This is a genomic window from Paracoccus sp. J56 (assembly GCF_019633685.1).
Taxonomy (GTDB): Bacteria; Pseudomonadota; Alphaproteobacteria; order Rhodobacterales; family Rhodobacteraceae; genus Paracoccus; species Paracoccus kondratievae.
Window position 1 is genome coordinate 229,084 of the sequence record NZ_JAFL01000001.1, and the last position, 55,570, is coordinate 284,653.

Annotated in this window: 57 protein-coding genes, 1 tRNA gene and 1 pseudogene (2 of these 59 running past the window's edge); 15 read left to right on the forward strand and 44 right to left on the reverse strand. The window is 63.7% G+C overall.

Annotated elements, in window-relative coordinates:
* Positions 1-137 carry the 5' end (the start) of a 2-hydroxyacid dehydrogenase gene (locus M511_RS01090; protein WP_010395736.1) on the reverse strand. Its footprint begins 874 nt before the window's first position, so 137 of the gene's 1,011 nt are visible here — the first part of the coding sequence; it begins with the start codon at positions 135-137; its stop codon lies off the left edge, out of view.
* On the opposite strand from M511_RS01090, the gene M511_RS01095 reads away from it, so the two are divergent.
* Positions 136-831: an SH3 domain-containing protein gene (locus tag M511_RS01095; RefSeq protein WP_010395738.1), complete on the forward strand. Its 696-nt coding sequence runs from the start codon at positions 136-138 to the stop codon at positions 829-831. The genes M511_RS01090 and M511_RS01095 overlap by 2 nt on opposite strands.
* Here the strand turns inward: M511_RS01095 and M511_RS01100 are convergent.
* The 6 genes from M511_RS01100 to infC all read right to left on the reverse strand — a co-directional run bounded on the left by M511_RS01100 (position 828) and on the right by infC (position 6,429).
* Positions 828-1,616 carry a class I SAM-dependent methyltransferase gene (locus tag M511_RS01100; RefSeq protein ID WP_085501132.1) on the reverse strand — a complete coding sequence of 263 codons (789 nt, stop codon included), beginning with the start codon at positions 1,614-1,616 and terminating at the stop codon, positions 828-830. The genes M511_RS01095 and M511_RS01100 overlap by 4 nt on opposite strands.
* Positions 1,617-1,833: 217 nt before the next feature.
* Entirely contained in the window at positions 1,834-2,265 is a 432-nt protein-coding gene (locus M511_RS01105; RefSeq protein WP_010395743.1) for a hypothetical protein, read from the reverse strand.
* A 17-nt stretch (positions 2,266-2,282) separates the two neighbouring features.
* A complete protein-coding gene (locus M511_RS01110) occupies positions 2,283-4,319 on the reverse strand; it encodes a M3 family metallopeptidase (protein WP_085501133.1) in 2,037 nt (678 codons plus the stop codon).
* Between the two features lie 33 nt (positions 4,320-4,352).
* The gene (locus M511_RS01115; RefSeq protein WP_085501134.1) at positions 4,353-5,393 is read right to left on the reverse strand and encodes a HesA/MoeB/ThiF family protein; all 1,041 of its coding nucleotides are present in this window, start codon (positions 5,391-5,393) and stop codon (positions 4,353-4,355) included.
* A 23-nt stretch (positions 5,394-5,416) separates the two neighbouring features.
* Positions 5,417-5,878: a dUTP diphosphatase gene (gene dut, locus M511_RS01120; RefSeq protein WP_010395749.1), complete on the reverse strand. Its 462-nt coding sequence runs from the start codon at positions 5,876-5,878 to the stop codon at positions 5,417-5,419.
* 11 nt (positions 5,879-5,889) lie between these two features.
* Positions 5,890-6,429, reverse strand: coding sequence for a translation initiation factor IF-3 (gene infC / locus M511_RS01125; protein WP_083825829.1), 540 nt, complete (start codon positions 6,427-6,429; stop codon positions 5,890-5,892).
* Positions 6,430-6,653: 224 nt separating this feature from the next.
* Between infC and M511_RS01130 the strand changes: the two genes are divergently transcribed.
* The gene (locus M511_RS01130; protein WP_240547497.1) at positions 6,654-7,283 is read left to right on the forward strand and encodes a hypothetical protein; all 630 of its coding nucleotides are present in this window, start codon (positions 6,654-6,656) and stop codon (positions 7,281-7,283) included.
* A complete protein-coding gene (locus tag M511_RS01135; RefSeq protein ID WP_085501135.1) occupies positions 7,280-8,155 on the forward strand; it encodes a glycosyltransferase family 2 protein in 876 nt (291 codons plus the stop codon). Before M511_RS01130 ends, M511_RS01135 begins: the two co-directional genes overlap by 4 nt.
* A gap of 9 nt (positions 8,156-8,164) precedes the next feature.
* On the opposite strand, the gene M511_RS01140 is transcribed toward M511_RS01135, so the two are convergent.
* The 6 genes from M511_RS01140 to M511_RS01165 all read right to left on the reverse strand — a co-directional run bounded on the left by M511_RS01140 (position 8,165) and on the right by M511_RS01165 (position 15,214).
* Positions 8,165-9,454, reverse strand: coding sequence for a PQQ-dependent sugar dehydrogenase (locus tag M511_RS01140; RefSeq protein WP_010395757.1), 1,290 nt, complete (start codon positions 9,452-9,454; stop codon positions 8,165-8,167).
* A 155-nt stretch (positions 9,455-9,609) separates the two neighbouring features.
* A complete protein-coding gene (gene pgi, locus M511_RS01145) occupies positions 9,610-11,214 on the reverse strand; it encodes a glucose-6-phosphate isomerase (RefSeq protein ID WP_085501136.1) in 1,605 nt (534 codons plus the stop codon).
* A 1-nt stretch (position 11,215) separates the two neighbouring features.
* The gene (gene pgl / locus M511_RS01150; protein WP_085501137.1) at positions 11,216-11,890 is read right to left on the reverse strand and encodes a 6-phosphogluconolactonase; all 675 of its coding nucleotides are present in this window, start codon (positions 11,888-11,890) and stop codon (positions 11,216-11,218) included.
* The gene (gene zwf / locus M511_RS01155; RefSeq protein WP_085501138.1) at positions 11,887-13,338 is read right to left on the reverse strand and encodes a glucose-6-phosphate dehydrogenase; all 1,452 of its coding nucleotides are present in this window, start codon (positions 13,336-13,338) and stop codon (positions 11,887-11,889) included. Before zwf ends, pgl begins: the two co-directional genes overlap by 4 nt.
* A gap of 89 nt (positions 13,339-13,427) precedes the next feature.
* Complete coding sequence (locus M511_RS01160; RefSeq protein WP_085501139.1) at positions 13,428-14,021, reverse strand: RSP_2648 family PIN domain-containing protein; 594 nt, start codon at positions 14,019-14,021, stop codon at positions 13,428-13,430.
* Positions 14,018-15,214 (reverse strand): RSP_2647 family RNA methyltransferase, encoded by a 1,197-nt coding sequence (locus tag M511_RS01165; RefSeq protein WP_085501140.1) that lies wholly within the window; start codon positions 15,212-15,214, stop codon positions 14,018-14,020. Before M511_RS01165 ends, M511_RS01160 begins: the two co-directional genes overlap by 4 nt.
* Positions 15,215-15,329: 115 nt before the next feature.
* On the opposite strand from M511_RS01165, the gene edd reads away from it, so the two are divergent.
* Positions 15,330-17,132 (forward strand): phosphogluconate dehydratase, encoded by a 1,803-nt coding sequence (gene edd, locus M511_RS01170; RefSeq protein WP_010395773.1) that lies wholly within the window; start codon positions 15,330-15,332, stop codon positions 17,130-17,132.
* 48 nt (positions 17,133-17,180) lie between these two features.
* Here the strand turns inward: edd and M511_RS01175 are convergent, their stop codons facing one another.
* From M511_RS01175 to M511_RS01205, 7 genes are all read right to left on the reverse strand, one after another.
* Positions 17,181-17,672, reverse strand: coding sequence for a PAS domain-containing protein (locus M511_RS01175; RefSeq protein WP_085501141.1), 492 nt, complete (start codon positions 17,670-17,672; stop codon positions 17,181-17,183).
* A gap of 78 nt (positions 17,673-17,750) precedes the next feature.
* Positions 17,751-18,209 (reverse strand): arsenate-mycothiol transferase ArsC, encoded by a 459-nt coding sequence (locus M511_RS01180; protein ID WP_085501142.1) that lies wholly within the window; start codon positions 18,207-18,209, stop codon positions 17,751-17,753.
* Between the two features lie 3 nt (positions 18,210-18,212).
* Positions 18,213-18,701 carry a UPF0262 family protein gene (locus M511_RS01185; RefSeq protein ID WP_085501143.1) on the reverse strand — a complete coding sequence of 163 codons (489 nt, stop codon included), beginning with the start codon at positions 18,699-18,701 and terminating at the stop codon, positions 18,213-18,215.
* Positions 18,701-20,008, reverse strand: coding sequence for a histidinol dehydrogenase (gene hisD / locus M511_RS01190; RefSeq protein WP_010395782.1), 1,308 nt, complete (start codon positions 20,006-20,008; stop codon positions 18,701-18,703). Before hisD ends, M511_RS01185 begins: the two co-directional genes overlap by 1 nt.
* Positions 20,009-20,091: 83 nt before the next feature.
* Entirely contained in the window at positions 20,092-20,571 is a 480-nt protein-coding gene (locus M511_RS01195; protein ID WP_010395784.1) for a DUF2948 family protein, read from the reverse strand.
* Positions 20,564-21,847: a UDP-N-acetylglucosamine 1-carboxyvinyltransferase gene (gene murA / locus M511_RS01200; RefSeq protein ID WP_010395786.1), complete on the reverse strand. Its 1,284-nt coding sequence runs from the start codon at positions 21,845-21,847 to the stop codon at positions 20,564-20,566. The genes M511_RS01195 and murA overlap by 8 nt, the downstream gene beginning before the upstream one ends.
* Positions 21,848-22,036, reverse strand: a complete 189-nt coding sequence (locus M511_RS01205; protein WP_010395788.1) for a hypothetical protein — start codon at positions 22,034-22,036, stop codon at positions 21,848-21,850.
* Positions 22,037-22,182: 146 nt separating this feature from the next.
* Between M511_RS01205 and M511_RS01210 the strand changes: the two genes are divergently transcribed.
* The 3 genes from M511_RS01210 to M511_RS01220 all read left to right on the forward strand — a co-directional run bounded on the left by M511_RS01210 (position 22,183) and on the right by M511_RS01220 (position 23,512).
* A tRNA-Thr gene (locus tag M511_RS01210) sits at positions 22,183-22,257 on the forward strand.
* A gap of 130 nt (positions 22,258-22,387) precedes the next feature.
* Positions 22,388-23,134 (forward strand): sulfite exporter TauE/SafE family protein, encoded by a 747-nt coding sequence (locus M511_RS01215; protein ID WP_085501144.1) that lies wholly within the window; start codon positions 22,388-22,390, stop codon positions 23,132-23,134.
* Between the two features lie 27 nt (positions 23,135-23,161).
* Positions 23,162-23,512, forward strand: a complete 351-nt coding sequence (locus tag M511_RS01220; protein WP_010395792.1) for a RidA family protein — start codon at positions 23,162-23,164, stop codon at positions 23,510-23,512.
* Here M511_RS01220 and lpxB read toward each other — a convergent pair.
* From lpxB to M511_RS01260, 8 genes and pseudogenes are all read right to left on the reverse strand, one after another.
* Positions 23,487-24,653, reverse strand: a complete 1,167-nt coding sequence (gene lpxB, locus M511_RS01225) for a lipid-A-disaccharide synthase (RefSeq protein ID WP_085501145.1) — start codon at positions 24,651-24,653, stop codon at positions 23,487-23,489. The two genes, M511_RS01220 and lpxB, sit on opposite strands and share 26 nt — an antisense overlap.
* 135 nt (positions 24,654-24,788) lie before the next feature.
* On the reverse strand, positions 24,789-25,595 hold the full coding sequence (locus tag M511_RS01230) for an LpxI family protein (RefSeq protein ID WP_010395795.1): 807 nt from the start codon (positions 25,593-25,595) through the stop codon (positions 24,789-24,791).
* Positions 25,596-25,605: 10 nt separating this feature from the next.
* A complete protein-coding gene (gene lpxA, locus M511_RS01235) occupies positions 25,606-26,391 on the reverse strand; it encodes an acyl-ACP--UDP-N-acetylglucosamine O-acyltransferase (protein WP_010395798.1) in 786 nt (261 codons plus the stop codon).
* Positions 26,384-26,863 (reverse strand): 3-hydroxyacyl-ACP dehydratase FabZ, encoded by a 480-nt coding sequence (fabZ, locus tag M511_RS01240; RefSeq protein WP_050804181.1) that lies wholly within the window; start codon positions 26,861-26,863, stop codon positions 26,384-26,386. Before fabZ ends, lpxA begins: the two co-directional genes overlap by 8 nt.
* Before the next feature lie 78 nt (positions 26,864-26,941).
* Positions 26,942-29,047 carry a hypothetical protein gene (locus tag M511_RS01245; RefSeq protein WP_085501146.1) on the reverse strand — a complete coding sequence of 702 codons (2,106 nt, stop codon included), beginning with the start codon at positions 29,045-29,047 and terminating at the stop codon, positions 26,942-26,944.
* Positions 29,044-31,808: pseudogene (locus tag M511_RS01250) on the reverse strand (DUF4159 domain-containing protein). The gene M511_RS01245 and the pseudogene M511_RS01250 overlap by 4 nt, the downstream one beginning before the upstream one ends.
* Positions 31,808-32,677 (reverse strand): DUF58 domain-containing protein, encoded by an 870-nt coding sequence (locus M511_RS01255; protein ID WP_085501147.1) that lies wholly within the window; start codon positions 32,675-32,677, stop codon positions 31,808-31,810. Before M511_RS01255 ends, M511_RS01250 begins: the two are co-directional and overlap by 1 nt.
* Positions 32,674-33,675, reverse strand: coding sequence for an AAA family ATPase (locus M511_RS01260; protein WP_010395805.1), 1,002 nt, complete (start codon positions 33,673-33,675; stop codon positions 32,674-32,676). The genes M511_RS01255 and M511_RS01260 overlap by 4 nt, the downstream gene beginning before the upstream one ends.
* 61 nt (positions 33,676-33,736) lie before the next feature.
* On the opposite strand from M511_RS01260, the gene M511_RS01265 reads away from it, so the two are divergent.
* Entirely contained in the window at positions 33,737-34,282 is a 546-nt protein-coding gene (locus M511_RS01265) for a DUF1285 domain-containing protein (protein WP_010395807.1), read from the forward strand.
* Positions 34,283-34,284: 2 nt separating this feature from the next.
* Positions 34,285-35,040 carry a hydroxypyruvate isomerase family protein gene (locus M511_RS01270; RefSeq protein WP_010395809.1) on the forward strand — a complete coding sequence of 252 codons (756 nt, stop codon included), beginning with the start codon at positions 34,285-34,287 and terminating at the stop codon, positions 35,038-35,040.
* A 19-nt stretch (positions 35,041-35,059) separates the two neighbouring features.
* On the opposite strand, the gene M511_RS01275 is transcribed toward M511_RS01270, so the two are convergent.
* Genes M511_RS01275 through M511_RS01295 form a run of 5 tightly spaced genes read right to left on the reverse strand, consistent with a single transcriptional unit; the run spans position 35,060 to position 39,921 of the window.
* Complete coding sequence (locus M511_RS01275; protein WP_010395811.1) at positions 35,060-35,689, reverse strand: FMN-binding negative transcriptional regulator; 630 nt, start codon at positions 35,687-35,689, stop codon at positions 35,060-35,062.
* A gap of 10 nt (positions 35,690-35,699) precedes the next feature.
* Entirely contained in the window at positions 35,700-38,018 is a 2,319-nt protein-coding gene (locus M511_RS01280) for an aldehyde dehydrogenase family protein (protein ID WP_085501148.1), read from the reverse strand.
* Positions 38,019-38,020: 2 nt separating this feature from the next.
* Positions 38,021-38,965 (reverse strand): deoxyribose-phosphate aldolase, encoded by a 945-nt coding sequence (deoC, locus tag M511_RS01285; RefSeq protein ID WP_085501149.1) that lies wholly within the window; start codon positions 38,963-38,965, stop codon positions 38,021-38,023.
* 3 nt (positions 38,966-38,968) lie between these two features.
* Positions 38,969-39,628: a DUF1523 family protein gene (locus M511_RS01290; protein WP_010395822.1), complete on the reverse strand. Its 660-nt coding sequence runs from the start codon at positions 39,626-39,628 to the stop codon at positions 38,969-38,971.
* 11 nt (positions 39,629-39,639) lie between these two features.
* Complete coding sequence (locus M511_RS01295) at positions 39,640-39,921, reverse strand: hypothetical protein (protein ID WP_085501173.1); 282 nt, start codon at positions 39,919-39,921, stop codon at positions 39,640-39,642.
* Positions 39,922-40,025: 104 nt separating this feature from the next.
* On the opposite strand from M511_RS01295, the gene M511_RS01300 reads away from it, so the two are divergent.
* From M511_RS01300 to M511_RS01320, 5 genes are all read left to right on the forward strand, one after another.
* Positions 40,026-41,327: an acetylornithine deacetylase/succinyl-diaminopimelate desuccinylase family protein gene (locus M511_RS01300; RefSeq protein ID WP_085501150.1), complete on the forward strand. Its 1,302-nt coding sequence runs from the start codon at positions 40,026-40,028 to the stop codon at positions 41,325-41,327.
* A 35-nt stretch (positions 41,328-41,362) separates the two neighbouring features.
* The gene (locus M511_RS01305; RefSeq protein WP_029371956.1) at positions 41,363-41,656 is read left to right on the forward strand and encodes an FtsB family cell division protein; all 294 of its coding nucleotides are present in this window, start codon (positions 41,363-41,365) and stop codon (positions 41,654-41,656) included.
* Between the two features lie 211 nt (positions 41,657-41,867).
* Positions 41,868-42,878: a pyruvate dehydrogenase (acetyl-transferring) E1 component subunit alpha gene (gene pdhA / locus M511_RS01310; RefSeq protein ID WP_010395829.1), complete on the forward strand. Its 1,011-nt coding sequence runs from the start codon at positions 41,868-41,870 to the stop codon at positions 42,876-42,878.
* Positions 42,879-42,891: 13 nt separating this feature from the next.
* The gene (locus tag M511_RS01315; RefSeq protein ID WP_085501151.1) at positions 42,892-44,259 is read left to right on the forward strand and encodes a pyruvate dehydrogenase complex E1 component subunit beta; all 1,368 of its coding nucleotides are present in this window, start codon (positions 42,892-42,894) and stop codon (positions 44,257-44,259) included.
* Positions 44,260-44,273: 14 nt separating this feature from the next.
* The gene (locus M511_RS01320) at positions 44,274-45,578 is read left to right on the forward strand and encodes a pyruvate dehydrogenase complex dihydrolipoamide acetyltransferase (protein WP_085501152.1); all 1,305 of its coding nucleotides are present in this window, start codon (positions 44,274-44,276) and stop codon (positions 45,576-45,578) included.
* Positions 45,579-45,648: 70 nt separating this feature from the next.
* On the opposite strand, the gene M511_RS01325 is transcribed toward M511_RS01320, so the two are convergent.
* The 3 genes from M511_RS01325 to M511_RS01335 all read right to left on the reverse strand — a co-directional run bounded on the left by M511_RS01325 (position 45,649) and on the right by M511_RS01335 (position 50,718).
* Positions 45,649-48,705 carry an efflux RND transporter permease subunit gene (locus tag M511_RS01325; RefSeq protein WP_085501153.1) on the reverse strand — a complete coding sequence of 1,019 codons (3,057 nt, stop codon included), beginning with the start codon at positions 48,703-48,705 and terminating at the stop codon, positions 45,649-45,651.
* The gene (locus M511_RS01330; protein WP_010395839.1) at positions 48,702-49,868 is read right to left on the reverse strand and encodes an efflux RND transporter periplasmic adaptor subunit; all 1,167 of its coding nucleotides are present in this window, start codon (positions 49,866-49,868) and stop codon (positions 48,702-48,704) included. Before M511_RS01330 ends, M511_RS01325 begins: the two co-directional genes overlap by 4 nt.
* Positions 49,869-49,935: 67 nt before the next feature.
* A complete protein-coding gene (locus M511_RS01335; protein WP_010395842.1) occupies positions 49,936-50,718 on the reverse strand; it encodes a division plane positioning ATPase MipZ in 783 nt (260 codons plus the stop codon).
* A 419-nt stretch (positions 50,719-51,137) separates the two neighbouring features.
* Here M511_RS01335 and M511_RS01340 point away from each other — a divergent pair, with 419 nt between their 5' ends.
* Complete coding sequence (locus tag M511_RS01340; protein ID WP_010395844.1) at positions 51,138-51,344, forward strand: hypothetical protein; 207 nt, start codon at positions 51,138-51,140, stop codon at positions 51,342-51,344.
* Between the two features lie 92 nt (positions 51,345-51,436).
* Here M511_RS01340 and rpmE read toward each other — a convergent pair whose 3' ends face one another.
* The 8 genes in view from rpmE to ffh are tightly spaced (at most 59 nt apart) and all read right to left on the reverse strand, a layout consistent with a single transcriptional unit that may run on beyond the window.
* Positions 51,437-51,658 carry a 50S ribosomal protein L31 gene (gene rpmE, locus M511_RS01345; protein ID WP_010395846.1) on the reverse strand — a complete coding sequence of 74 codons (222 nt, stop codon included), beginning with the start codon at positions 51,656-51,658 and terminating at the stop codon, positions 51,437-51,439.
* A gap of 11 nt (positions 51,659-51,669) precedes the next feature.
* Complete coding sequence (rplS, locus tag M511_RS01350) at positions 51,670-52,053, reverse strand: 50S ribosomal protein L19 (RefSeq protein WP_010395848.1); 384 nt, start codon at positions 52,051-52,053, stop codon at positions 51,670-51,672.
* A 2-nt stretch (positions 52,054-52,055) separates the two neighbouring features.
* Entirely contained in the window at positions 52,056-52,937 is an 882-nt protein-coding gene (gene trmD, locus M511_RS01355; RefSeq protein WP_010395850.1) for a tRNA (guanosine(37)-N1)-methyltransferase TrmD, read from the reverse strand.
* Positions 52,934-53,443 (reverse strand): ribosome maturation factor RimM, encoded by a 510-nt coding sequence (gene rimM / locus M511_RS01360; RefSeq protein WP_176224496.1) that lies wholly within the window; start codon positions 53,441-53,443, stop codon positions 52,934-52,936. The genes trmD and rimM overlap by 4 nt, the downstream gene beginning before the upstream one ends.
* Positions 53,440-53,814: a 30S ribosomal protein S16 gene (rpsP, locus tag M511_RS01365; protein WP_010395856.1), complete on the reverse strand. Its 375-nt coding sequence runs from the start codon at positions 53,812-53,814 to the stop codon at positions 53,440-53,442. The genes rimM and rpsP overlap by 4 nt, the downstream gene beginning before the upstream one ends.
* Before the next feature lie 47 nt (positions 53,815-53,861).
* A complete protein-coding gene (locus tag M511_RS01370; protein WP_029371962.1) occupies positions 53,862-54,158 on the reverse strand; it encodes a chorismate mutase in 297 nt (98 codons plus the stop codon).
* Positions 54,159-54,217: 59 nt separating this feature from the next.
* Positions 54,218-54,745: a GNAT family N-acetyltransferase gene (locus M511_RS01375; RefSeq protein ID WP_085501155.1), complete on the reverse strand. Its 528-nt coding sequence runs from the start codon at positions 54,743-54,745 to the stop codon at positions 54,218-54,220.
* A 4-nt stretch (positions 54,746-54,749) separates the two neighbouring features.
* Positions 54,750-55,570, reverse strand: the 3' portion of a protein-coding gene (ffh, locus tag M511_RS01380) for a signal recognition particle protein (RefSeq protein ID WP_085501156.1). 676 nt of this gene lie beyond the right edge of the window; only the last 821 of its 1,497 coding nucleotides appear in the window; the start codon falls outside the window, past its right edge; its stop codon occupies positions 54,750-54,752.

Below are 55,570 nucleotides of genomic sequence, written 5' to 3' on the forward strand. Positions count from 1 at the left end.
TCCATCTTGTGGTCATCGGCGTTCAGGGACACGTCGAAAAGCTCGGACATCCGGGTCTCGACCGCCTCTGGCAGGCGACGGGTCACGGTAACTTTAAGGCGCGAGCGGGTCGGATCGGTCGCATGAACGGCTGGCATGGTCGCTCCTCTCTTCCAAAGCCGGGCGGCTTTTGGCAAAGTGCCCGCGATGCGGGGCAGGCACAAGACCCCGAACAAGCAGGACGGGCAGATGAAGCAAGGACAGGCTTGGCTGGGCACCGCGATATTGGCTGCCGGAGCGATTTTTGGAACGGCCGCGCTGGGGCAAACGACCAACCCCGGCGAAAAACTCGACTCCAAAGAGATCGGGGGGCTGTCGGCTGATGCGACAATTAGCCGTAATCAGGACGGAGAGCGCGATCCGAACCGCGGACCGGTCACCAACCTGCCGTTGCCGCGCTATGTCAGCCTGAAAGGGGACGAAGGCAACGCCCGGCGCGGTCCCAGCCTGTCCCATCGCATCGACTGGGTGTTTCGGCATGCCGGGATGCCCCTGCGCGTGGTGGCCGAATTCGGCCAGTGGCGCCGGGTAGAGGATCAGGACGGTGCCGGCGGTTGGGTGCATTATTCGCTGCTGTCGGGGGTGCGCACCGCCATTGTGACCAGGGATATGCTGGATTTGCTGTCCCGCCCCGAGCCGCGTGCCAACGTCATCGCACGGGCCGAGGCCGGGGCTATCGTCCGGCTGCATGAATGCAATATCGACTGGTGCCGGGTCTCTGGCGGCGGAGAAAAAGGCTGGGTGCCCAAAACCGCAATCTGGGGCGTCGATGCTGACGAAATCCGCGACTAGGCAGCCCCATCGTCAGCTTTGCGAATCACGACATGACCCAGTGAGATACGCATCCAGTCAAACCGCGAACGGCGGGGCGTACCGGTGCCAAAATCGGGATGGGTCATGTCCTCGGCACCGCATTCGTCGATCAGTTCTTTGACGAAACCGACCATGCCACGGTCGTGGCCGCCAAAACGCCGCCGCACCAGATTCCAGCGTATCCAGCCCGTCAGCTTGCGCAGCGGATATATTGTCTGCACTGCGCCTGATTTATGCAATCGGTCAAGCAGCCTTTCATGAGGTGAAAGGGCCACAGGCTTGGGGCTATAATGTTTCCCGTCGGGATATTGCGGCCAATATCCGGTACCCCAATCCTCAATAAAGTAAAATCCACCCGGTTTCAGATGATTTTCAAACAGGTGCCAGAAACATATCCGGGCCAATTGCCCGACATGGGCGGCATCATCAATAATGACGTCGAACCCTTTGGGTGCACGTTCGGCCGCGACCCGGTCCAGCAGTGCCTTATCCTGCTGCTCTCCGACATAGCAGCGCACCCGACCGCTTTCAAAATGCGCCGGGCATTGGGCGATGTCGAGTCCGGTGATTTCGGCATTCGGCAACCAGGATTCCCAATATTTCAGCGAATCCCCGCGCGCGACACCCAGTTCCAGAAATTTTAACGGCTGCGTCCGGATGGGACCGATATATTTTTCGTAATTCGAAAGGTAATGCAGCAATCCCAGCTTATCTATCGGGATCTCATCAACGCTTTTCATGCGGGCGGTACCAGGCAACGACATGAATAACCTCCTGCCCGAGGGGTGACCAGTTTCCCTGCTCGGGACCCGGAAATGATAAGGCGTGCCAGTTTTTCCGGGCAACAGGTTTGCACCTGCCCTGACCAAATATACTGCCGGTAAATCTTTATGGGGGAGTGCGGGCGCGCAATTACTCGTAACAATTGAAAAGCCGCCCCGTATAGGGGCGGCCAGCCGAGAGAGAGAGGGAATCGCAGTTTTACAGCGTCTGCCCGACCAGCGCATCACTGCTGGCCGCTGCCTTGCTGCACTGATGATAGGTCAGGGTCAGCGAATTTTCGGTCAGGCGCAGCACCCCGGGCCGAAGTTGCAGATCGACCACCCGGTTACCGCCCGGCGTGCCATCACAGGACAGGGTTACACGCGTACGGTTCACCTGCTGTTCCGAATTCGCCACAGTGCAGGAAGCACCGGGGAAAATGAATTTGTTGCCATCAATCACCAGGCTCTTGTCGCTGGCAGCATCCCCGCAATTCGATTCAAGCAGGTTATACGTCCCGTTCAGCGCATTATCCTGGGCAATCGGACCCGGGGTTGGCTCGGGGTTAGCCGGAGAGGTCTGGTCGCAGGCGGCGACAAGGCCCAGGCCGGCCATGGCGGCAAGGACAAAAAGCGGTTTGCGAAAAGTCATGGTGGTCTCCCTTGTTGTCAGCTGGTCTTGGCCAGAAGGCCGCGTCCTTTCAACAAAGCGTGAACCCCCGGTTTTCGTTCCCTGAATTTCAACCAAAGTTCATCAGCAGGCAAAGAATCGCCTTTCGAGAGGATCCATTCCTCAAGCCGCGCGGCAATCTCGGGATCAAAGGCATCGCCTTTTTCAAGGAAGGCCTCGAATGCGTCGGCGTCCATCACCTCGGACCACATGTAGCTGTAATAGCCCGACGAATAGCCGTCACCCGAAAAGACATGCGCGAAATGGGGCGTGGCATGGCGCATCGGAATGGCTGTGGGTGCACCCAGTTCCGCCAGAACCTCGGCCTGACGTGCCATCGGGTCGGCAGGCGGGGCGCCCCGATGAAAGGCCAGATCGACAAGCGCGCTTTCCAGATACTCAACCGTCGCAAAGCCCTGTTCGGCATTCCCCGCCGCCAGCAGACGGTCACGCAGATCTGCCGGCAGTGGCGCGCCGGTCTGGGCATGGCGCGCATGACGATCCAGAACCTCGGGCTGCTCCAGCCAATGTTCAAACAGCTGGCTTGGCAGTTCGACGAAATCGCGCGCGACCGACGTCCCCGACATCGAAGGCCAGGTCACATCCGACAGGATATGATGCAGCGCATGGCCGAATTCGTGGAAAAGCGTATGCGCATCGTCCCAGGACAGATACGCGGGCTCACCCTCGGCCTCGGGCGGGGTAAAGTTGCAGACATTGACGACGATCGGCCTTTGCCCCTGTCCGATCTTGTGTTGCTGTTGCAGGGCCGAGCACCAAGCCCCCGAGCGTTTGCCGGGCCGCGCGTGGTAATCACCGACAAAGACCGCCATGTGCCGGCCGTCACGCACCACTTCCCACGCCCGCACATCGGGTGACCAAAGAAGCGCACTGATCTCATGCAGCTCGATGCCGAAAAGCCGACGCGCAGTGTCGAAAACCGCGTCCAGCATGGCAGACAGCGTCAGGTAGGGCTTAACCTCAGCTTCATCAAGATCATGCTCGGCCCGCCGCCGACGTCCCGCATAAAAGCGCCAGTCCCAGGGTTCCAGCGCACCGTTGACGCCATCCTCACGCAGCATCTCGGTCAGGCGGGCCGCATCAGCCTCGGCCCGGGTTCGGGCGGCGGTCCAGACCTCGGTCAGCAGCGCCTCGACGTTTTCGGCGCTTCGGGCCATTTCGGGCTCAAGCTTGTAGCTGGCGAAATCCTCATAGCCGAGCAACTGCGCCCGTTCGTGCCGCAGTTGCAAGATCTCGGCAGCGATGGGGCGGTTGTCGGTCGCAGCCCCGCCCGCCCCCTGCCCCGAGCCGCGCGCAGTCCAGGCCCTCCACGCAACCTCGCGCAAGGCGCGATCTTCCGCATATTCCAGAAAGGGTACGATCAGGGACCGGTTAAGCGTCACCACCTGCCCCTGCCGCCCCCGTTCGCGTGCCGCAGCCCGCATGGCACGGATCAGCCAATCAGGCAGGCCAGCCAGATGGTCATCTGCGACCTCCAGCACAAACTCACGCTCATCAACCAGCACATTTTGTGAAAACTCGGTCGAGAGCACGGCCAGCCGTTCGCGGATGGCGGCCATGCGCTTGCGCGCCTCGCCAGTCAGCCCCGCCCCGGCCCGACGCAACCCGCGCAAGGTCAGTTCCGTCAGACGCCGATCCTCGGGGGCAAGAGCATCCGCGTCCTGCATCACCGCCTCGACCCGGTCGAAAAGACGCGGATCCATGCTGACCTTGCTGCCATGCGCGGCCAGACGCGGGGCGATGCGGCGCTGCAAATCTTCGCGCGCAGGGTTGGAGTCGGTACCAACCAGCGTGAAAAAGATCGCGCAGAGCCTGTTCAGCGGCTCTTCTGCCGTCTCGAGCGCCGCGATAGTATTGGCAAAGCTTGGCGGAGCGGGGTTCGCGGCGATAGCCTCGACCGCCGCTTCGGCCTCGTTCAGGCAGGCGTCAAAGGCGGGGGCAAAATCCTCGTCGCGGATCAGATCAAAACGCGGCAGGCCCAGCGGGCCGGTCCAATGGGTCAGTTCGGGGTTCATGCGAGCCTCCTGTTCCGGTTGGCCGCGAGTGTTTCAGCCCGCGCGGAAATGTCCAGAGCCGCAGACCGCACAATCATCACGGCGCGAAAGTTTGATCACCCGGTTTTCGCCGTAAAGCCCGTCAAAGATCAGCATCCGCCCACGCGGTGGCTCACCCGCCCCCGCGATCAGCTTGACCGCCTCCAGCGCCATCATGCTGCCGATGATGCCGGGCAAAGGGCCAACAACGCCCGCCTCGGCACAGGCCGGAGCAAGGCCGGAGGCCGGAGCCTGAGGAAAGATGCAGGCCATGCAAGGGGCACCGCGGCGCGGATCCCACAACGTGACCTGCCCCTCCCATTGCGCGATGGCGCCTGCGATCAGCGGCACGCCCGCCGCGACACATGCAGCGTTCACCGCAAGACGCGCGGAAAAACTGTCAGTGCCATCCAGCACCAGATCATGTCCGGCGATCAGCTCCGCATCAGACTCGGTCACGCGGCGGGTCAGGGCGGTCACCTCGATATGCGGGTTCAGGGCCAGCATGGCATCGCGGGCTGCCTCGGCCTTGAAGCGGCCATCATCGGCGCTGCGAAAGATCACTTGCCGTTGCAGGTTCGACAGGCTGACGCGGTCGTCATCAGCAAGGGTGATCCGGCCTACCCCGGCTGCCGCAAGATACAGACAGGCCGGCGCACCCAGGCCGCCCGCACCGACGACCAGCACCCGCGCGCGCTTTAGCGCCGCTTGCCCCGGTCCACCAAGTTCGCGCAAGACGATATGGCGGGCATAACGGTCCAGCTCGGGGCCAGAAAGCGGGCCGCTGGAGATGCTTTCCACAGCCGCAGGCTTTTCAGGCAGGGGGATGGCGCGACGATGCAAATGGCGCAGCACCAACCGATAGCCAAGCACCAGCGCCACAACCACACCGCCCAGCACCCAAATACGAATGTCGCCGCCGATCAGTCGGGCAAGTGCGCTTTGAGGCATCAGCGCCAGAACAGCGATGGCAGCCAGCCATAGGGCCGCGACCGCTGCCCAGCCGCGCCGGGCAGGCCAGCCCAACAGACGCCCCGCCACCAGCAGAGCCGCCATGAGAATGAGGATCAGCACGGGCCTCAGGCCCGCCCGGTCGAACCGAAACCGCCCGCGCCGCGCGCCGTCTCGGTCAAAGACCCGGTCAGGACATAACTGGCACGTGTCACCGGAGCGACCACGGCCTGAGCAATCCGCTCGCCATGCTGGATGGCATAGGGCTGCGCGCCAAGATTGATCATGATGACCCCCAGCGGCCCACGATAGTCGCTGTCGATTGTACCGGGGGTGTTCGGCAGGGTCACACCATGCTTAAGCGCAAGGCTTGAACGGGGTCGGATCTGCATCTCGTACCCCTCGGGGATCTGCACACGCAGCCCCGTGGGCACAAGCTTGATCTGGCCGGGTTCAAGCACCAGCTCGGCCCCGCCCAGATCGGCCCGCAGGTCAGCACCCGCAGAGCCGCTGGTCTGGTATTCGGGCAATGGCAGCGCCGGATCGGCACCCGGTTCACGCAGAACCAGAATCGTCACCTCGGCTGCCATCACAAAGCCCCTTATTTCGGCGAGATCATCATGACCATCTGACGCCCTTCCAGCTTGGGCATCGATTCGACCTTGCCTGCCTCGCCGACATGGGCGGCGATCCGGTTCAGAAGCTCAAGCCCGATCTGCTGGTGAGCCATTTCGCGGCCACGGAAACGCAGCGTGATCTTGACCTTGTCGCCTTCGGCCAGAAACTTCATGACCGAGCGCATCTTGACGTCGTAATCATGGGTATCAGTCCCGGGGCGGAACTTGATCTCCTTGATATCTATTGTCTTTTGCTTCTTGCGGGCCTCGGCCTCACGCTTTTGCTGTTCGTATTTGAACTTACCCAGGTCCATGATCTTGCAGACCGGGGGCGTAGCGTTCGGGGAAATCTCGACAAGATCCAGCCCGGCTTCCTGTGCAAGCTCCAGTCCGCGGGCGGGTGGCACGATCCCGACATTCTCGCCGTCAGCGCCGATCAGGCGGATTTCAGCGACTCGGATGCGCTCGTTAACGCGGGGACCAGTATCACGGGTGGGCGGAGCGTTATGCGGTCTGCGGGCTATGGCTGTCTTCCTTTTATTGCCGGGGGGTTCCGGTCGGTTAGATAGCCATCCGCACCCGGATTTTCAACTGGATTCGATAGGCAGGGCAAGGTTTGCGCCTCTCTCTTGCGGGGGTTGACGGGCGGGATGGCTACAGTTGACCGCCAGCCTCGTCCGAATGCTTTTCTCCCCTGCTGCGACATGGCATAGAAAGCTGATCTGCCGCAGTCCTGACGGAGTCCTGCATGAAAAAGTTCCTTGTTCTAATCGTCGTTCTAGCCGCAGCTTCTGGAGGCGTATGGTATTGGCAGCTAAGGAAAACCGCCAGCGAGGCCACCCCGCCCGCCGCGACTGAGCCGGCACCGGCGGTGCCCGAGGCCATCACGCCGGCACAGGAAAGCGCCAATGCCGCCGCCGATGCCGCAGCTGACGCCGCAGCGATTGCGGCCGACACAGCCGCCGAGGCCGCCGCCTCGGCCCAGAATGCCGCCATCGCCCCGGCCAGCTCTGCCGCCGATCAGGCCCAGGCCGCGGCAGAGGCCGCCATTGCCGCCGCTGATCGCGCCGCAGATGCAGCAGCCGACGCCAATGCTGCACCCGAACAGGCGGGCGAAGCCGCCGTGGCGGCAGGCACCGCCGCGCGCGAGGCCGCAAGTGCCACCCGTGCAGCCGGCGAAGCCGCAAGCACCGTGGTCGAAATCGACGCCGCCCTGACCCCGGAAGGGTTCGACGCCGCCAAGGTGCGTGCCATCGTTGATGCCTCGACCCTTTCGGCCGAGCGCAAGGCCGAACTGACCGCGCTGATCGACCGCGTGGCCGAAAACCCCGAGGCCGCCGCCGAGGTGCTTGAACAGATAAAGGCTGCTCTGCCATGAGCTTTCCCAGCCTAGTCGAGTTCCTGACCCATAACCGCGACCGGCTGATCAAGGGCCCGATCGCGATCCTGCTGATCGAGGATGACGCGGCCGTCACAGAGACCCTTGCCCATCACTTCAAGGCAGGTTTCAGGCTGATCCTTGCGCTTTCGCCCGAACCCCTGCCTCAGAAGCTTATCCCCGAAGAGGCGGCGGCACGCATCGTCAACCTGCGCCACGATTCCCGCCGCAACGACGCCCATGTCACGGCTGTTAACCGGGTGCTTGAAGCCGTGCCGGATGACACCTGGCTTTACTACGGCTACAACGCAGAATTCCTGTTCTATCCCTTTTCGGAAAGCCGCACCGTAGGCGAAATGCTGGCCTTTCACGCCGAGGAACGCCGGCGCGCGATGCTGACCTATGTCATCGACCTCTATGCCCCGGATCTGGAGCGTTTCCCCAATGCCGTCAGCATTGATGAGGCAATGTTCGACCGGACCGGCTATTACGCGCTTGGCCGTCAGGACCGGAATGGTCACCAAAAAGAGCGGCAGCTGGATTTTCATGGCGGGCTACGCTGGCGGTTCGAAGAGCATGTGCCTCCTGACCGCCGTCGCATCGACAGGATCGCACTGTTTCGCAGCCAGCCCAAGCTGCGGCTGTTGCTCGACCACCGCTTTAATGACGAGGAATACAACACCTATTCCTGCCCATGGCACAACAATCTGACCGCTGCCATCGCCTCGTTCCGGGTGGCCAAGGCGCTGGTCAGGAACCCCGGCTCACGCGAGCATATCCGTTCCTTTCGCTGGCGAAACTCATACCCCTTCCGCTGGAATTCACAGCAGTTGATGGATTTCGGGTTGATGGAGCCCGGACAGTGGTTCTGATCCGGCGGGTCAGGCGGCGCTGACCCGCCAGATCACATCACCCACATCATCCGCCATCAGCAGCGAACGGCCGTCAGGGCCGATGGTGACACCGACCGGGCGACCATAGGAATATTTCTCGTCCTCGGACAGAAAACCCCACAGGATGTCCCGAGGCGGCCCCGAGGGACGCCCGTTCTGGAAGGGCACAAAGATCAGCTTGTAGCCCGACAGGGTCGAGCGGTTCCACGAGCCGTGCTGTCCGATCACCATCCCGTCCGGGAAACCGGGCAACGTGCCCTCGGGCATCCAGCACAGACCAAGCGAGGCGGTATGCCCACCAAGTGCATAATCCGGGGTGATCGCGCGGGCGACAGCCGCGGGGTTCTGCGGCACCCGGTCATCGACGGTCTGACCCCAGTAGCACCACGGCCAGCCGTAAAAGGCCCCATCCCGCACCGAGGTCAGATAATCGGGCGGGGTCTCATCGCCCAGCCCGTCGCGTTCGTTTACCACGGTCCACAACGCGCCCGTCACCGGCTCCCACGCCAGACCAACGGGGTTGCGCAGGCCCGAGGCGAATATACGGGCATGGCCGGATTCCAGATCAAGCTCCCAAATCGCGGCGCGGCCTTCCTCTGCCTCCATGCCTTCGTCAGCAATATTGGTCAGCGAGCCGACGCCGCAATATAGCCGCCTGCGGTCGGGCGAGACGATCAGGCTCCGCGTCCAGTGCCCGCCCGGCTGGAACTCGACCAGCCGCCTGCCCGGGCCATTCAGCCGGGTCGCGCCGGGCTGATAGTCAAACGCAACAATCCCGTCGGTATTACCGACATAGAAAGTCTCGCCCACCAGAGCCATGCCGAACGGCTGACGCTGACCTTCCAGAAAGATCTCGCGCGTCCCGGCCACGCCACTGCCCTCATTGTCGCGCAGCAGCGTGATGCGGTTGGCGCTTTTCCCCAAGGCCCGGGCGCGACGCATGGTCGCCTGCGTCGCCCGGTCAAGCAGCGTTTTCGGGGCAGAAGCCTCTTGCAGCGCCTCTGCTACCAGCACATCGCCGTTCGGCAAAACCTCGATCCAGCGTGGATGCTGCAGGTCGCGGGCAAATGCGTTGACGCGCAGGCCCGGGGCAGCCTTGGGCAATTGGCCCGGTGCCCAGCCGCGCGCGGTCGGCATCTTCAGGGTCATGATGCCTTGTTTTTTCGCCTCGGGGATAGCAGGGGCTGGGCCAAGCGCCGCTGTGCGCGGCGCGCCACGACGCCGCATCCTGACCATCGCGCCACCCACCAGTTCCGTCACTTTCGCCATCAGATCCATGGCTTACCCTTCCCTGTTGCGCCAGCAAGGCTAATTCCAGTATCGCCCGGGTCAATCCCGCAGCGGCCATCAATGCGGAAACCGGCGAACCCCGAAACGACCGGGGCGGCGCCTGACGCACCGCCCCTTGAACATGAAAGCTCTAAACAAAGGTCTCAGCCCCGCGCCGCGCGGATCAGCGCCGCGAGATGTTCGGTCGAAGGATCATGACCCGGAGATGGCTTACCCTCAAGCAGCGGGGCGACCTTAAGCGCCAGTTCCTTACCCAGTTCGACCCCCCATTGGTCAAAGCTGTTGATGCCCAGAATCACACCCTCGACAAACACGCGATGTTCGTACAGCGCGACGATCTGGCCCAGCGTATAGGGCGAGAGTTCGGGGATCAGCAGCGTGGTCGAGGGGCGGTTCCCCGGGAAAACCCGGTGGCGTGCCTGACGCTCAAGCTCGGCCCCGGTCAGACCCTTGGCGCGCATGATCTCAAGCGCCTCGTCCAGCGAACGACCGCGCATCAGCGCCTCGGACTGCGCAAGGCAATTGGCAATCAGCAACAGGTGATGATGGGCCAGCTCGGGTTCATGCCCCTGCGCGGCGATAATGAATTCGCAAGGCACGACCGCCGTGCCCTGATGGATAAGCTGGTAGAACGCGTGCTGGCCGTTGGTACCCGGCTCACCCCAGACCACCGGACCCGAGGGCAGGGTCAGGTCGCTGCCGTCCATCGAGACGCGCTTGCCGTTCGATTCCATCTCAAGCTGCTGCAGATAGGCGGGCAGCCGCGCCAGACGGTTGTCATAGGGCAGCACGGCACGCGTGCCGTAGCCACAGATCTGATGATGCCAGATGCCAACCAGCGCCAGAAGCACCGGCAGGTTTTCAGCCAGCGGAGCCTGACGGAAATGCTGATCCATCTCCGCGCCACCAGCAAGGAAACGGTCGAACTGCTTGGGACCGATGGCGATCATCAGCGACAGCCCGATCGGGCCCCACACCGAATAGCGGCCACCGACCCAATCTTCGAACCCAAAGACGCGCGATTCGTCGATGCCCCATTCGGCGGTACGTGCCACAGCCGAAGAAAGCGCCGCGAATTGGGCAGCCGGTTGCGCCACGCTTTTGCTCATCCAGTCCAGCGCCGTGCGGGCGTTGGTCATGGTTTCGATGGTGGTGAAGGTTTTAGAGGCAACAATCACCAGCGTCGTCGCCGGATCAAGGCCCTTGAGCGTATCGGCGATATCCGCCCCGTCCACATTCGAGACGAAATGCACGCGCGGTCCGTCATGCCAGGGGGCAAGCGCCCGCACCGCCATCGCCGGACCCAGGTCCGAACCGCCGATACCGATATTGATGACATCGGTAATACGTCCGCCCTGCCCCGCAAAGCTGCCATCACGCACGGCATTGGCAAAACCGCGCATCCGCTCATGCGTGCGGCGCACCTCGGGCATCACATCCTGACCGTCCACCATGACGCTGCCGCCAAGATTGCGCAAAGCTGTGTGCAGAACAGCGCGATCTTCGGTCTCATTGATGCGCTCGCCGCTAAACATCGCCTCGCGGCGGGCAGGTACCGGGGTCGCCAGTTCCAGCAACAGGTCGCGCGCGCGCGCGTCAATCAGGGTCTTGGACCAGTCGAAAACCAGCCCCTCGGCGCTGGTCGAAAAAGTGGAGGCACGCGAGGGATCGGCCTCAAACAGCGCCTCAATGCGCTGCGCACCCTGAGATTTGCGGTGATCCTTCAGTCGGTTCCAGATATCACTCATCTTACTCTGCCCAATGCACGGTAATATCGCCAAGAAAGGCGCGGATCGGCGCTTCGGTCGGGTCAAGGCTCTGCGCGCGCTCGAAAGCCTCGCGCTTGTCGACACCGGTGATCAGCAGATGGGTGTTGATCGCACCTTTCAGCGCCGAGGCGGTCAGCGTGATCCGCGGCTCATCCCGGTTGCTTGTCACCGCCATCACGGCAGGCGCATCAGGGGCCAGCGCCAGCACCGTTTCTGAAGCGTCAGGGAAAAGGCTCGCCGTATGCATGTCGGTGCCCATGCCCAACAGCAGCACGGTCAGCGGCAGATGCGCTGCAACCGCCTCGCTTAGCGCCGGGGCGGCGTCCTCGGGGCTGGCATCACCGGTATAAAGGTCGAGATACTGCGCAGCCTCGGCCTTGTCATGCAAAAGGTGACGGCGCAGCAAACGGCCGTTCGAGCGCATATGCTCACCATCCACCCAACGTTCGTCGTTCAACAGGACGGTGATACGCGGCCAGTCGATCTCGGCCCCAGACAGATAATCGTAAAGCGGTGCGGGCGTGGTCCCGCCCGGCACGCACAGGCTTGCCCTGTCATTCACGCGCAGATGCTGCGACAGCTGACCGGCAACACGGTCGGCCAGCGACAGAAACAGCATCTCGCGGTCGGGGTATTCGATAAACTCAAGCGTCATGGTCGGATCTCCCTCCAACGACGGTTGTCACGATGCAGCAGGCGCAGCGCCTCTTCGGGGCCACTAGAACCCGGATCATAGGGCTCGGGCCGTTTGGAGCCAGCCTCCCATGCCGCAATGATCGGGTCGGTCCAGGCCCAGGCGGCCTCGACCTCGTCACCGCGCATGAACAGCGTCTGGTTGCCGCGGATCACATCCATGATCAGCCGCTCATAAGCGTCGGGCATGTCCGCACCCTCAGCCCCCAGCGCATCGGCAAAGCTCATGTCCAAAGGCACCTGCACCAGACGCATACCGCCCGGTCCCGGCTCTTTGATCATCACGGTCAGGTGCATGCCCTCATTGGGCTGCAGCTTGATGACCAGCTGGTTGGCGCGATGGATGCCGCCATCGTCAAAGATAGAATGCGGCGGCTCTTTGAAGGTAACGACAATCTCACTGGTGCGGGCACGCAGCCGCTTGCCGGTGCGCAGATAAAACGGCGTCCCGGTCCAGCGCCAGTTGGCGATGCTGACCTTTAGCGCGACAAAGCTTTCCGTGCGCGACTGCGGGTTCTCGGCATCTTCGAGATATCCGGGCCCGTCGGGACCAGCGACATACTGACCGCGCACGATATCTTCGGGCAGCACGGGTTCCAGCGCGCGGATCACCTTCAGCTTTTCATCCCGTACCGCGTCGGGATCAAAATGATAGGGCGGCTCCATGGCGATCAGGCACAAAAGCTGCATCAGGTGGTTCTGCACCATGTCCCGTATTGCGCCCGAGTGGTCGTAATACTCACCGCGCCCGCCGACGCCCACCGTCTCGGCCACGGTGATCTGGACGTGATCCACGTATTGCGCGTTCCACAGCGGCTCGAACAGGATATTGGCGAAACGCACGGCCATCAGGTTCTGGACGGTTTCCTTGCCCAGATAATGGTCGATGCGATAGATCTGATTTTCACTGAAATGCCGAGCCAGCGTCGCGTTCAGCTGCCGGGCAGTTTCAAGGTCGCGACCAAACGGCTTTTCAACCACGATACGGCTGTCGGCATCAGCGATGCCATTCCCGGCCAGCCGCTCAGCGATATCGCCAAACAGCCCCGGCGCGACCGAAAAGTAAAACGCATGGACCACCCCCGGCCGCATCCGCGCCTTAAGCTCGGCCCAGCCATCCGTCCCGCGCGCATCGATAGCGACATAGCCCAGCATGTCCAGAAAGGCCGCGATCTGTGCGGCGTCCTGACCCGGGCCGGCGAATTCCTCGATCGCGGCGCGCATCTCGGCCCGGAAAGCGTCGTCGTCTTGCCGGGTGCGGGCCGCACCGATGATGCGGGCACTCACCGGGACTTGCCCGGCGACAAAGCGGCGATACAGGCCGGGAACGATCTTACGCCGTGCGAGGTCTCCGGTCGCACCAAAGATCACCAGGTCGAAATCATCTACCGGAATGATGCGTGATACCATTGCTGCCTCCTCGTCGGTGATCTGCCGACTAGCCGATGTTAGCGTTAACATCAAGTCCCCCAAATCAAGTCCCTCAATTCCAGCCCCTTTCAGTTCTGCCCCCGTGGGGGAACAATAGGGCTGTCTTGCGACAATGGCGCGGCATCGCCGGCCCCATCCAGCCGGGCCATCGCCTTGGCTAGTCTTGGCAGGCGGGCGCGGCGCATCAGTTCCTTGCGGCCCATCTGTCCGCCGGCTGCGCGGGCGCGGACCTCGGTCGCTTCGACAGCGGCCGACACCGGCTCAGGCGCACGCAGATAAAGATCGCGCAAATATTCATCGGGATGAATGGCGCGCAGGCCGACAGCGCCCAGCGTGCCACGCGGAAAGTCGCGCAGATTCGCGGTGACAATCACCTTGGCCCCTGCCGCCAGCGCGGTCTCGACCACATGCAGATCCGCAGGATCAGGCAGATCCAGCCCGAACATCCTGCCCCCCGGCTCGGCCAGTGCCTGCGGGAAACGCGACTGTAAAAGCGCGATCTCTGCACCTGCCTCAAGCCCCTGACGGATTGCGGCACGGCGCCATTCGTCCAGAATGCGACTGGACCAGACAGGCTGGAACAGGTCCGCTGCCGCCGTGTCGATCAGGATTTCCCGCAGCACGGTCGGAAAAAGGACACAGGCGTCCAGAACCGCCTTCATCCGTCCAACCGAAAGAACAGCGCCTTAAGATAACCAGTCTCGGCCAATTGCGGCAACGTCGGGTGATCCGGTCCGGCCTGCCCGGTATGCAGCAGCTGCATCCGCCGCCCACCTCGGCCAATACCGCGCGCGCTGGCATTGCGGAAAGCGGTCAAATCGGCGGCATGGCTGCACGAACACAGGCCCAGATAGCCACCCGGCGCGACCAAAGGCGCGGCCAGTTTTGCCACCCGCTCATAGGCGCGCAAACCCGCCTCAAGCGCCTGTTTTGAGGGGGCAAAGGCCGGTGGATCACAGATCACCACGTCGAATTGCGCACCCTCGGCGGCAAGCGCCTCCATCTCTTCGAACGCATCCCCTTTGCGAATCGTCAGCCGCGCCTCGGCACCCATGGCACGCGCACCACCCTGCGCCAGCTGCAGGGCCGCGGCCGAGCCATCGACACAGGTGGCATGCGTCGCCCCGGCCGCCAGCGCGGCAAGGCCAAAGCCGCCGACATGCGAAAACACATCGAGCACGCGCTGACCGCGCGCCAGCCTTTGCGCAAAGGCATGGTTCGGGCGCTGATCATAGAACAGCCCGGTCTTTTGACCCTGCATCAGATCGGCCAGATAGATCGCGCCATTCATCGGCACCTCGACCGGCCCGCTGACCACGCCCGACAGGACTTCGGTCCGCTCGTTCAGCCCCTCTTGCGTCCGGGCGCGGCCTTGCCCGTTCAGGATCACTGTTGAAACACCTGTGACCTCACGCAGCGCGGCAGCGATATCTCCGACCATACGCTCGGCCCAGGCGGCATTGGGCTGAATCACCGCTGCATCGCCAAAGCGATCAACAATGGTGCCCGGCAGGCCGTCCGCCTCGGCATGAATCAGGCGATAAAAGGGCGCATCAAACAGCCGCTCACGCATGGAGAGCGCCCGCCGCAGCCGTACCGCAATCCAGTCGCGGGTGATCTGGGCCTGAGGATCGGGGTCCATGACCCGTGCGATGATACGCGAATCGGGATTAACGGTAACCAACCCCAAAGGGCGCCGGTCGGCATCCTCGAGCACGGCGAAACTACCAGCAGGGATGGCCCGTGTGCGCCGGTCGGTCACCAGCTCATCGGCAAAGACCCAGGGAAAGCCGTGGCGGATAGCCTGCGGCTTTGACTTCGGACGCAATCGAATGGTGGGCAGATCGGCGGTCATGGCGGCCTCATGCAAAACGGCGCAGGATTGCCACGGCAAGCCGCCATGGGCAAGAGCGGGCTGGTTGCATTGTTACCGCTAACATGATACATAGCAACTAAAGGAGATGCAAGCCATGACCCTGCACGCCACCATCGCCCGGGTAACCGACCGCATCCGCGAACGTTCCGCAAAAAGCCGCGGCGCCTATCTGGCCAAGATTGCCCGCGCAGCCGAAGAAGGTCCGCGTCGCGCCCATCTGTCCTGCGGAAACCAGGCCCATGCTTATGCCGCCATGCCCGACAAGCAGGACCTTGCCACGACGCGCAAACCGAATATCGGCATCGTCACTGCCTATAACGACATGCTTTCGGCCCATCAGCCCTATGAGCGTTATCCCGACCTGATCCGGCAGGCAGCCCATGTCGCGGGCGCGACCGCACAGGTTGCAGGTGGCGTCCCGGCAATGTGCGACGGGGTCACCCAGGGCCGACCAGGGATGGAGCTGTCGCTTTTTTCGCGCGATGTCATCGCGCTCGCCTCGGGTGTGGCACTGACGCATGACACGTTTGATGCGGCGCTGTATCTGGGGGTCTGTGACAAGATCGTGCCCGGTCTGATCATCGCCGCCGCGACCTTTGGCCATATCCCCGCAGTATTCGTTCCGGCTGGCCCCATGCCCTCGGGCCTGCCCAATGACGAAAAATCCAAGGTCCGCCAGCAGTTTGCTACCGGAGAAGTTGGTCGCGAAGCACTGATGGCAGCCGAGATGGCCAGCTATCACGCCCCGGGCACCTGCACCTTTTACGGCACCGCGAACACCAACCAGATGCTGATGGAGTTCATGGGCCTGCACCTGCCGGGCTCGAGCTTTGTTAATCCGAATACGCCGCTGCGCGATGCGCTGACCGTCGCCGCCGTTCAACGCGCCGCAGCCATCACCCGGCTTGGCAATAATTATCTGCCAGCAGGAGAAATTCTGGACGAGCGCGCCTTTGTTAACGGCATCGTCGGGCTGATGGCCACCGGAGGCTCGACCAATCTGGTGCTGCATCTGCCCGCCATGGCGCGCGCGGCCGGGGTGATTCTGGATCTTGAGGATTTCCACGACCTGTCCGAAATCGTCCCGTTGATGGCGCGGGTCTATCCCAACGGCCTTGCCGACGTGAACCACTTCCACGCCGCAGGGGGGCTTGGGTTCATGATTGGCCAACTGCTTGACGCTGGGCTGCTGCATCAGGACGTCCGTACCATCACCGGCGGCGGGCTTGAGCAATATGTGAAGGAACCCCGGCTCAAGGACAGCCAGATCACCTGGGTCGATGGCGCCCGCGAGTCGCTGAATGACAAAATCCTGCGCCCGGCGACCGCCCCCTTTGCGCCCAGCGGAGGGCTGAAGCAGCTGTCGGGCAATCTGGGTCGCGGCGTCATCAAGATCTCGGCCGTTGCGCCCGAACGACATGTGATCGAGGCCCCCGCCCGCGTCTTTGCCGATCAGGAAGAGGTCAAGGCTGCGTTCAAACGCGGCGAGTTCACCGAGGATGTCGTCGTCGTCGTCCGCTTCCAGGGGCCGCGTGCCAACGGCATGCCCGAGCTGCATTCACTGACCCCAACGCTGGCGGTGCTGCAGGATCGCGGGCTGCGTGTGGCGCTGGTGACTGACGGGCGCATGTCCGGCGCATCGGGCAAGGTCCCCGCCGCGATCCACATCTCGCCCGAGGCGGCGGATGAAGGACCGCTGGCCCGTGTCCGCGACGGTGATATCATTCGCCTGGATGCCGCCAATGGCTCCCTGTCCTGTCTTGCCGCGGACTTTGACAGCAGAGAACCCGCGAAACACGATCCTGCACCCTCGGCCGAAGGGTTGGGACGCGAGCTTTTCGCCGCATTCCGCGCCAATGTTGGCCCAGCCACCGAAGGAGCGGCGGTTGTCGTCTGACATCGTGGTCTGAGGACAGGACCGGAGCCTGCCACGCATCTGCATCGGTCAGGCCCGACCCACCGCCCGGGTTTCCGTACCAGAAGCCTGCACCCAGTCGCTTAGCCGGATCACCTGCCCCCTGCCCTGCCCAAGGGCAGGATCGGGCTGCAACGGCCCCTCCTCCTCTGCGGGTTCGCGCAGGAACAGGACATTGAGGCAGACCTGCCCCTGCTCGTCACGAATCGGGCACAGACGGGCATCGGTGCGAATGCGTCGCCCCGATCTGGCAATCTGCACCAGGCCGTTCAGCCAGGCCTCGGCTTCGTCCGGGGCCTCGATCATCCGCCACAACCATGCAGGACCGGGACCGGATGGTTCAAGCAGGACCGACGCCGGGCGGCCGATCAGCTCATCGCGCTGATAGCCGCACAGGCGCAAACAGCCCTGATTCACAGCGATGATTCGCCCATACCGGTCAGGGATAAGCACGGCGCGGCTGGTCTGGATCGCCTGTATCGCCCAGCCCGGATTGTGGTGGAACCGCTGGATTTCGGACATTCGGGAAGCCCCTGCACAGATTGTCCCGCCAGCATCGGGCCAATAGGCTAACAATTCGTTAGCACCGATAAGATTTCTTTAGTCCTCAGTCGGCGGTCCGAAACGTTCGATCATCCGCTTGCTGATCTGATCCCGCACGGTGCGATAAATTGCCAGCTTTTCTTCGCGCCCCTCGGCCAGACCGCTTGGGTCCATGATCGGCCAGTATTCAACCTCAAGATGGGCCACACGCGTCAGCTCAAGCGCCTGCCTCTGACTTGCCGGAGACAGCGCGACCACAAGGTCGAAACTGCTAAGATCATCGCCCCAGGCCTGCATTTCCTCGAACGAGCGCGAACGATGGGTGGAAAGTTCGACCCCGATCTCTTTGCAGACGGCGATGGCAAAACCGTCAATCTCCATATCGTTCCTGACCCCCGCCGATTGCACATAGGCGGCGCGGCCGTAGAACTTTTTCATCATCCCCTCAGCCATGGGGGAACGGATGGCGTTATGATCGCAGCAGAAAAGTACCGAATGTGGGATCGGTCCAGCCACGAATCACCCCGGCACAAGCGCGCAAATCAGGGTGAACAGGCGGCGCGCTGTGTCGATGTCGATGACGGCCTTACCCTCCAACCGTTCTTGCAGGGTGCGGGCGCCCTCGTTGTGGATGCCGCGACGCGCCATGTCGATCGCCTCGATCTGCGTCGGAGGCAGACGCTTTACCGCATCGAAATAGCTGGCGCAGATCTGGAAGTAATCCTTAACCGTCTGACGAAAAGGGCCAAGCGACAGGTGAAACTCAACCACCTTGCTGCCGCTTTCGGTCGCGATGTCAAAGACCAGCCGCCGCTCGCGCACCGCCAGCGCCAGCGCATAGGGGCCGGGTGGCACATCCTGCCCGTCCCGACCGGGCAGGCTGAAGCTGTTATCCTCCAGCAGATCAAAGACCGCGACGCGGCGGTCCTGCTCCATCTCGGGGGTGGGAGGCGGCAGGGCGCTGTCGTCAATGTCGATCCGGCACAGCCGGTTGGTTGACTGCCCCATTACTTCCCCCTGTTCAAAGCCGACAACCGCGCCGAGACCGAGCGGCCATGTGCGGACAACCCTTCGGATTCGGCCAGACGCACCGCTGCCGGACCAATGGTCGCCAACGCCTCGGGCGTAAGCCGCGCGATAGTGCTGCGCTTCAGGAAATCCATCACTGACAGTCCCGAAGAGAAACGCGCCGAACGGGCCGTCGGCAGAACGTGGTTCGGACCGCTGACGTAATCGCCCACGGCCTCGGGCGTCCAGCCACCGAGGAAGATCGCCCCGGCGTGACGGGTCTGTTTCGCCAACGCCTCGGGGTCGTTCACGCAAAGCTCAAGATGCTCGGGGGCAAGCCGGTCGGAAAGCGCTGCCGCCTCGTCCAGATCGCGGGTCACGATCACCGTGCCATAGTCACGCCAGCTAGCCCCGGCCACCTCGGCGCGCGGAAGCGTGGGCAGAATACGCTCGACCTCGGCCACCACGGCGCGGGCAAGGGCTTCGTCAGGGGTAACCAGAATCGCCTGCGCATCGGCATCATGTTCGGCCTGTGCCAGCAGATCCAGCGCCAGCCATTCGGGGTTCTGTTCGCCCTCAGCGATAATCAGCACCTCGGACGGACCGGCGATCATGTCGATACCGACGCGGCCAAAGACCTGACGCTTTGCCGCCGCGACATAGGCGTTGCCCGGTCCCGTAATCTTGTCCACAGGGCGGATGGTATCGGTGCCGTAGGCCATGGCTGCAATCGCCTGCGCGCCGCCGATGCGATAGATTTCATCGACCCCGGAAAGCTCGGCCGCCAGCAGGACCAGCGGGTTCACCACCCCGTCGGGCGTCGGCACGCAAATCACCAGCCGTTCGACCCCGGCCACCCGGGCCGGAATCGCGTTCATCAGCACCGATGACGGATAACTTGCCTGACCGCCCGGCACGTAAAGCCCTGCCGCCGCGACAGGGGACCAGCGCCAGCCCAGCGTCGCGCCTTCGGGGTCGGTCCAGCTCATATCGTCGGGCATCTGCCGGGCGTGATAAGCCCGGATCCGGTTTGCCGCCATGACCAGCGCCGCGCGATCCGCGGCCGAAACCTTGGCCGTTTCGGCGGCAATTTCGTCCTTTGAAAAGGCCAGAGACTGCGGGGTCAGCGACAGACGGTCGAAGCGCGCGGTCAGTTCGACCAGCGCCGCATCGCCCCGGCTGCGCACATCAGCAATGATCGCGGCAACCGCATCATTCACATCTGCCGCATCCTCACGCTTCATCGAAAGCAGATCGGCAAAGCGGTCAGAAAAATCGGGCTGGGCAGTCGAAAGATGAATGGGCATGGATCGAGGCCTTCAATGACCCGACCTTGTTAGCGGCTGCAGCCAAGCGGCTCAAGCGGCTAAGGCACGCCCGAACGGCCTGTTCAATCCTCGGGGTGCTGTGGCGCACGGCGCGAGGGCGCGACATAGGGCTGGGTCACGTCGCGCAGCTCGACATTGAGGCACTCTGCCTCGACCGCCAGCGTGCCGTCACCAGCAAATTCCAGCAAAAGACGGCCCGCACCATCCTCGCCCGCCTGCCAGCTCATCGTCAAAAGCTCAAGGATCAGGTCCTTGTCCTTGCGGTCGATACCGTCGCTTTGCACCTTCAGCACATCCGAGATCAGCAGGACCGCGCGCACGCGCTCATAGGGGCGGCCCTCGCGGCGGGCCTGCTCGGCATCCTCCCAGCGAAAACGGTTCAGCAACAACGCAAGCTGCCGGTGGCGACCATCAAATGCGATCTCGGTCACCGGCAGGACAGCGTCCTGAGCAAGGGCCGAGATTACGTTCAGATCCTCGACATCGCTGGCCAAAAGCGCCAGCGGTGCCGGGTCGGCATCGGTGAAACGGGCGTCAGCCATCGGCGGTTGCCTCCTTGATACGTTCGATATCGGCGCCAACCCCGCGCAGCTTACGCACGACTTTTTCATAGCCGCGATCAAGATGATAGACGCGGCTGACAATGGTTTCGCCCTCGGCAGCAAGCCCGGCAAGAATCAGGCTGACCGAGGCACGCAAATCAGTTGCCATGACCGGAGCGCCGCGCAACTTATCCACGCCATGAACGGTGGCATGGCCGCCCTGCACCTCGATATGCGCGCCCATGCGCACCAGCTCCGGCGCGTGCATGAAGCGATTCTCGAAAATCTTTTCTTCAAGGACCGAAGTACCCTCGGCCGTGCAAAGCAGCGCCATCATCTGCGCCTGCAGATCGGTCGGGAAACCCGGGAAGGGCTCGGTCACCACATCAACCGCCCGGACCCGGCCATTCTTGCACGAGACTTTCAGCCCGCGCTCGGTCTCGACCACGTTGACGCCCGCTTCGTCCAGCTTTTCGCAGAAAGCCGCGACCAGATCAATGCGGCCGCCAAGGCATTCGACCTCACCCCCGCAGATCGCCGGAGCCAGCATATAGGTGCCAAGCTCGATCCGGTCGGTCACCACCGGATGAGTGGCACCGCCAAGAGCCTGCACACCCTCGATAGTGATGGTCGAGGTCCCCTCGCCCTCGATCTGCGCGCCCATGCGGCGCAGACATTCTGCCAGATCGACGATCTCGGGCTCGCGGGCAGCATTGTTCAGGACCGTGGTCCCACGCGCCAGCGTCGCTGCCATCAGCGCGTTTTCAGTCGCACCGACCGAGACTATAGGAAAGTCGATCACCGCACCCTTGAGCCCGCCCGCCGGAGCCTTGGCATGGACATAGCCATCGCGCAGGTCCAGTTCGGCCCCCATCGCTTCGAACGCGCGCAGATGCAGGTCCACCGGACGCGCGCCGATGGCACAGCCCCCGGGCAACGAAACAACCGCATGACCATCCCGCGCCAGCATCGGCCCCAGCACCAGAATCGAGGCGCGCATCTTGCGCACGATGTCATAATCGGCGCGGTGGCTGGTCAGGGCGTGGCTCGACAGAGCCAGCACCTGGCCGTCCTGCAGGCTGGCGACCTCGGCCCCAAGCGACTGCAAAAGCGCGGTCATAGTGCGGATATCCGACAGGCGCGGCGCATTGGTCAGCGTCAGCGGCTGATCGGTCAGCAGGGTCGCCGGCATCAGCGTCAGGCAGGCATTCTTGGCACCGGCGATCGGGATCTCGCCATGAAGCGGCCCGTTCCCCCTTACAATGATCTGGTCCATCTAATCCTCATTTCCGGGCGTGCCTTGGTTTGGCTTCTCTGGCCCGTGCTGCTCGTTCTGGCTCGTATCGTTCTCTGCGCTTGCCCGTGCGCGCCCTTGCGCCTTGCGCCGCGCAAGATTGGCCCGCAGCGCCGCCTTGAGCCGCGCTTCACGTGTGTCGCCCTTGGGATCGCGGGGTATTTTCGTCATGCTCTTCTGTTAGCGCCCTTGCCTTGTTGCGTCCAGCGCGCGCGCGGGGGGCTGACGCGCGGTCGGCGATGTTCGGCATATCTAAATTTTTTGCGCCGATCCCTCTTGCACCCTCCGCACAGTCGGTCTAAAGCCCCGCCCACGGCGCTGCAGTAGCTCAGTGGTAGAGCACACCCTTGGTAAGGGTGAGGTCGAGAGTTCAATCCTCTCCTGCAGCACCAGTTATTCCCTGCAAAATGACCCGCCTGATGTAGCCGCACCCGGAATGCGTGTGCATGTTGCCGGGGGTGCTGGACCATCTGCGGCCGGGCAGCTAGGCAGGGATGCCCCCCATTGTCCGGAGCCCTGCCCATGACCGATATCCTGCTGATGCTTGCCGCCGGCTTTCTTGGCGGAATGCTGAACGCTGTTGCGGGGGGCGGTACCTTCATCACCTTTCCGGCGCTGGTCGCCAGCGGAGTACCCGTCGTTTCGGCCAATGCAACCAGCACGGTCGCGGCGCTGCCCGGCTATCTTTCGGCCGCATTGGGGTTCCGACGCGAAATCGCCCAGATCGACCGCTCCTTGGTGCTGCGGCTGACCTTCTGGACGGTGATCGGAGGCATCGCCGGTTCTTGCCTGCTACTTGTTTCCTCAAACGAGGCTTTCGCGGTGCTGGTGCCGTTCCTGCTGCTGGCAGCAACCTCGGTCTTTATCTGGGGCGCGCAAGTGCGGGAATGGGCAGGACGGCGCCGCGACGCCGTGGCCCCCTTTGGCGCCGGAACCATGGTGCCCGTGGCGATCTATGGCGGTTATTTCAACGGCGGGCTTGGCATCGTGCTGCTGGCGTTGTTCGCACTTTGGGGCATGACCCAACTGAACCAGATGAACGGGCTTAAGAACTGGCTGTCATTCGCACTGTCGGTAATTTCGTTTGCTATCTTTGCCGCCGGCGGTCAGGTCGCCTGGAAACCAGCGGCGGTGATGAGCGTCGGCACGATTCTGGGCGGCTATCTGGGTGCGCCGGTGGCGCGGCGCATCCCGATCCCTGCCTTGCGAGCATTGATTGCGGCCATCGGCTTTGGCATGACGGCAGTGTTCTTCTGGCGGCTCTTCTGACGCCAGCCCAACCCGAAAGGATCCTTCATGTCCGAGATCAAGCGCATCGAGACCGGCCCCCGTATGAGCCAGGCCGTCATCCACAACGGCACCATCTATCTGGCCGGTCAGGTCGGCAAACCCGGCGAATCGGTGACCGAGCAAACCCGCGAGGTGCTGGCCCAGGTCGACCGGCTGCTGGCCGAATGCGGCTCGGACAAGACCCGCATCCTGTCGGCGCAGGTCTGGCTGGCCGATATGGCCGATTTCGCTGAAATGAACGCCGTCTGGGACGCTTGGGTTGCCCCCGGCCATGCCCCGGCCCGTGCCACGGGCGAATCGGCGCTGGCAACGCCCGATTACAAGGTCGAGATCATCGTGGTCGCGGCCCAGAACTGATCGCGGCCAGAACCGAACGCGCGGCGCGCAGGCCCGGGGCCTCGCCGCCGCGCCCCAGCCGCTCCATGGTCGTGCCCATGGCGGCAAACTGCTCGGCCCGCGCCTCGGGGTCTTCGATCAGCCGGTAAAGCGCCCGCGACATCGGCCCCGGCTGGCAGTTGCGGCCCAGATATTCCGGCACTGCGCGGGTTTCGCTGACCAGATTGACCAGCGTCACCGTATCCGTCCTGAGCATCAGCCCGATGATGAAGCGGCTAAGCAGCGCAACATCATAGCCGATCACCATCGGCACGTTATTCGCCGCCAGATCCAGACTGACCGTGCCCGAGGCCGCCAACGCCAGATCGGCTGCAGCAAAGGCCGCGCGCTTTTCCCCGGCCCCTTCGACCACGACCGGCGCGGTGGGCCAGCGCCGCGCCATATCATGTACCAGCGCCGAAACCCCGCGCACGGTCGGGATCACCACCCGGATTTCGGGCACCCGGTCGCGCAACCGCATCAGCGCCTCGTCAAAGCGCGGACCAAGGCGGCTGACCTCGGTTTGGCGTGATCCGGGCAGGCACAGGACCAGCGGCGCATCAGGCGCAATGCCATTCGCAGCACGGAATGCCGCCGCCTCGGCCTTATCCGCGACGGGATCGGCAACGATCGGATGGCCGACAAAATCGCAGCTCATCCCTGCGGCCTGCATCAGCGGCGGCTCAAAGGGCAGGATCGCCAGCACATGATCAATCACCTGCGCCATCTTGCGGGCCCGACCCGAACGCCAGGCCCAGACCGAGGGGGCGACATAATGGATGGTGCGTAATGAGGGGTTCAGCGCGCGCGCCTGACGCGCCACACGCAGGCAGAAATCCGGGCTGTCGATGGTAATCAGCGCATCAGGCTGTGCCTCAGCCACGGCTCGGGCCGTCTGGGCAATCCGCTCTTTCAGGGCGCGATATTTCGGCAGCACCTCCCACAGGCCCATAAGGCTAAGCTCTTCCATCGGAAAGCGGCTCTCAAGCCCTTGGGCAGCCATGGCAGGCCCGCCAACGCCCATGAATTCGACCCCGGGGGCCGCCAGCTCTTTCAGCCCGGCCATCAGCGCCCCGCCCAAATTGTCACCGGACGGCTCGCCCGCGATCATGAAGAACTTCATCGCTTCGCTCCGCGCGCTGCAAGGCCATGGAATCGAGGACACAGGGCACCGCCTGCATTCCCCGCCCTTGTCTTTGCGGCGCGATCTTTTGGGTTCTGGGGCAACGCAAAGGCAGGCATCAGGTTCCTGTCCCCGCTACCCGTCAGCGCCGCGCGCCCACAGAAACAGACCCGCAGCCTCGGCCCGGCGCACAGTCTCATCCCGTTCCAGCAGGATGACGCTGCCCGCCTCCCACACGATGCCGGCAAGACCGGCCTCGGCAGCCTGATTGACGGTGTCGGGGCCGACGGTCGGCAGGTCGATACGACGGTCCTGTCCGGGCTTGGGCGCCTTGTAAAGAACGCCACCCGGCCCGTTCGGATCGGGTTTCAGCCCGGCATGCAGACGCGCAAACTCCAGCATTGCCTGTGTGCCTGGCAGCGATTCGACAGCAAGGCACAGCCCCTGAGCAACCACCGCACCCTGCCCGATATCAAGCGAGCCAAGACCCCGGACGATTGCGGCCGCGCGTGCAGCGTCCTTTTGATCACGGGGGCTGGGCTCACCGGCCAGCACCCCTTCCCCCGGTACCAGTTCGGGCAGGATCTGATCGACCGAGCGGATGGCGATGCCCGCCTCTTCGAACACGTCAAGCACAGCGCGTAATGCAGCATCGTCGCCCGATTGCATCCCCATCAGGATGCGCGGCACGATCGAAAGCGTGCGCGGGTCAAAAAGCTCGGGCTCGATCCTGGGGCGGCGGATCGCACCGGCAAAGACCGCCTGCGTCACGCCCTGATCGGTCAGTTCGTCCAGAAAGGGCACCAGACGTTCAAGACGAAAGGGCTTGGCCTCGACCTCGGGTTTCAGATTGTCCAGCGCATAGACCAAGGGCTGGTCCAGCGCGGCGGCGATGGCGGGGGCAAGCCGGCCCTCGCCGGCAATCAGGGCGATGCGGCTCATGGATCAGGTCTCACGGATGCGGCGCCAGAAAACTGCGGTCCGAGGGGCCAAGGATGAAATCCAGCACCTCGCGCACCATGGGCGTGGTCTCGCCCTCGGCCAGATGGCGGGCGGTGTCGCGGAAACTGCCCTGCCCCAATTGCCCCAACATCTCGCGCAGCGCATGGATTTCGTCGCGCGACGCGCCGCGACGCCTGAGCCCGACGAGGTTCAGCCCGTCCAGATGCCCGCGGGGGCCCTGTACAAGGCCAAAGGGGATCACATCCGCCGTCACCATGGTCACCGCACCGATCATGGCACCGCGCCCGATACGCACCCATTGGTGAACGCCGGACAGTCCCCCGACGATGACGTCATCCTCAAGCACGCAATGGCCGGCGACCGAGGCGTTGTTGACCAGAATTACCCGGTTGCCGATGTGGCAATCATGGGCGACATGACTGCCCGCCATGAACAGCCCGTCATCGCCGATGCGGGTAACGCCGCCGCCACCCTCGGTGCCGGGGTTCATGGTCACATATTCGCGGATACGATTTCGGGCGCCGATCTCAAGCCGGGTACGCTCACCCCGGAATTTGAGGTCCTGCGGCACCTCGCCCAGCGAGGCAAAGGGGAAAACCGTGGTTTCCTCGCCAATCGCGGTCTCGCCGGCGATGACCACATGCGATTTCAGGACCACGCGCGGCCCCAGCGTGACCTCTGGCCCGATCACGCAGAACGGACCGATCTCGCAACCCTCGCCGATCCGCGCGGCGGGATCGACGACGGCCGAGGGATGGATCAATGTCTCAGCCATTCTCGCCACGGTTCAGCATGGCCATGACCTCGGCCTCGGCGGCAAGCTCGCCTCCGACCATAGCCCGGCCTTCGAATTTCCAGATCTTGCCGCCGCCGCGCAGGGTCTTCATGTGCAGCTCAAGCACGTCGCCCGGCACCACCTTGCGGCGAAAGCGGCATTTGTCGATCGACATGAAATAAGTACCCATGCCCTTGTCGGCGAGGTTCAGCGTCGTGCCGACCAGAACCGCCGCCGATTGCGCCATGGCCTCGATGATCAGGACGCCAGGCATGACGGGTTCCTGCGGGAAATGCCCTTCGAAATGCGGCTCGTTCGATGTCACATTCTTGACGCCGACACAGCTTTCGCCCGGCACGATATCGCGCACCCGATCCACCAGCAGGAAGGGGTAACGATGCGGCAGGATCCGCTTGATCATGGCAAGATCGACTTCGGTCGGAGGGATATAGGCAGTCTCGTCGGCAGCCATGCGGTCCTCTTGAAATGTTTCCATTTGCCTAGCAACGGGGCGCGTTCTTGGCAAGTTTCGCGGCAGCGATGCGCGGCCTCAGGCCGAGCCGCGCAACCGCCCGCGTCCTTCGGCCAGCCAGCCGGAAATCGCAAGCCCCGCGATCAGCACCAGCCATGCCCAGCCCGGCAATAGCGGACGGTGGGTCATGCCGCTGACCGATGCCGCCTCGCGCGGGGTGATCGCGATCCATGGCCGGTCGATGCCCTGACCATGGGCAGGCCGCCCCTCGCGCACGGTACGCAGCGCGGGCACACCCTCTGAAAGCCGAAGCACCCCGCCCTGCGTCGCCTCAGCCAAGGGACCAAGAGCCGCGCCCGAAGCCACCGTTTCCTCAAATTCCAAAGGTGCGGCGGGACCAAGGGCCAGCACCCGCTCGATCTCGCCCTCGGCCAGCCGGTAAAGGCCCGGACCCGGCGCAGTCCAATGCGCGGTGAAACGGCCCGGTCCTGCCTCGGTCAGGGGAATCTCTTCGCTCTTGCCATCGGGATGGGTAATGCGGACCGGACCGGCCGAGACATCCATCGTCCGGCGGGTGATCGTGACCGCAAGGCCGGGACCGACATCGGCAAGCAGCGCCTCTTCCTCAAGATCGGGCTCTTTCATCGACCAATGGGCGATACGGCGCAGCAGCTCAAGCTGCGGCCCGCCCCCCTCGAACCCCCGGCCCCACAGCCAGACCTGATCCGAAGTCAGCATCGCTACCCGCCCCTTGCCGACGCGGCCAAGCAGCAACAGCGGCGCATCATCGGCCCCGCTCAGCACCACTTGCGCGCGCGGGCCGGGAATAACTTCGGACATGCGCAGCCATCGCCCCCAGCTCCGCTCGGCCCCTTCGACCGGAGCGCCGGGCAGATCCGAGGTGACGGGGTGGCGCGAGCCCTCTTCGGTCAGGCGCGGCAGAAAGGGCTGGTCATAAATCCGCCCCGTCGGACGCGCGGGCAGGATCGCCCCCAGAGGCGAAAGGTTCAGGCTTTCGACCGAGGACATCTCGGGCCCGGCCGAGACCAGAATCGCCCCGCCCTCTTCGACATAACGGCGGATATTGTCGTAATATTGGGGCAGCAGGATGCCCCGTACCCGGTAGCGGTCAAAGATGATCAGGTCGAAATCCCTGATCCGCTGCATGAAAAGTTCCTGCGTCGGAAAGGCGATCAGCGACAGCTCCTCGACCGGGATGGCGTCCATCTTGTCCGGTGGCCGCAGGATAGTAAAATGGATCAGATCCACATTCGCATCTGATTTCAAAAGGTTGCGCCATGTTCTTTCACCGGGATGCGGCGCACCTGACACCAAAAGCACGCGCAGGCGGTCCCGCACGCCCTGAATCTGCACCGCTGCGGCATTGTTGCGGTCGGTCAGCTCTGGCACATCCGCCTGTGGTGCCTGGAACGAGATCGAGACCACGTTCTGCCCGGCATGTTTCGGCACAACCGGCAGATCCAGCGTCACGCCGGGCGGCAAATCGAGACTGCGCGTTTCCTCGCCGTCCAGCATGATGCGCAGCCGCGCGGGGGTCTGGGCAACGCTGTCCGGCACGGCACCCTGATCCTCGATGCGCAGGCGAATGGTGACGGGTTGGCCGATCAGGCCATAGGCGGGGGCCTCTTCGATCACCAGACGGCGATCCCAGTCGGTCTCTTGCCCGGTCAGCAGCACATGAACCGGGGCCGGAGCGGTAGCAGGCACCATCGACGCGTCATGCGCAAGCCCGTCGGTCACGGCAATGACCCCCGCAACCCTGCCTTGCGGCTCAGCAGCCAAAGCGCGGGTCAGCGCCGCGCCAGTCAGCGTCCCGTCGGGATCATCTGCAACGGTGATGCGGCGGATCTCGGTATCAGGCAGTGCCGTAAGCTGGCGTGTCAGCTCATCCACCGCTGCGTCTGTCTGTGCCGCCCGTCCGGGCAAGGACTGGCTGGCGCTGCGGTCGTCCAGCAGGATGACGATATCGGAAAGCTTATTGCGAATACCCGATTCCAGTGCCGGCCCGGCCAGGGCAGCAGCCACAGCCAACCCCGCTGCCCCGCGCCACAGCCAGCCACGTAAACCCTGCCACACCGACCACAGCGCCACCAACAGCGCAAGCACGGCCAGAGCGCCGATCACCGGCCATGGCAGCAAAGGATCAAATACAAGGCCGTTCATTGCACGACCTCCTCTTCCTCGCGCAGCCGGTCAAGCAGTGCAGGCACATGGACCTGGTCGGATTTATAGTTCCCGGTCAGCACATACATGATCAGGTTGACCCCGAAACGATAGGCCATTTCGCGCTGGCGTTCGCCCTCGAAACCAGCCCCGACGCTGAACATGGGCAGGCCGTTGTCGTCCACAGCCCAGGCCTCGGCCCAGGCATTTCCGCCGATCAGGACCGGAGAAACGCCATCGTTAAGATTGCGGAAAGGGGCACCCTCGGCAGCCTCGGCACCCGCGGGCGGGGCCTCTGCCCAGACATCGCTGTCAAGGTAGCGGCCGGGAAAATTCCGCAGCAGGTAAAAGCTGCGGGTCAGGACGTGATCCTGCGGGACAGGGGCCAGCGGCGGAATATCGAGCGGCGCGGCCAATGCCTGCAATGCCGCCGTACCGTCTGGCCCGCCCAACCCCGCAATATCGCCGTCGCGGGTATCAAACAGGATCATCCCACCCGAGCGCAGGAAATGGTTCAGCCGCACATAGGCTTGCGGCGAAGGCGGCGCCTGCGTGCCCGTCACCGGCCAGTACAAAAAGGTCAGCAGCGACAGGTCATCCCGGTCGGGATCAATGCCGATCGGCTCACCCGGCTCAACAGTCGTGCGGGCGGTCAGGACCTGCGACAGCCCGCGCAATCCGGCCTCAGAGGCGGCATCAACTTCGGCATCTCCGGTGATGACATAGGCCAGCGCAACCTCGTCGGCGGCTCGGACCAGCCTTGGATCGGGCTCTTCCTGCGCGGAAACCGCAGTCACCCATAGGATCAGCAGCGAAAAAAGCAGCCACGGTCTCATGCCAGTGCCCTTTGCCTGCCGCGCGCCAGCCAGGCGCTGCCCAGCGCATCCAGCGCGAAAAGCGCCGCCGCCAGCGCGATGAGCCAGCCACGCAGGGCAAGGCCCGGTGTCTCGGTCCCACGCTCGATCCGTGCGCCGTGCCAGTTCGCCGGGCGGATCGGTCCGCCGGCATTCAACGCCTTCAGCCGTTCGCCGCCGCGATAAAGCCCGGCGGGCGCACCCGGCGCGGGACCCCGCGCAAAATCAGCGGCGGCGACCGGAGCGGATGCCTCGGCCTCGGTCACACGGCCAAAACCGTCCAGCACCAGTTCAGGCGTCCAGAAGGGCTGCTCGGCCTGATCGGCTTCGGGCGCTGCAGGGCGGTTGACGCGGGCGCTACGCACCAGCCGGTCCAGCATCTCGACGAACAGCCCCGAAATCGCCAGATTCGACCATTCCGCGTTTGCGGTGGTGTGAAACAGCACAAGCTGTCCCTGACCCAAAGACGCACGAGTGACCAAGGGCGTTCCATCCGTCAGCCGGGCAATGGTACGGCTTGCCAGATCGGGGGCAGGCTCGGCCAGCAACTGGGCGCGCACCGTCGCGTCGCCCGGAACCTCCAGCCCGGCAAATGGTCCGTCCGGGGCGAATGGCTCGATCCCGCGCGGCTCGCCCCAGGCCAGCGCGCCGCCGACATCCCGCCCCCCGGCCCGCAGGCGCACGGGCAAAAGCGGCTCATCACTTAACCGTTCCGACGCGGCCATGCGCGGCCCGACAAAGCGGATCAGCAGCCCGCCCTGTTCGACCCAGTCGCGCAACGCGGGTGCTTCGCCAAGGCCAGGCTGGTCGGCAAGCACGATCACATCAGGCGTGGCCAGCAAGACGTCACCCAGGCCGCCCTCGATAAGATCGGTGCTCGGGGCCAGCGCGCGGCGCAGGTAATGCAGCGGCGACAGCAGGCGCTGACCCTCGCTTGCCCGGTCATCGCCGATCAGCGCCACCTTGCGCCGACGCAGCGAATCGTCAGCAAGCACCACCGCCCCGGCCGAGGCGTTCCCCTCGACCTCAAACCGGGTGATGCGGTTGCGCAACTCGGAAGGCAGCGTGATCGGCACCAGCCGCGTGGTCACGCCATCCTCAGCAACAGGGTCAGCTGGGCTCAAGCGGGCCAGTTCACGCGGCGTGCCCTGGGGATCAACGCCGATCGCCAACACGTCCGGCGCATCCGCCCCGCTTGCGGTAGTACGCAGCCGCAGGGCAGGCTGATCGCCCGGCACCAGTTCAAGCGCGCGGCGCGGACCCTCGGGCGGAACCACGGTGACATTGCCCCGCGCAGTAAGGGCCGCCAGCCATTTGGCCTGATCGGGATGGTCAAGACCATCGCTAAGCCACAGAGCCGACAGGCCCGAAGGCGCCGCCGCCAGTGCCGCCTCGGGGTCCGGGGGATAGCGCGTCTCCCACGCGGCGGGACGCAGGGCGCGCAGCGGTCCCGCAAGCTCACCAGCGGGTTGAAAAGGTAGCGCACCTTCGGCCCGGCCATCTGCGATCAGCATTGCCGCGGGCTGGCCTTCGGCCTCGGCGCGGCTCAGCGCGCGCAGGACACGGGCCTGACGCTGCGGCCAGTCGGGCGCGGCGGCCCAGCCGGCATCCATGACGATCAGCAACGGCCCCTGCCCCGCGCCTTCGGGCGACGGCTTCCAGACCGGCCCGGCTGCCCCAAGGATCAGCGCCCCAATCGCAAGCACCCGCAACAACAACAGCCACCACGGCGTATGCCGCGCCACAGGATGCGGATCCCTGAGACCCAAGAGCAGCCGTGTGCCGGGAAACCGCACCAGTTTCGGCGTGGGCGGCATGGCACGCAGGATCAGCCACAGCACCGGCAGCGCCGCAAGCCCGATCAGGATCCAGGGCGTCAGAAAGCCGAGAGGACCAAGAAGCAGCATCAGCCCTCCAGGACAGACCAGAGCCAGAGCAGCGCCTGCGCGGGCGCAGCCCCGGTATCATGTGTGCCGAAATGCCAGCCCGCCGTGCGCGCGGCCTGCGACAAGGTCTCGCGCCGTTCGGCAAGCCGCGCCAGATAGGCAGAGCGCAGCCCTGCCGCGTCGCGGGTATCATGCCCGATCGCCCCCGAGGCCGAGCGGAACAACACCGCGCCACGCCACGGAAACGCCTCTTCGTTCGGGTCAAGCACCTGCATCAGGACACCCTGCACCCCCAGCCCCGAGGCGCGGGCCAGATAGTCCAGCACCGGCTGTGGATCGCCAAGGAAATCGTCAAACAGGATCACCCGCTGGCCCGGGCGCAGCGCCTCGACAGGCGGGGCGTCATCGTCGCGATCAAGTGTGGGACGCGTGACCAGTGTCTCGGCGATGCGGTCGGCCTGCAGACGTCCGGGACGTGGCGGCTGACCGGCCAGCGCCACCCGCTCTCCTCCGGAAAGCAGCGCCATGGTCAGCGACAGCGCCAGCAGTTCGGCACGGTCGCGTTTGGTCGGACGCTCGGCACTACCGGCATAATCCATCCCTGCCGCCGCCGAGATCCAGATCGCAGCCGATTGGGCAACCTGCGCTTCGCGGTCACGGACGAATTGCGCATCCGACCGGGCCGAGCGCCGCCAGTCGATGCTGCGCGCTGTGTCCCCGGTGGTGGCGGGGCGGTATTGCCAGAAGTCCTCGCCCGTGCCGGCGCGGCGCTGGCCATGTGCGCCGGGCGCCAGCGCAGCCGCCAATCTCTCGGCCGACAGCATCAGTGCCGGCAGGGCGGCAGTGGCTGCCTCAGCCCGTGCGCGAAGCTGTCCGGCGGACCGGCTCACGCTGCCGCCCGCATCCGGTCGTCGAGAAGTCGCGTGATAACGCCCTCGACCGTCTCGCCCCGCGCGCGGGCCGCAAAGCTAAGCGCCATACGGTGACGCAGCACCGGGGCAGCCATGGCAGCGACATCATCAAGCGTCGGGGCAAAGCGACCGTTCAGCGCCGCCCGCGCCCGTGTCACCAGCGTCAGGGCCTGCGCGGCGCGCGGCCCCGGCCCCCAGACCAGCGTATCGGCAATCCAGCCCGGCGCCTCGGGTGCGCCGGGACGGGCCGCGCGCACCAGATCGAGGATCGCGTTCAGCACCGTCTCGCCCACCGGCATACGCCGGATCAGCCCCTGCGCCGCGACAAGCCCGGCTGGATCAAAGACCGCATGCGCCTGCCCCTGATCAACCCCGGTCGTGGCCAGCAGGATCGCGCGTTCGGTGTCGCGGTCGGGGTAATCCACGTCGATCTGCAACAGGAAACGGTCAAGCTGCGCCTCGGGCAGCGGATAGGTCCCCTCTTGCTCGATGGGGTTCTGGGTCGCCAGCACGTGAAAAGGCCGGCCCAGCGGGCGATGTTCGCCCCCGATCGTGACCTCGCTTTCCTGCATCGCCTGCAGCAGCGCAGATTGGGTCCGGGGGCTTGCGCGGTTGATCTCGTCCGCCATCAGAAGCTGGGTAAAGACCGGCCCCTCGATAAAGCGAAAGGCGCGAGAGCCGTCGGGCCGGATGTCCAGCACTTCAGAGCCAAGGATATCGGCCGGCATCAGATCGGGGGTGAACTGGATCCGCGCGTTGCCCAGCCCAAGGACGGTGGCAAGCGTATCGACCAGCATGGTCTTGCCCAGCCCCGGCTGCCCGACCAGCAGCGCATGACCCCCCGACAGGATCGCCGCCAGCACCTGCTCGACAACCGCGTGCTGACCGACAAAACGGCGCTCGACACTGGCGCGCGCCTCGGACAGCCGATTGGTCAGCATCTGGACTTCTGAAACCAGTTTCTCATTCTCGGCCATGACAACGCCTCGTTTCTGTTCTAGGACAACATAAAGGCAGGTGTGACAGGGTCCACAGGGAATGGAGGAAAAGACTGACAATACTGTGAGCGATGCGGCCGGAATCGCCGCGGCAGCCAGCCGCGCCGCGAAAAAGGGCCCGCCTCCTGTGCATTTGTGGAATCCGCCATTCTGTGGCAACCTTGATATGGAGATCCGGGCTGACGGCAGCTGGTTCTATAACGGAACGCCCATCGGGCGGCCCGAGATGGTCCGGTTGTTCGCTTCGATCCTCAAGCGTGAGGGTGACGATTACTTTCTGGTAACTCCGGTCGAAAAGGTCGGCATCCGCGTGGCCGACGCGCCCTTCATCGCCGTTGATGCCGAAATCGACCAGGAGATTACCTTTACCACGAACGTTGGCGACCGGGTGGTCGCTGGCCCCGAGCATGCGATCGAGATGCGCGGGACGCCAGATGAGCCCCGGCCCTACGTTCATATTCGCCGCGGTCTTTGGGCACTGATCGACCGCAAGACATTCTACCGACTAGCCGATGCGGCTATGCCCGGAGAAAACGGGCGTATGGAAGTGCACTCGGGAGGGACGGCTTTTCCTCTGGAGCCCTGACCATGGCGCGATTCGCCGCCAACCTGACATATCTGTTTACTGAACTGCCCATGCTGCAACGCTTTACTGCTGCAAAGCAGGCTGGGTTCAGCGGAGTCGAGATCCTGTATCCCTATGACATCGCCGCGAATTCCCTGACGCAGGCCGCACGGGCCGCAGGGGTGGAGTTCGTCCTGATGAACTCCCCGCCGCCCAACTGGGCCGGGGGACCGCGCGGCTTTGCAGCAGAGCCGGGCAACATGGCGCGTTTTCGCAGCGATTTCGACCGCGCGCTGCGCTTTGCCCGTGTCCTGGGCGTGCACCATCTGCATGTCATGTGCGGCAAAGCCAGCGGAGAAGAGGCGCGCCGCACCTTTGTGCAGAACCTCAAATGGGCCTCGGCGCACGACCCACGCATCAGCCTGACCATCGAGCCGATGAACAGCACAGACATGCCGGGATATTTCCTGGACAGTTTCGATCTGGCCGCCGAGATCCTCGAAGAGGTCTCTGCGCCCAATCTGGGACTGCAGTTCGACGTGTATCAGGCCCAGATGATCCATGGTGACGCTTTTGCCATCTGGCAGCGCATGGCCGACCATGTGCGTCATGTCCAGATCGCAGACTGGCCCAGCCGACACGAGCCAAGCCGGGGCGACATCGACTTTCCCGAGCTTCTGCACACCATCAGGTCCTCGGGCTATCGCGGCTGGATCGGCGCGGAATACACGCCCCGCACCTCGACCGAGGCGGGGCTGAACTGGCTGCGCTCGGCCTGAAAAGACGGGCGCCTGCCCCTTAGCTTTCGCCGGGCAGGCGTCTGACCATCTGATCGGCCAGCGCGTCATGCCCGCTGTCGCGCAGCCCGGCAACCGCGCCCAGATAGTCCCGGGCCTCGCGGTTCTGGCTCAGTTTGGATTTCGCCAGCGTCCGGGTGACCGAGATGCGCAGTGCAACAATACCGCCAAGCATCTGCTGCATGTAATCGGCAGGCGCATCGGCCATGCGCCAGGCATTCTCCCCGTTCAGCCGCCTTTCATGATAGCGGGTCAGCAGACCGACTGCCGCACGCCTGGCCCGCTCATCATGCTGAAAACTGACGCGGCCATAGACATGCGCCACGCGATAGTTCCAGGTCGGGACATGCCGGTGATGCTCGGGCTTCGAAGGGTAGAAGTTCGGCGAGATATAGGCGTCCTCGCCACGAAAAATCGCCAGCACCTCCTGCCCTTCGGTGATCAGCCGATGCATGTCATTGGCCAGCGCGACATGACCGATCAGCACACCCTCGGGCCCGGCAAGCAGCGGGATGTGATTGGCAATCAACCCCTCAGAGGTCCCGGCGATGATACAGGCCAGGGGCGCCGCCTCGATCAGCGCGGCGATCTCTGCGGGGTCGATTTCCTGAAAATGCGGCGGGATATACATGCGTTTTTCCTTAATAGGCCGCACTGCCGGTGCCCGCTGGCAACGCGCCATAGGGCAGCCAGATCGTCTTGGTGCGGCTGGCTGCGCGCAGAAACTCCCGGCCCTGCGCGTGCAGATCGCCCCAGTCGCGGGGACCGGGGGTCCAGACCGGAATCAGGGTGTCGGCTGCGGTGCGCTGCACCTCGGCAACCCCCTCGCCCTGCCCCGCGTGCCAGATCGCCGAAACGCCGTCATGCGCGGCAAGCGCCGTCGCCAGCGCATCACGCGGACCGGTAACGATGTTGACCACCCCGCCCGGTACATCCGAACAGGCCAGAACCTTGGCCAGCGTCAGTGCCGCCATCGGCCTGTCCTGCGCTGGGATGGCAACCACCGCATTGCCCATGGCGATGGCCGGCAGCACCAGTGACATGAACCCGGCCAAAGGCGCGGCATTTGGCGCAATCAGACCCATGACCCCATGCGGTTCTGGCTGGACATGGCACAGATGCCCGGGTCGTGCCGAGACCGTAGCGCCGTCATATTTGTCGGCAAAGCCCGCATAGAAGAAACAGCGGCGGATGACGGCATCAACCTCATCCACACTGGCGTAGCCCGCGAACTCGGCTCGCGCCTGAGCAAGATTCTCGGCCAGGAAATACAGCACCTGCGCCCGGCCATGACCTCCAAGGCCCTGCCATTTCGCCAGCGCCGATTGCGCCGCCTCGACCGCGTTGCGGATGTCCTTGCGGTTACCAAGCGGGATCAGCTCGTCCTGTGCGGCATAGCTCGTACCGCCGTCGGGGCGTTTTTGCGCGCCGCCGATGTAAAGCTTGACTGTACGGTCGATGGCTTGCCCCTCGGCCGGGATGATTCCGGCCGGTGCCGTCTCGCGCGGCGCAGAGACCGGGACAGAAAGATAATCGAGCATCCCTTCGCGCCCGCCCTCACGGCCATAGCCTGAATCGCGCACCCCGCCAAAAGGCGCGGCAGCGTCAAAGGTGTTGGCGCAATTAACCCAGACCACACCTGCCTTGATCCGCGCCGCCAGATCGGTGGCCACTGTCGCGCTTTCCGACCAGACCGATGCGGCAAGCCCATAGCGGGTGTTATTCGCCAGCTCTACCGCCTCATCGGGGGTACGAAATGTCGAAAGCGTCGCGATAGGCCCGAATATCTCTTCGATCATGCCGGGGTTGGCGGGGGCAATGTTGCGCAGATAGCCTGGCGCGATAAAGCAGCCGGGCGCAGCATCCCCCCCGACAAGCTCAGCCCCGGCAGCAGTCGCACGATCAAGGATGCTCAGGATGCGGGCCTTTTGCACCGGATCGACGATCGCGCCGACATCCGTAGACTTATCAAGCGGGGCACCAAGTCGCAGCTTTTCCATCCGCGCCCTGAGCAGCGTTTCGAACCGGCTGGCAACGGATTCGGCGACCAGAATGCGCGAACCTGCACAGCAGACCTGCCCCTGATTGAACCAGATGGAATCAACGACGCCCTCGACAGCGGCATCAAGATCGGCGTCCTCCATCACGACAAAGGGCGATTTGCCGCCCAGTTCCAGCGTCAGCCGTTTGCCCGATCCGGCAAGGGCGCGGGCGATCCCCCGCCCCACTTCGGTCGAGCCGGTAAAGGCAATCTTGTCGACCGGGGCCTGAACCAGCGCGGCGCCGGTCTCTCCATCACCAGTCACGATATTCACGACCCCTGCGGGCAGGCCGACATGGGCGCAGATTTCAGCAAAGGCCAGCGCAGTCAGCGGTGTATATTCAGCAGGTTTCAGCACCACAGTGTTGCCAGCAGCAAGCGCGGGCGCGACTTTCCAGGCCAGCATCAGCAGTGGAAAGTTCCACGGGATGATCTGGCCGCAGACACCAAGGGCAAGATGGCCGGGAAACTCACTTTCAAGAAGTTCGGCCCACCCTGCGTGATGATAGAAATGCCGCACGACCAGCGGCACGTCGATATCGCGGCTTTCGCAGATCGGCTTGCCGTTATCCAGCGTCTCCAGCACCGACAGGAAACGCTCACGCTTTTGGATGGTGCGGGCGATGGCATAAAGAAAACGCGCCCTGTCATGCCCCGGCATCGCCGCCCAGCCCCGCTGTGCCCGGCGTGCGGCGCGAACCGCCTTGGCGATATCGCGGGCAGTGCCCTGCGTGACCTGCGCCAGTTCCTCTCCGGTCGAGGGGTCGCGGGTTGCAAAGGTCTCACCCGGGCGGGTGAAGCGTCCGGCGATGAAATGACCAAAACTTACACGCTCGCGCAGCCAGTCGCGGACGGCGGATGCATCCTCGGGCGCGGGGCCGTATTCCATGCTTTCCATGATCTCGCTTACCTTCGGCATCTTTACCCCGCCGCCAGTCGATGGACCGCCGCATAACGGCCAGTCACGTGATGGGAAAGCTGCCGCTCGATATCAGCCAGCAGCGAGCTTGCGCCGATGCGGAACAGATCGGGCCGCAGCCAGTCACGGCCAAGCTCTTCGGCCATCAGCACCTGCCAGTTCAGCGCGTCCTTGGCGGTACGCAGCCCTCCGGCCGGTTTAAATCCGACGGCAAAACCGGTGCGGTCCCGATAATCACGGATCGCCCGCAACATGACGAGCGAGACGGGCAACGTCGCGTTCACCGGCTCTTTCCCGGTCGAGGTCTTGATGAAATCAGCCCCGGCCTGCATGGCGACATGGCTGGCCTTGGCGACATTCGTCAGGGTCTTAAGCTCACCCGTCGCCAGGATGGCCTTCATCCGGGCCGCGCCACAGGCTTCGCGCATCTCGCATATCTCATCGTAAAGCGCCGCCCATTCGGCGCGCAGAACCAGCGCGCGAGAAATGACGATGTCGATTTCATCCGCGCCCTGATCCAGCGCATAGCGGATCTCGGCCAGCCGCAGGTCAAGCGGCATCAGCCCGGCCGGAAAGCCCGTCGCCACCGAGGCAACGGGAATCGCAGTGCCCTGCAGCGCCCGTTTTGCCGCCGCCACCATGGTCGGATAGACGCAGACCGCCCCGGTGGTCAGACCCTCACCCCCCAGCGCAGCAAGCTGGCCTGCGTCCACCGGCTGGCGCGCCTTGGCGCATAGCCGGGCAACGCGATCCGCTGTGTCATCCCCCGAAAGCGTAGTCAGGTCGATGCAGCGCACCGCGTTCAAAAGCCACGCCGCCTGCCATTCCTTTTTCAGGCTGCGGCGGGCGCTCAGGCTTGCCGCGCGGCGCTCAGCCGCAGGGGTGTTGATGGCGATATTCTCAAACCAGTCGAGGCGGAAATCCGTGCCAGGGTTCTTACGCTCCATCACTCAGCGCCCCCGCAGCCAATCCCAGCCGCGCCGCAGACGCCCACGGGCGCTGGCACGTGCCGCATCAGCACGAGCGTCAATACGGTCCCATGCCTCGTCAGCCGAGCGGACGGCCGGGTCAATCGTACGCTCGCGAAACTGGTTCCACATGCGCCAGATCAGAAACAGCAGCGCGCCAAGGATCAGCAGGATGATCTGCGCCGCCCAGTTAAAGGGTTTGACCTCGGGTCCCGCCACCGGCTTGATCGCAATGGCGTTGGGATAGATCGACAGCCACGCAATCCGCCAACCATAAGAGGTCACGCTGACCCATTCCGGATTGGCCGAGGTCGAGCGCAGGTCGGTCGCCTGCGCATGCAGGTTCGAACTGTCGTATTTGAAATAGGGCGGCCAGATCCAGCCGGTGTCTTCATTGCGATAGACATAGGGTTTGCCGTTGGGACGCACCGTGTCGATGAACCGCACGTCGCGCTGGCCTTGGGCGTTTTGCACCGTCCCGGTATCGGGAGAGGCATAAAAGATCGCATTCGCACCTATATCGGTCAGCCGGTTATAGGTGTTGGTGATGCGAACCGTCTGCTTTGCGGGCAGCGTGTAGTCCAGAAACAAAAAGACCACGATCCCGAAGATCACCCCAAGGACGGTCAGGAACCAGCGCATCGGCGCCCCCCTTAATTGTAATTCACGATCACGATGATCACGATGATCGCGACCACCGGCAGAACCAGCACCAACCCGACAAGCCGCGCTTGCAGGGTCTTGCTGAAACCCACCATCGAACGCCGCACGAACTCGGCTCGTTCCGGTGAAGGTCCCGCACGTTCGGGATGGCGGCGATCCCATTCTTCTTCAAGCTCTTCCCGGCGCAGGCTGCGGACATAGATGCCGATCAGCAGGTAAAAGATCAGCTCAACGATCAGGACCATGCCGATCAGGCGCAGAAAGGCAATCATCGGGCCGACCCAGTTTGCAAGAAGCCTGCCCCATGGAAGGCCCGCGCGCGGCAACTGTCAATGACCCCATTGCCGTACCGCCGAACCCGGCCTAGCCTTGGGTCATGGACGCGCTTGCCCAAGAGATCAAGAACCGCCGCGAAGACCTGGTCCGCCTGACACAGGACCTGATCCGCATTCCGACCCTGAACCCGCCGGGACGACATTACCGCGAGATCTGCGAATATCTGCAGGCGCGGCTGGCCCCGCAGGGGTGGGAGTGCGAACTGATCCGCGCCCATGGTGCCCCCGGCGACAGCAAAGAGTTTCCGCGCTGGAACCTTGTCGCCCGCCATCGCGGTGGCCCGCCCGGGGAATGCGTGCATTTCAACAGCCATCATGACGTGGTCGAGGTCGGCCATGGCTGGAGCCGCGACCCCTTTGGCGCAGAGCTGGATGAGGGGCGCATCTATGGCCGCGGCGCTTGCGACATGAAAGGCGGGCTGGCCGCCAGCATCATCGCGGCCGAGGCATTTGTTGCCCTGTATCCCGACCATCCCGGCCAGATCGAGATCAGCGCCACGGCTGACGAGGAATCGGGCGGCTTTGGCGGCGTGGCTTATCTGGCCCAGCAAGGCGCCTTTGCCCATGTCGATCACGTCATCATCCCTGAGCCTCTGCACAAGGACCGCATCTGCCTTGGCCATCGTGGCGTCTGGTGGGCCGAGATCGAAACCCACGGCCGCATCGCCCACGGCTCGATGCCCTTCCTTGGCGACAGCGCCATCCGCCACATGGGCGCAGTGCTTGAGGAAATGGAACGCACCCTGTTCCCGTTGCTGCTGAGCAAGCACACCGAGATGCCTGTGATCCCCGAGGGCGCGCGGAACTCGACCCTGAACATCAATTCGATCCATGGCGGAGAGCCGGATCTGGGTCCCGATTTTACCGGCCTGCCTGCGCCCTGCGTCGCCGACCGCTGCCGCATCGTCATCGACCGCCGCTTTCTGATCGAAGAGGATCTCGCCGAGGTCAAGCGTGAGGTCACGGCGCTCCTTGAAAAAATCAAGGTGCAACGTCCTGGATTTGTTTACGAAATCCGGGATTTGTTCGAGGTCATCCCCAGCATGACCGACCGCGAAGCACCGGTCGTGCGTTCGACCGCCGCCGCAATTGAGAGGGTACTGGGCCGGACTGCCGGATATGTCGTCAGCCCCGGCACCTATGATCAAAAACACATCGACCGCATCGGCAAGCTCAAGAACTGCATCGCCTATGGGCCGGGTGTTCTGGATCTGGCCCATCAGCCCGATGAATGGGTAGGCGTGCAGGATATGCAGGATTCCGCCTGTGTTATGGCGCTGGTGCTTGATGACATCCTGCATGGCCCCGCGGGGGATTCCCCACAAGGCCCGCCTGTGGCATGATCGCGCAAAACAGCCGAGCAGCCGCCGAGCCCCATATGAACCAACGCCTATCGATCAGCGCCCTGATCTTTTTCGTCGTGATGATCCTTTTGGGCGTCTATTTTGCCTATGCGGCGGTTCAGGGTCCCTCTGGCATCCTGCGGCGCGTGCAGTTGCAAGCCGAAACGCAAGAGCTGGTCCAGCAGCGCAACAAGCTGCAGGCCGAGGTGGACCGGATGCGCAATCTGACCCGCCGGCTGTCGGATGAATTTCTGGACGTGGACCTGCTGGACGAACGTGCCCGCGACGTTCTGGGCCTGGTGCGCGCTGACGAAATCATCATCCGCTAGGCTCTCAGGCAAAGCGCACGATCCCGGCCTGCCCGGATATCCGGTCTGCGAACTGCCTTTTCCTGCATCGCCACACTTGCTCAAGCCGCCTTTCGGGCGGCTTTCTGCATCTGGTGTCTGGACCTATGCACGAGTCCGGTTTACTTCCCCCGACAGCTTCGCCTAGAATTAGTTTAACGCTGAACTATTCCCCGCCCCGAGGAGGAGGCCCATGGTCAGAAAGCCCGCAGCCAGGCAGAGCACGCCGAACGTGTCCAAAGATGAGCTGCTTCAATACTATCGCGACATGCTGTTGATCCGCCGATTCGAAGAAAAGGCCGGTCAGCTTTACGGCATGGGCCTGATCGGTGGTTTCTGCCACCTCTACATCGGGCAAGAGGCCGTCGTCGTCGGTCTGGAATCCGTCGCCAAGGAAGGCGACAAGCGCATCACCAGCTACCGTGACCACGGCCATATGCTGGCCTGCGGCATGGACGCACGCGGGGTGATGGCCGAGCTGACCGGCCGCATCGGCGGCTACTCCAAAGGCAAGGGCGGCTCGATGCACATGTTCAGCCGCGAAAAACACTTCTACGGCGGCCATGGCATCGTCGCCGCGCAGGTGCCCCTGGGGGCCGGTCTTGCCTTTTCCGACAAATACCGGGGCAATGACAACGTCACCTTCGTCTATTTCGGTGATGGTGCCGCCAACCAGGGTCAGGTCTATGAGACCTATAACATGGCCACGATCTGGGAACTGCCGGTGGTTTTCGTGATCGAGAACAACCAGTATGCGATGGGCACCTCGCTCAAACGCTCGACCCGTTCGACCACGCTTTACGGCCGTGGCGAGGCTTTCGGCATCCCCGGCGAACAGGTGGACGGCATGGATGTGCTGGCCGTCAAGGCAGCGGGCGAAAAAGCGGTGGCGCATTGCCGCGCCGGCAAGGGTCCCTACATCCTTGAAGTCATGACCTACCGCTATCGCGGCCACTCGATGTCCGACCCGGCGAAATACCGCACCCGCGAAGAAGTGCAGAAGATGCGCGACGAACGCGACGCCATCGAACACGTACGCGAGCTGCTGCTGCAGGGCAAACATGCCTCCGAAGACGACCTCAAGGCCATCGACAAGGAGATTAAGGAAATCGTGAACGACTCTGCCGAGTTCGCCAAGGAAAGCCCGGAGCCGCCGCTCGAAGAGCTGTGGACCGATATCTACGCCGAAGAAAAGAGCGCCTGAGGGAGAGGGAACCATGGCAACCGAAATCCTGATGCCCGCCCTGTCGCCGACCATGGAGGAAGGCACGCTGGCCAAATGGCTGGTCAGGGAAGGCGATAGCGTGAAATCCGGCGACATCATCGCCGAGATCGAAACCGACAAGGCCACGATGGAATTCGAGGCCGTTGATGAAGGCATCCTTGGCAAGATCCTGATCCCCGAGGGTACGCAAGCGGTCAAGGTGAACACCCCGATCGCCATTCTGGTCGAGGAAGGCGAATCCGTCGATTCCGCCCCGGCACCGAAAGCCGAAGCACCTGCCGAGACAAAGGCTGAGGCTCCGGCAGCTCCGGCCCAGGCCGCCGCACCTGCCCCCGCACCGGTAGCGGACCTGTCGCCCGACTGGCCGGAAGGCACGCCGATGAAGACCATGACCGTGCGCGAAGCGCTGCGCGAAGCCATGGCCGAAGAGATGGAGCGTGACGAGACCGTCTTCCTGATGGGCGAAGAGGTCGGCGAATATCAGGGCGCCTACAAGATCAGTCAGGGGCTGCTGGACAAGTTCGGCGCGCGCCGCGTGGTCGATACGCCGATCTCGGAAATCGGCTTTGCCGGTATCGGCACCGGGGCCGCTATGGCAGGTCTGCGTCCGATCGTCGAGTTCATGACCTTCAACTTCGCCATGCAGGCGATTGACCATATCATCAACTCGGCCGCCAAGACGCTTTACATGTCGGGCGGGCAGATGGGTTGCCCCATCGTCTTTCGCGGACCGAACGGCGCCGCCGCCCGCGTGGCCGCCCAGCACAGCCAGGATTACGCAGCCTGGTATGCGCAGATCCCCGGTCTGAAGGTGGTGATGCCCTATACCGCAGCTGACGCAAAAGGCCTGCTCAAGACCGCGATCCGCGATGGTAACCCCGTCGTGTTCCTTGAGAACGAGATCCTTTACGGCCGCAGCTTCGAAGTACCGGATCTGCCGGACTTTACCATCCCGTTTGGCAAGGCGCGCATCGCACGCCCCGGCCGCGACGTGACCATCGTCAGCTTTGGCATCGGCATGACCCACGCGCTGGAAGCAGCCGAGACGCTGGCTGGCGAAGGGATCGAAGCCGAGGTCATCGATCTGCGCACCCTGCGCCCGATCGACTATGCGACCGTCATCGAATCGGTGAAACGCACAAACCGCTGCGTGACGGTGGAAGAAGGTTTCCCGGTCTGCTCGATCGGCAACCACATCTCGGCCCATCTGATGGAGAACGCCTTCGACTGGCTCGACGCTCCGGTCATCAACTGCACCGGTAAGGACGTGCCCATGCCTTATGCGGCCAACCTTGAAAAGCACGCGCTGATCACTGCCGCCGAAGTCGTCGAAGCCGTGAAGAAAGTCACCTACCGTTAAGGGGAGGGCAGAAGATGCCGACTGAAATCCTGATGCCCGCCCTGTCTCCGACCATGGAGGAAGGCACGCTGGCCAAATGGCTGGTGAAAGAGGGCGACGAGGTCAAATCCGGCGACATCATCGCCGAGATCGAGACTGACAAGGCCACGATGGAATTCGAGGCCGTTGATGAGGGCGTCCTGGGCAAGATCCTGATTGCCGAGGGCACCCAAGGGGTAAAGGTCAATACCCCCATCGCTGTCCTGCTTGAGGATGGCGAAAGCGCCGATGACATCGGTTCGGCCCCCGCACCCAAGGCAGAGGCCAAACCCGAGGCCGCGAAAGCAGAGGCCGCTCCGGCGGCGGCAGCCCCGGCTGCGCCTGCCCCGGCTGCGCCAAAATCGGCTGAGGGCGGGCGTATCTTTGCCTCGCCTCTGGCCCGGCGCATCGCGGCGGAAAAGGGCATCGACCTTGCCACGGTTCAGGGCTCTGGTCCGCGTGGTCGTATCGTCAAGGCGGATGTCGAGGGTGCAAAGCCCGGCGCGGCCAAGCCTGCCACCGCCGAAGCCCCGAAAGCGGCGACCCCCGCCCCGGCTGCTGCCGCACCGGCAGGTCCTTCGGCAGAGACCATCCTCAAGATGTATGCCGACCGCGAAACCGAAGAGGTGGCGCTGGACGGCATGCGCCGCACCATCGCCGCGCGGCTGTCCGAGGCCAAACAGACCATCCCGCATTTCTATCTGCGCCGCTCGGCCAAGCTGGACGAGCTGATGAAGTTCCGCGCCATGCTGAACAAGCAGCTTGAATCGCGGGGCGTGAAACTGTCGGTCAACGACTTCATCATCAAGGCCTGCGCGTTGGCGCTGCAAGAGGTGCCGGATGCCAATGCCGTCTGGGCAGGCGACCGTATCCTTAAGCTGAAACCGTCGGATGTCGCGGTCGCCGTCGCAGTCGAGGGCGGGCTCTTTACCCCCGTTCTTAAGGACGCGCAGCAAAAGACGCTGTCCGCCCTTTCGGCCGAGATGAAGGATCTGGCCAACCGCGCCAAGACCAGAAAGCTTGCACCCCACGAATATCAGGGCGGCAGCTTTGCGATCTCGAACCTCGGCATGTTCGGGATCGAGAACTTTGATGCAGTGATCAACCCGCCGCACGGCGCAATCCTGGCGGTCGGTGCCGGCATTCAAACCCCTGTGGTCGAGAATGGCGAAGTGGTGATCCGCAATGTCATGTCGATGACGCTGTCGGTCGATCACCGGGTGATCGACGGTGCGCTTGGCGCCCAGCTGCTGGAAGCCATCGTCAAACATCTGGAAAACCCGATGGGTATGCTGGCCTGATCCGATCAGCCACAGCAATAAAAAGGGGGGGGCTCTCGGGCCCCCTTTTTCATATTCAGATGCAGCTCTCTTATTCGCCCGCGGGTTTCGAAGCGACGTTCAGCCCGATCCAGCGCCGCAACAAACGCGCGATCCTGACCTGTCCGCCATGAACGACCGAGAACAGCGACGGTACGAACAACAGCGACAGCAACGTCGAAAGCAGCAGCCCCCCGATCACCGCAATCGCCATCGGAGAGCTGAACTCGGCCCCCTCTCCCGTGCCGATGGCCGAAGGTACCATGCCCGCAGTCATGGCAATGGTGGTCATCACGATAGGGCGCGCGCGCTTATGAACCGCGTCCAGAATGGCGGTACGCTTATCAATGCCCTGGTCCATTGAGCTGACCGCGAATTCCACCAGCATGATCGCGTTTTTGGTCACGATCCCCATCAGCATCAGAAAGCCGATGACCACCGCCATGCTGATCGAGTTCCCGGTCAGGAACAGCGCAAGGATCGCCCCACCGATCGCCAGCGGCAGCGACATCAGGATGGAAATCGGGGTAACGAAATTGTGGAACAGCAGCACCAGCACGACATAGGTCAGCATCACGCCCGAGATCATCGCGACCGAGAAGGCCTGGAACACCTCACCCATAATCTCGGCATCGCCCGAGGGCTGGATCTCGGTTCCCGGCGGCAGCTCGACCTCGCCTTGCAGGGCGGCAACCTCTGCACTGACCGGACCAAGCAGTGCGCCACGGGCAAGGTTTGCCGAAACCGTGGTCCGATAACGCCGGTCATAGCGCCCGATTTCAGTCGCCCCGGCAGAGAAGGTGACATCCGCCACGGCCTCAAGCGGCACCTGCCCGGCTGAACTTGGCACCCTCAGGTTGCGCACTGTCATCAGATCGCGCCGCGCGGATTCGTTCAGCCGCACCATGATCGGGATCTGCTTGTCGCCCGTATTGAACTTGGCAAGGTTCGATTCGGTATCGCCCAGCGTCGCAACGCGAAGGGTGGTGGCCAATGCGCTGGCGGTCACACCCAGTTGCGCGGCAACTTCGGGGCGCGGATGGACCTGAATCTCTGGCCGCTGAAGACTGGCCGAAGAGGTGATCCCTTCAAGCGTGGGCAGGGTCTTCATCGCCGCGACCAGCCGCTCGGCCGCCTCGGCCGCGCCCTCTTCGCTATCGCCAAGGACCGAGACGGAAAGATCGGCGTTCCCCTCTTCGTTCTGGAAGTTGATGCGCACATCGGGGATCGTCGACAGCTCGCGCTTAAGCTCATCCTCGATCTGAAAGCTTGAACGCCCACGCTCTTCCTTGGGGCCGTAATTGACCATCAGCGTGGCTTTGGTCACGTCCTCATCACCGCCATTGACAAAGACCGAGCGCACCTCGGGCGCGGTCTTGATACGGTGCGAAATCTCGCGCGCCATCGCCTCGGTCTCGGCCACGGTCGAGCCGGGGGGCAGTTCGACGGTGACCTGGCTACGCCCGACATCCGAGGCGGGGATGAATTCTGTCGGCAAAAGCGTTGCCGAAAAGATCGAGATCGCAAAAACACCAAGCCCCATCAGCAGCGACAGCCCGCGATGGCGCAGAGTCCAGCCCAGCACGCCCATCAGACCGCGCAACAGCGGGCCATCGCGTTCCTCGGCCAGACGGGTGTTGTCGCGCAGGAAATATGCGGCGAGCATCGGCGTGATCAGTCGCGCAACCAGCAGCGAAAACAGCACCGAGACCGCGACGGTCAGGCCGAATTGCTTGAAGTACTGCCCGGGAATCCCCCCCATGAAACTGACCGGAGCAAAGACCGCGACGATTGAAAAGCTGATCGCGATGACGGTCAGGCCGATCTCATTCGCGGCCTCCATACTCGCGTCATAGGCGGGCACGCCCATGTTGATATGGCGGACGATGTTTTCGATCTCGACGATGGCGTCATCGACAAGGATGCCGGTGACCAGCGTGATCGCAAGCAGGCTGATGCCGTTCAGCGTAAAGCCCAGCCAGTGCATGACAAAGAAGGTCGGGATGATCGACAGGGGCAGCGCAGTCGCCGCGATCAGCATCGCGCGCCAGTTGCGCAGGAACAAAAACACCACCACCACCGCCAGGAACGCGCCCTCGTAAAGCGTGTCCATGGTCGAATGATAGCTGCCCGAGGTATAGGTCGTCGCATCGTCGATCAGCGTGATCCTGGTGCCCGGATGTCGCTTTTCGATCTCGGCGATACGGGCCTTAGTCCCGTCACCTGCGACCAGATCGGACTGGCCGCTGGCGCGAAAGACGCCAAAGGCGACGACCGGCTGACCGTCAAGCAACGCAAACTTGCGCTCTTCGCTGGCCCCGTCCGTGACAGTGCCAAGCTGGTCCAGCCGCACTGTCCGGCCACCGCCGACCAGAATGGGCGTCGCGGCCAGAAGTGAGACATCATCGGCCGATCCCAGCGCGCGGATGGTGTATTCGGTCCCGGCCAGATCGCCACGTCCACCGCCCATGTCGATATTCTTGGCCCGCAGCTGTTCCGATATCTCGGCCGCGGTTAGCCCAAAGGCCATGATCCGGGCGGGGTCCAGCTCGACATTGATCTGGCGATCCGCGCCGCCGATCCGGGTAATGCTGGCCACGCCGGGCACGGTCGAAAGATCGCGCGACACCACATCATCAACGAAATCCGACAGCTCTTCGATATTCATGCCGGGGTTGCTGATGGCATAGGTCAGGATCGCCATGCCGCTGACGTCGATGCGATGAATCAGCGGTTCGACAATCGACTCGGGCAAGTCTGCCCGGACTTTGGCGACGGCATCCTTGACGTCGTTGACTGCGCGGTCGGTGTCGGTCTCAAGCTCGAATTCGACATAGATCCGTGCCGAACTGTCGGTCGCAGATGAGGTGATGTGCCGCACGCCGGTGATCGAGGCAATCGAGTCCTCGATCGGTTGAACCACCTGCCGCGTCAGCTCTGACGGTGCGGCGCCGGGCTGGCTGACCACAACGCTGACCAAGGGCAGGTCGATGTTCGGCATAGCCGTGACCGCCAGCCGGCTGAAGCTGTAAAGCCCCACCAGCACCAGCACGAGAAAGATCGCAATTGGCGGCACAGGGTGGCGGATAGACCATGCCGAAAAGTTCATTGGGCCGCCCGCACCTGATCACCACTGCGGAAAAAGGCCGCAGCCCTGGCCACCACCTGTTCACCCGGCGCGACCCCTTCAAGGATTTCTCGCCGGCCCTGCGACAATAGTCCGGCGCGAACCGGGCGGGACTCGATCCGCCCGTCCTTGACCACCTGGACCCGCTCACCCGAGGCATCGGCAAGAATGGCAGAGCTGGGCAAAGTCAGGGCCTGACGGCGCTCGGTGATGATCCAGCCGCTGGCAAAAAGCCCCGGCCGCAGCCGTGGGTCGGGGTCAAGCGCGATCCGCGCCTGACCAAGCCGCGTCACCGGATCGACAGCAGCCGGAACCAGCCGCATCTTGCCCGCGACCTTGCCAAGGCCAGCAACCTCAATCTCGGCCGGATCACCGGGTTTAAGCTGGGTCAGCGCGGTCTCGATCACATCGGCCTCCAGCTCAACCTCGCCACCGGCTATCAGGGTAAACAGGGGATCACCACCACCGCCCGGTATCGCGCCAAGGCGTGCTGTCCGCGCCACCACCACGCCGTCGACCGGCGCAGTGATGCGCGCATGATCAAGATTCAGCTGCGCGATGCTACGCGCCGCCTCAGCAAGCGCCAGCGCCGCGCGCGCAACCCCCAGCCCGTCCGAGGCCGAAGCCGAGGCCGCCCGGGCCGAGGCCTCGGTCGCTATGGCCTGATCCAGGACCGCCTGACTGGCATTGCCGCTTTTACGCAGGCTGCGTGTCCGCTCCAGCGCCGCGACGGCTTGCGTCAGGGTCGCCTCGGCGCTGGCGATCTGGCTTTCGGCCTGGCTGACGCCGGCCAGCGCGCGCTGATATTCGGCCTCGGCCTGCGCCAGTTGTGCGGCCAGCACATCCTCGGACAAACGGGCCAGAACCTGCCCCTCTTCGACCCGGTCGCCGACCTCGGCATCAATACTGGTGATTTCATGCCCCGAGACGAGGGCGTGGATCTGCACCTCTTGCCGCGCCACCAAAGAACCCGAGACCGGCACGCGGGCCTCGATCCAGTCCTGCCTGGCGGTCGCCAGCGTGACTACAGGTAATTCAGATTGTTCTGCGGCATCCGCCGCCTGAGCTGTGGCCGTGCCAGCAGGCCCCATCGGCAAAGCAAGGGCGAGCACCACAATACGGATGAATCGGCTGGCTGCCGTCATCGTCCTCTCCTAACCAATCTGCGGCGCAACATAGTGGCGCGCAGGCCCGGCAACAATGGCGGGCGGTTCAAAAGGAAACGCTGACGCCAGGCAAGTTTAACGCAGTCATCAGGTCCCTGAGTTCCTGACGCGCTGCAATATTTGACATGCTGAGCTGTTCTGTGCCGATGTCCCTGAGATCAAGCAGCGTCAGACCGCGCGGAAAAAGTTCACGAAAGATCACCCGTTCAGAAAAACCGGGGGCGACACGGAAACCGATGCGGCGCGACAGGTTGGTCAGGGCGCTGCCGACCTTGCGCTTGTTGTGCATGGCCTGCGTTCCCAGCCGGTTGCGCAGCACCAGCCAGTCGATCGGCCCCGCACCCGCCTGACCACGCAGCTGGCGGGCAGACCAGACCATCTCGGCATAGATCGAGGGACCAAGAATCTTGCCTTCGGGGGACAGCCGCGCCAAAAGGTCGAAATCGACAAAACTGTCGTTCATCGGGGTGATCAGCGTATCGGCCAGCGTATGCGCCATCTGACTAAGCCGGGTATGCGAGCCGGGACAGTCGATCAGGATAAAATCGCATTCTGCCTCCAGCGCGGAAACGGCCTGAGACAGCGGATCCGAACCCTCAGGCGCATCAGCCTCAAGATGGGCCAATAGCGGCATGGGCAGGTCCAGCCCCTCGCGCTGTGAAAAGGCAGCACGATTTTCCAGATAACGGCCAAAACTGCGCTGACGCACGTCCAGATCCAGCGCGCCGACACGATGGCCCATGCGCGCCAGCGCTGTCGCCACATGCATTGAGGTCGTGGACTTACCCGAACCGCCCTTCTCATTGCCGACAACGATGATATGCGCCACGAATCCCCCTGCCATGCCCGGCCGCGTCGCGCCGAAACATAGGCCGCAGCCGCAGCGATGAAAAGCGCCGACACCGCGCGAATCGCTGTAAAACAAGCCTTTTCCGGGCGTGAAATGTCACGTCAGTTCCAGCCGTGGCCGCACTGCAACCTTTTGTTCCAGCTTCATTCTTTCATCACGACCAGGTGAGTCGCTTTTTATTCTTGAAAAAGACGATCCGCTATGTCGTTATATATTCATGCCGAGACCGCAAGGATCGGTGAGGAGGAGGAGGAACCAGAGATGATCACAACGAGTCATCCCCCGGTCTTTGGCGGCACAGCGATGCCGCGGCCAAGCACCCCTGCCCTATTAGCGCCAGCCCGGGCCGCGATGCGCCGGGTCACCACCCACAGCCTTGCCAGGAAAGGAGCGATCCAATGATACACGCCGTATTTTCCAAGCCAGACCAAGGCTATGCGACCATCGCCCTTTCGGACCATCAAAGCGTGCAGGGACCGGTCCTGCGGGAATATCATGACGGGCGCGTGGTCATCGACACCGGCAATGGCCATATGACCGGCCTGCCGCTGAACCGTCCGCCGCGTTCGCCGGTCTGGATGCCGATCCTGGGCCTTGCCTTCTGATCAACCGACCGGAGGGTCACCAACGCGGATCGTGCAAAAGTAAAACGCCGCCCTTTTTGGGGCGGCGTTCGTGTATCTGGCTGGCTCTGGGATCAGAAGCCGAGACCGGCGTATTTGTTCTTGAACTTCGACACGCGGCCCCCGGTGTCCATCAGCTTGGCCGAGCCACCGGTCCAGGCGGGGTGCGAGGTCGGATCGATGTCGAGCGACATGGTGTCGCCTTCTTTGCCCCAGGTCGAACGCACCTGATAGGTGGTGCCGTCGGTCATTTTGACTTCGATCAGGTGATAATCGGGATGGATGTCTGCTTTCATGTCGCGTCTCCTCAGGCCTCGGCTTCGGCTTTGGGCTTGTAGTTGGTGACCTCGGCGATACGGGCCGATTTACCGCGACGATCGCGCAGGTAGTACAGCTTGGCGCGGCGGACGCGGCCACGGCGCACCACGGTGATCGAATCGATGTTGGTCGAATAAAGCGGGAAGACACGCTCGACGCCTTCGCCGAACGAGATCTTGCGCACGGTGAACGAGGCGCCGATGCCGTCACCGCCCTTGCGCGAGATGACCACGCCTTCGTAGTTCTGCACGCGGGTGCGGCTGCCTTCGGTCACCTTGTAGCCGACGCGCACGGTGTCACCGGCCTTGAAATCCGGGATGTTCTTGCCGAGCGCAGCGATCTGCTCGGCTTCCAGTTGGGCGATCAGGTTCATCGCTATGAGTCCTCTTGATGCTCGCGGTAGCCCCGCGATTGGTCTGATGCGCCCGAGAGCTGTCGGTCCTTAGCCGGGTCCATATGAGCCTGCTCATATGCCCGCCACAGGTCGGGGCGGCGTTCCTTTGTCAGCCTTTCGGCCATGTCGCGCCGCCAATCAGCAACGGCCGCGTGATTTCCGGACAGCAGAACGTCCGGTATCGCGCGGCCTTCCCAAAGGGCGGGCTTCGTGTACTGAGGGTGCTCAAGCAGGCCGTCGGAAAAGGACTCCTCGGCCAGAGACTCCTGATTCCCCAGCACGCGCGGTATAAGCCGAACAGTCGCGTCGATCAAGACCTGAGCGGCAAGCTCTCCGCCGGTCAGGACATAGTCCCCGATACTGATCTCTTCGACGTCATGGGCGTCCAGCACACGCTGATCCACACCCTCAAACCGGCCACAGATCAGCGTCATGCCAGGCCCTTGGGCCAGTTCCTTGGCGCGGGCCTGGGTAAATGGTCGGCCGCGTGGCGAAAGATAAATCACCGGCAGCGCATTCCTGGTCCCCGCCCCCGCCTCGCGCAGGGCCGCGTCCATCACATCGGGACGGATCACCATGCCGGCACCGCCGCCCGCGGGGGTGTCGTCCACATTGCGGTGCCGCCCGACACCAAAGGGGCGCAGGTCAATGCTGCGCAGATTCCATAGCCCCTGAGACAGCGCCCGCCCGGTCAAAGATAGTCCCAGAACCCCCGGAAATGCCTCGGGAAACAGGGTGATGACCTGCGCGGTCCATGCCCCTCTGACCTGCGGCTCGGCCAACAGGTCGCGTGGCTGCCCGCTGGCCCGGATCGACAGCCGGCCATGGGATTTCATCCCTGAGCTGTCGCCCTCACCGCTCATTCCTCATCCTCGGGCGGATCGGCAATGATGCGGCCTGCGGTCAGATCGACCGTGGGCACAAAGGCGCGGGTAAAGGGCAAAAGCAGGGTCTGACGGCGACCGGGTCCAAAGACCTCAAGTATATCGCCTGCGCCGTGATCATAGATTGCGCGCACCTTGCCAAGCAGCTGCCCCCCGGTGTCATAGACCGGCAGACCAATCAGATCGGCATGGTAGAATTCGTCATCCGGCAGCACCGGAAGCTTGTCGCGATCAGCCCAAAGCGTCACGCCCTTAAGCGCCTCGGCCTCTTCGCGCGTTTCAACGCCCGACAGCCGGGCGCCAAGTCCGCCCGTCACCGGCCGGGTCAGGCGGACGGTGAACGAGCGGCTGCCATCTTCGGTATAAAGCGGAGAATATGCAGCGATGTCATTTGGTTGCGAGGTAAAGCTCTTGAGCCTCACCTCGCCCCGGACGCCAAAGGCGCCCGCGATCGCACCCACACAGACCCGCTCGGTCATTCTTATTCCGAAGCGGCTTCTTCGGCCGGAGCGTTAGCCGCGGCTTCACGGGCGGCGCGCTTTTCAGCACGTTCCTTGGCAGCCTTGCCCGGCTCGCCTTTCTTGAGGTTCTTGCGCTCGGTCTTTTCTTTCAGACCAGCCGCTTCGAGAAAGCGGGCAACGCGGTCGGTAGCCTGAGCACCCTGAGCCAGCCAGTACTGAACGCGCTCAGCATTCATCTTGACGCGATCTTCCGAATCTTTCGGCAGCAGCGGGTTATAGGTGCCCAGCTTTTCGATAAAGCGGCCATCGCGCGGCATACGCGAGTCAGAGGCGACGATGGCATAATGGGGGCGCTTCTTCGAGCCACCACGGGCCAGGCGGATTTTCATTGCCATTGTAAGTTCTCCTTTGGAAATGGCGGGGTTGCGGGGAAAACCCCGCGTCAGGGGAGGAATGTCTCGTGATGTCGGATCACTTCGGCGATCACGAAATTCAGGAACTTGCGCGCAAATTCCGGGTCCAGGTCGGCCTCGCGCGCAAGGCGTTCCAGCCGCTCGATCTGCTGCGCTTCGCGCGTGGGATCGGACGGAGGAAGATCATGTTCGGCCTTAAGACGACCGACGGATTGGGTGTGCTTGAACCGTTCGGCCAGCGTATAGACAAGGATCGCGTCAAGCCTGTCGATGCTGGCGCGATGTTCCTTAAGCAAGGCCGCGGCGCGGGCGATCGGGTCTGACATGCTGTTCTCTGCTGGCTGGGATTCTGGCTCTGCGGGGTTCGGCTGGGGCAGCTCGCTCATCAGACGGTCTCCATCGGATGGCGATAAACAAGGCAAGGATCCTTGCCCGGATGGGCGGCATCGGGATCGCGCACCGCGCCCAACCGTTCGGCCAGTGCGGCCGAGCGCGCGTTCTCGGGCAGGATATAGCTGACCGCCGTCGTCCAGCCGAGATTACGGGCGGCAAAGTCGCGGGCCACCAACGCCGCCTCATGCGCGATGCCACGACCTTCGGCCTCGGGCGTCCACAGGGTCCAGCCAAGCTCATGCTCGGGCCAGCCATCCGGGAACCACGGCCCGACCGAGCCCAAAGGCGCGCCGCTGTCGCGATCAGTCACCACGAAAGAGCCGAATCCGCGCAGCACCCAATGGCCGACGATATGACCAAAGGCGCGCCAGGCTTGCCCCGGCTCGACCATCGGCCCGCCGATCCAGCGCGCCCGTTCCGAGACCGCAAAATCGCGCCACGCCGGCCAGTCGCCGCCTTGCGGGGCGCGCAGGATCAGACGCTCGGTCGTCAGTACAGGCGTGTCGGACAGACAGATCATGCGCCTATTTCTTCTTGAACAGGCCCGAAAGACCACCGGGCAGGTTCATGCCCCCCAGTTGACCGCCAAGCCCCTTGGGATCCTGCAGCATGCGGGTGGCTTCGGCCATTTTTTCGGGATCGACGTCAGCCATATCGGGCAGCCCACCGCCCCTGCCGGTCATGGCGCGCATGGCTTGCTTAAGCAGCCCGCCCTTGCCCATCTTGCCCAGCTTTTTCATCGTGTCGGCCATCTGCTTTTGCATTTTCAGCAGCTTGTTCAGCTCGGACACTTCCATCCCGGCACCAGCGGCAATGCGCTTTTTACGGCTTGCCTGCAGCAGATCGGGATTGGCACGTTCTTTCCTGGTCATCGAGTTGATCAGCGCGATCTGGCGCTTGATCGCCCGGTCGTCGAAACCGGCGGCCTCGGCCTGTTTGGCCATCTTGCCCATGCCGGGCATCATGCCCATGATCGACTGCATACCGCCCATCTTTAGCATCTGCTCAAGCTGCGAACGCAGATCGTTCATGTTGAACATGCCCTTCTGGAAGCGCTTCATCATGCGCTCGGCCTGTTCGACCTCCAGAACCTCCTGGGCCTTCTCGACCAGCGCAACGATATCGCCCATGCCGAGGATGCGGCCAGCAACCCGCTGAGCGTCAAAGACCTCAAGCGCGTCCATCTTTTCGCCCAGACCGACAAAGCGGATCGGCTTGCCCGTCACGGCACGCATCGACAGCGCCGCACCGCCACGGCCGTCGCCGTCCATCCGGGTCAGCACAACGCCGGTGATGCCGACCTTGCCGTCAAATTCGCTCGCGACGTTCACCGCGTCCTGACCGG

What these genes read in the sequence shown, in the direction of transcription:
- M511_RS01095 (WP_010395738.1), top strand. Translation starts at nt 136, where the DNA reads ATGGTCGCTCCTCTCTTCCAAAGCCGGGCGGCTTTTGGCAAAGTGCCC.
- M511_RS01100 (WP_085501132.1), bottom strand. Translation starts at nt 1,616, where the DNA reads ATGTCGTTGCCTGGTACCGCCCGCATGAAAAGCGTTGATGAGATCCCG.
- M511_RS01105 (WP_010395743.1), bottom strand. Translation starts at nt 2,265, where the DNA reads ATGACTTTTCGCAAACCGCTTTTTGTCCTTGCCGCCATGGCCGGCCTG.
- M511_RS01110 (WP_085501133.1), bottom strand. Translation starts at nt 4,319, where the DNA reads ATGAACCCCGAACTGACCCATTGGACCGGCCCGCTGGGCCTGCCGCGT.
- M511_RS01115 (WP_085501134.1), bottom strand. Translation starts at nt 5,393, where the DNA reads ATGGCGGCTCTGCTGGTGGCGGGGCGTCTGTTGGGCTGGCCTGCCCGG.
- dut (WP_010395749.1), bottom strand. Translation starts at nt 5,878, where the DNA reads ATGGCAGCCGAGGTGACGATTCTGGTTCTGCGTGAACCGGGTGCCGAT.
- M511_RS01130 (WP_240547497.1), top strand. Translation starts at nt 6,654, where the DNA reads ATGAAAAAGTTCCTTGTTCTAATCGTCGTTCTAGCCGCAGCTTCTGGA.
- M511_RS01135 (WP_085501135.1), top strand. Translation starts at nt 7,280, where the DNA reads ATGAGCTTTCCCAGCCTAGTCGAGTTCCTGACCCATAACCGCGACCGG.
- M511_RS01140 (WP_010395757.1), bottom strand. Translation starts at nt 9,454, where the DNA reads ATGGATCTGATGGCGAAAGTGACGGAACTGGTGGGTGGCGCGATGGTC.
- pgi (WP_085501136.1), bottom strand. Translation starts at nt 11,214, where the DNA reads ATGAGTGATATCTGGAACCGACTGAAGGATCACCGCAAATCTCAGGGT.
- pgl (WP_085501137.1), bottom strand. Translation starts at nt 11,890, where the DNA reads ATGACGCTTGAGTTTATCGAATACCCCGACCGCGAGATGCTGTTTCTG.
- zwf (WP_085501138.1), bottom strand. Translation starts at nt 13,338, where the DNA reads ATGGTATCACGCATCATTCCGGTAGATGATTTCGACCTGGTGATCTTT.
- M511_RS01160 (WP_085501139.1), bottom strand. Translation starts at nt 14,021, where the DNA reads ATGAAGGCGGTTCTGGACGCCTGTGTCCTTTTTCCGACCGTGCTGCGG.
- M511_RS01165 (WP_085501140.1), bottom strand. Translation starts at nt 15,214, where the DNA reads ATGACCGCCGATCTGCCCACCATTCGATTGCGTCCGAAGTCAAAGCCG.
- edd (WP_010395773.1), top strand. Translation starts at nt 15,330, where the DNA reads ATGACCCTGCACGCCACCATCGCCCGGGTAACCGACCGCATCCGCGAA.
- M511_RS01175 (WP_085501141.1), bottom strand. Translation starts at nt 17,672, where the DNA reads ATGTCCGAAATCCAGCGGTTCCACCACAATCCGGGCTGGGCGATACAG.
- M511_RS01185 (WP_085501143.1), bottom strand. Translation starts at nt 18,701, where the DNA reads ATGGGGCAGTCAACCAACCGGCTGTGCCGGATCGACATTGACGACAGC.
- hisD (WP_010395782.1), bottom strand. Translation starts at nt 20,008, where the DNA reads ATGCCCATTCATCTTTCGACTGCCCAGCCCGATTTTTCTGACCGCTTT.
- M511_RS01195 (WP_010395784.1), bottom strand. Translation starts at nt 20,571, where the DNA reads ATGGCTGACGCCCGTTTCACCGATGCCGACCCGGCACCGCTGGCGCTT.
- murA (WP_010395786.1), bottom strand. Translation starts at nt 21,847, where the DNA reads ATGGACCAGATCATTGTAAGGGGGAACGGGCCGCTTCATGGCGAGATC.
- M511_RS01205 (WP_010395788.1), bottom strand. Translation starts at nt 22,036, where the DNA reads ATGACGAAAATACCCCGCGATCCCAAGGGCGACACACGTGAAGCGCGG.
- M511_RS01215 (WP_085501144.1), top strand. Translation starts at nt 22,388, where the DNA reads ATGACCGATATCCTGCTGATGCTTGCCGCCGGCTTTCTTGGCGGAATG.
- M511_RS01220 (WP_010395792.1), top strand. Translation starts at nt 23,162, where the DNA reads ATGTCCGAGATCAAGCGCATCGAGACCGGCCCCCGTATGAGCCAGGCC.
- lpxB (WP_085501145.1), bottom strand. Translation starts at nt 24,653, where the DNA reads ATGAAGTTCTTCATGATCGCGGGCGAGCCGTCCGGTGACAATTTGGGC.
- M511_RS01230 (WP_010395795.1), bottom strand. Translation starts at nt 25,595, where the DNA reads ATGAGCCGCATCGCCCTGATTGCCGGCGAGGGCCGGCTTGCCCCCGCC.
- lpxA (WP_010395798.1), bottom strand. Translation starts at nt 26,391, where the DNA reads ATGGCTGAGACATTGATCCATCCCTCGGCCGTCGTCGATCCCGCCGCG.
- fabZ (WP_050804181.1), bottom strand. Translation starts at nt 26,863, where the DNA reads ATGGCTGCCGACGAGACTGCCTATATCCCTCCGACCGAAGTCGATCTT.
- M511_RS01245 (WP_085501146.1), bottom strand. Translation starts at nt 29,047, where the DNA reads ATGAACGGCCTTGTATTTGATCCTTTGCTGCCATGGCCGGTGATCGGC.
- M511_RS01260 (WP_010395805.1), bottom strand. Translation starts at nt 33,675, where the DNA reads ATGGCCGAGAATGAGAAACTGGTTTCAGAAGTCCAGATGCTGACCAAT.
- M511_RS01265 (WP_010395807.1), top strand. Translation starts at nt 33,737, where the DNA reads ATGGAGGAAAAGACTGACAATACTGTGAGCGATGCGGCCGGAATCGCC.
- M511_RS01270 (WP_010395809.1), top strand. Translation starts at nt 34,285, where the DNA reads ATGGCGCGATTCGCCGCCAACCTGACATATCTGTTTACTGAACTGCCC.
- M511_RS01275 (WP_010395811.1), bottom strand. Translation starts at nt 35,689, where the DNA reads ATGTATATCCCGCCGCATTTTCAGGAAATCGACCCCGCAGAGATCGCC.
- M511_RS01280 (WP_085501148.1), bottom strand. Translation starts at nt 38,018, where the DNA reads ATGCCGAAGGTAAGCGAGATCATGGAAAGCATGGAATACGGCCCCGCG.
- deoC (WP_085501149.1), bottom strand. Translation starts at nt 38,965, where the DNA reads ATGGAGCGTAAGAACCCTGGCACGGATTTCCGCCTCGACTGGTTTGAG.
- M511_RS01290 (WP_010395822.1), bottom strand. Translation starts at nt 39,628, where the DNA reads ATGCGCTGGTTCCTGACCGTCCTTGGGGTGATCTTCGGGATCGTGGTC.
- M511_RS01295 (WP_085501173.1), bottom strand. Translation starts at nt 39,921, where the DNA reads ATGATTGCCTTTCTGCGCCTGATCGGCATGGTCCTGATCGTTGAGCTG.
- M511_RS01300 (WP_085501150.1), top strand. Translation starts at nt 40,026, where the DNA reads ATGGACGCGCTTGCCCAAGAGATCAAGAACCGCCGCGAAGACCTGGTC.
- M511_RS01305 (WP_029371956.1), top strand. Translation starts at nt 41,363, where the DNA reads ATGAACCAACGCCTATCGATCAGCGCCCTGATCTTTTTCGTCGTGATG.
- pdhA (WP_010395829.1), top strand. Translation starts at nt 41,868, where the DNA reads ATGGTCAGAAAGCCCGCAGCCAGGCAGAGCACGCCGAACGTGTCCAAA.
- M511_RS01315 (WP_085501151.1), top strand. Translation starts at nt 42,892, where the DNA reads ATGGCAACCGAAATCCTGATGCCCGCCCTGTCGCCGACCATGGAGGAA.
- M511_RS01320 (WP_085501152.1), top strand. Translation starts at nt 44,274, where the DNA reads ATGCCGACTGAAATCCTGATGCCCGCCCTGTCTCCGACCATGGAGGAA.
- M511_RS01325 (WP_085501153.1), bottom strand. Translation starts at nt 48,705, where the DNA reads ATGAACTTTTCGGCATGGTCTATCCGCCACCCTGTGCCGCCAATTGCG.
- M511_RS01330 (WP_010395839.1), bottom strand. Translation starts at nt 49,868, where the DNA reads ATGACGGCAGCCAGCCGATTCATCCGTATTGTGGTGCTCGCCCTTGCT.
- M511_RS01340 (WP_010395844.1), top strand. Translation starts at nt 51,138, where the DNA reads ATGATACACGCCGTATTTTCCAAGCCAGACCAAGGCTATGCGACCATC.
- rpmE (WP_010395846.1), bottom strand. Translation starts at nt 51,658, where the DNA reads ATGAAAGCAGACATCCATCCCGATTATCACCTGATCGAAGTCAAAATG.
- rplS (WP_010395848.1), bottom strand. Translation starts at nt 52,053, where the DNA reads ATGAACCTGATCGCCCAACTGGAAGCCGAGCAGATCGCTGCGCTCGGC.
- trmD (WP_010395850.1), bottom strand. Translation starts at nt 52,937, where the DNA reads ATGAGCGGTGAGGGCGACAGCTCAGGGATGAAATCCCATGGCCGGCTG.
- rpsP (WP_010395856.1), bottom strand. Translation starts at nt 53,814, where the DNA reads ATGGCAATGAAAATCCGCCTGGCCCGTGGTGGCTCGAAGAAGCGCCCC.
- M511_RS01370 (WP_029371962.1), bottom strand. Translation starts at nt 54,158, where the DNA reads ATGTCAGACCCGATCGCCCGCGCCGCGGCCTTGCTTAAGGAACATCGC.
- M511_RS01375 (WP_085501155.1), bottom strand. Translation starts at nt 54,745, where the DNA reads ATGATCTGTCTGTCCGACACGCCTGTACTGACGACCGAGCGTCTGATC.